This is a genomic window from Candidatus Poribacteria bacterium (assembly GCA_021295715.1).
Classification (GTDB): Bacteria; Poribacteria; WGA-4E; order WGA-4E; family WGA-3G; genus WGA-3G.
In genome coordinates, this window is record JAGWBV010000006.1 from 1 (window position 1) to 57,671 (window position 57,671).

Consider the following 57,671-nt stretch of genomic DNA (forward strand, 5'->3'; position numbering starts at 1 on the left):
AGAGAATGCTTGAAAAACTTTCTTTAGACGTTCAAAACTGGTTCGTAGCAACTTGGGTTAATATATTATACATCAAGACTGCCAAAAATGACAAGTTTAAGTGAACAGTCAATTAGGGTCATTTATGGTAGATTTTACAATTACTGAGTCTCTCTAAAGAGGCGAGATTATATGAAGTTTAAATAAATATTTCGGTAATTCCACAATTATATCCGGTGCGGTTCAGAAACCGCACCTACCGAGGCTGGGAAATTAAATATTACCGAATTAAATTCTTAATTTTCATGAAACCTCGCCAGCGGGGATGGAGTCTTTCGCTTCTATTGAGATGTCCACTTATTGGGTTTCCTAAGGTCGGTAGAAACCAAAACGGAATAGCCCTAAAATCGTATCAATTAGACATGTAGACATGCAGAATTTCAATAAATGTGGTATAATAGAAACAAGTTTAAGATAAACACAGGGAAGGGTTTCTTAATTTTGACACTATGGACTATCTATGTAGATGCCTATCAATTCTACTTCTCCTTTGCCTGAGTGCTGGTGTGCATGCCGAAACCGAAGAACTACGGGTGGAGGCATCCCGCACCTACCAGAGCATCGAAATCGACGGAGAACTTTCAGAGTCTGATTGGCAGAAAGCAACGCCTATCCGTCAATTTACGCAATTTGAACCCGATGCAGGCGAACCGCTGACCGAATCCACAGAGGTTCGGATTCTTTACGATGACAGACACATCTATTTCGGTTTTGTCTGCAGTGAACCCGAACGCTCTAAGATTATTGCCAATAAGATGCGCCGTGATGCGATGATGTGGGACCAAGACAACGTCTTTGTGCTGTTGGATACTTATAACGACCGGCGGAGTGGTTTCTTCTTCCGTGTCAATCCGTTGGGTGCGCGGGAAGATGTCGCGCTCATGGACAGTGGCGACAGTCGAAATGAGAATTGGAATGCAGTCTGGGACGCTCGCGCAAAAATTAACGGCGATAATTGGACGACAGAAATCGCGATTCCATTCAGTCAACTCCGGTTTAAAAAGGAAGATATACTGACATGGGGTCTGAACCTCGGACGCACCGTCCGAAAAAATCAGGAAGAAGGCACCTGGTCCCCCGTGCCAGCAGCGTATACGTTCCTGGCACGCTATCGGACGACGGACTTAGGGACGCTCACGGGTTTATCTGGGATCTCACAACGCCGAAATATTGAGTTTCTGCCGTATCTTTTGCCTGGCGTTGCCCGGACAGAGGAAGAAGGGACAGTTGGCGTGCTCGATTTAGGGGCGGACATGAAGGTGAGCGTTACTTCAAATCTAACCGCCGATTTAACCGTCAACACAGATTTCGCACAGGTCGAGGCGGATCAGGAACAAGCGAATTTGACCCGGTTCAGCCTCTTTTTCCCAGAGAAACGTCAATTCTTTTTGGAAGGCGCGGGATTATTCGACTTTGGTATCCCACGGACGAGTTTCAATGCGCCGCCGCCGCTCTTACTTTTTTATAGCCGTCGCATCGGTATTGAAGAAGGACACGCTGTCCCGATTATGGCGGGCGGAAAGATTACCGGTAAAGTGGGCGGCTTCGGTGTAGGACTGTTGAATGTTCTCACGGATAAACATGCAGCGGAGGCTACGGAACATTTGGACGCGGTCGATGTTGATAGGACGAACTATTCAGTTTTGCGTATCAAGCGCGATCTATTCACTGGGTCGAGTCTCGGTGTGATTGGAATTAATAAGCAAGGTCTCGATGCACACAACAGCGCGACTGGCGTTGATTTTATCTATCGTCCCACGGGCGAGATGAATTTCCGAGGTCTCTGGGCACGCACGTTTGAATCGCGCGAACTCAGCAGGCAAGCTCCATCGGGAAACAGTGCTTTACCAAGCGAAAATCCAAACGCGTTTTACCTCGGCGGCAATTGGCAGAGCGAAGTCGCACGAATAAACGCTTCTTATACGGACATCGGTGAGGATTTCAACCCGGAAGTCGGCTATGTGTATCGCACAGGCAGCCGATGGTTTCGGGGCGAAATGCGAACCACGCCTTATCTCCACTGGAACGGGTTTCGTCGGTTGTGGGCTGGACCGGAGATTGACATCATCCTGAATTCAGACAATGAACTGGAAACACGAACTTTTATCTGGAGCACGTGGCTTGAATTGGAAACGAACGGTTGGGGTGGTCTCCGAGTTTACCGAAATTTCGAGAACCTCGTCGAGGATTTTGAGATTCGAGAAGGAATTATCATTCCGAGAGGCAAATACAGTTACAATAACTACAGCCTCATGCTCAATGCTGAAGGCAAAGTCTTTAACGGACGTTTTGGGTTCAATGTTGGAGATTTCTATAACGGCACCCGACGCGGATTTGACCTCCGTCTCGATCTTCGGTTCGGTGGACGCTTCAGTTTGGAACCGAGATACGAGTTTAATCGCGTCACACTGCCACAACAGGGCGCGCCTGACCAAACAACATCTTTTGATACAAACGTCTTTGGTGGACGTGTTGTCTATTCGTTTTCCACTGATCTCTTTACCAAGATTTTCGTACAATGGAACAGTGATCGGAATCTGGTTACCACGAATTTCTTAGTCAATTACATCTACAGCCCTGGTAGTGATTTCTATTTTGTTTTCAATCAGACGTATGGGACAGACAGTATAACATCGGGATTGCTGGATACCACCTTGGTTGGCAAGGTAACCTATTGGTGGAATCCATAATGGCAGTCAGCAGTCAGCTATCAGCAGTCAGAAAGCTACAAGATTCGCAGCACTCGGCTACAGGAAGGTCGGAAGTATAGAAAAATGGAAGGGTGTCAAACCACAAAACCGCCTCAACGAACCGCAAGGAAAGTTTAAAAAATGAAGATTGTTGATGTGAAAACGTATCTCGTTGATGTGCCGCCACCGCATTGGGGTGGAAGGCGTTGGATTTTCGTCAAACTGATAACCGATGACGGTATCGAAGGTGTAGGCGAATGTACCTATCATACGCAATTGAACCATGTCGTCATCGAACTCATCAAAGACTGGGGAGAACGTTACCTAATTGGTGTAGACCCATTTCGGATTGAAAGGATCTGGTCTACCCTTTATGAGGGACCATGCGTGCGGCATTCAGGTCCGCTGACGAGTCCTGCGATGAGTGCGATTGAGATGGCGTGCTGGGACATCGTTGGAAAAGCACTGAACCAACCGATTTACAATCTGTTGGGCGGTATGTTCCACGAGAAACTGCGCGCCTATTCATATTTGCTTCCATGGCGGCAGGGCGATTCTCCAGAAAAGACCGGGGAACTCGCGCTCTCTTACGTCGAAAAAGGATTTACCGCAGTCAAGTTCGATCCAGTCAATCCGAGCACTGCAGATAGATTGGAAACGCTCGACTACGCAGAAAGCGTCATCCGAGGAATTCGCGATGCTGTAGGCGATAGGTGCGATATTCTGATTGGCACGCATGGACAGTTCAACACAAACAGTGCAATCCGTTTCGCGAAACGCGTCGAGCCTTACGACCCGCTCTGGTTCGAGGAACCGCTACCGCCTGAAAATGTCAAGGAAATGGCACGCGTTGCACAATCAACGAGCATTCCGATTGCCACCGGAGAACGACTGTTGACGAAATACGAGTTCGTAGATCTACTGGAACAACAGGCGGCATCTATTCTGCAGATGGATTTGACAATCACAGGCGGCATCCTCGAAGCGAAGAAAATCGCGTCTATGGGCGAGGCGCATTATGCCCAGATCGCACCGCATCTGTATGGCGGTCCGATTGGGGGTGCTGCGAATATCCAGTTGGATGTCTGTAGCCCGAATTTCCTGATTCAGGAAGGTATCCATACATGGGACGGCTTCCATACTGATATCCTCAAGGAGCCGATACAGTGGGAAGATGGATACATTATTCCGTCAACAAAACCGGGACTCGGTGTTGAATTGAACGATACGGTTTTGGAGAAGCATTCTGTTGCTGTTTAAAGCGTAGTGTTCTGTCCACTTTGAATTTTAGGGTTTGAAAGTAATACCTAATACCATTTCTGATTGATGATTCCTCTTAAAAGAGTTATGCCCGGCGTCCCTTCCCAGTAACGGGTGGGAACCCTGGTTAGGAAACCGTGAAGAAACACCCTATCAAAAACCCTACCGGATCCGGGTAGACGGTGAGGCTAATGCGATATAAACTTTTAGAGATGGTATAAGAAGTCGAATTATCTGAAGTATATCTGTCAAAATAGGTTAAAAGGATCAAGTAGAGTGGATCGAGGTATTTGTGATGTACTTAGTTTGTTATTCATGTAAACACGGTTATCGCGTGCATCAAGATAGTATTGACTTTGTTGAGAAAAAAACCTGCTCAAATGGACATGTTCACGACATACAATGCCGGTGTGGCCGAAAGATATATGTCGTCCAACGCGTTGATTCAAGTCGTTGGAAATCTATTGATCGCAAAGTTCTTTGGAAATATCCGGACGAACGGACGCCGGGGAAGTAAGTACGGGGGAACAAAGACGGAATGGAAACTGCAGAAACACCCACGGGGACGCTTGACCCGATCCCCAGTTTAGTTAAAGAAACACTCGAAAAATTAGACATTCGCCCTGAACAGATCCGATTCGCTGTGCAAAGTGATATAAGTTCAGCCGGTAGCTACGGCGAAGAATGGTTTGCGCTAACGGACGCTGCGATCTTCACCGTAACAGGTGAGGGTGAGGTGCTTCACTATATCCCTTATAAGAGTGTGCTTGGCATTCGTGCCGAGATCGTCGTGGATGCGGGGATCTTGGTTCTGGAAACACAAGAAGGCACAGTTGATCTCATTCGGTACTCCAATGGTTACGCGGCAAAGTTCGGATTTGTCGCTCGATTCATCGGTGACGAAATTGAGTACCGAGATGGCAAACGGGATGAAGCACCGATTTGGGACTACAAACCGGAGGAACAATTCTGTCAATCTTGTGGTTTACCGTTGCCAGATGAGTTTTCGCCTTGCCCGGCATGCACGAAAAAACACAAGGTGATGTTGCGGATTCTGTCCTACATACGTCCGTATCGTGGTCGGGCAATCCTTTTCATGCTCTTCGTGATTGCCGGCACACTTATCTCCTTAGCACCGCCGTATTTCTCTCGCATCCTGATTGACGATATCCTGATGCCGAGTGAGGTCGATACCGCTGCTGCGGAAGCCTCAAGAACATGGTTAGGCTCTCTTTTCCGCAACTTTGAGTCGGCGGCATTCGCCTTGTCGATTGCTGTAGGCACGCTATTAGCGATACAAATCATCCGTGAAATTTTCACAATTTTTCGGCTACGTTTGGGGGCTTGGTTGACGTTCCGCGTCGCGGCGAATATCCGAGCGCACGTCTATCAGCACTTGCACAACCTGTCTATCCGATTCTTCGATAAACGGAAAACAGGAACGGTTATTTCGCACATCACAGAGGATAGTGAACGGCTTCAAGACTTCATGTTAGAGGGACTCTCGTTTCTCGCAGTAGAACTGTTGCTCTTCTTCGGGATCGGAGGGATGCTGTTCTGGATGAACTGGAAACTGGCGTGCTTCATCTTAATCCCGATCCCCATAATTGTCTTTGGGGCGGGTTGGTTCTGGAAGAAAGTGCGAAGTCTTTGGCACCGCGCGTGGCGCCGTCGCTCAAAATTGTTCGATGTCGTCAACGATTCGGTATCCGGCATTCGGGTCGTCCGTGCGTTCGGACAACAACGGAATGAAGTCAACAGGTTCGACGATGCGAACGTAGATGCCCGAGACTACGAAACCCACGCTGAGCTAATTTGGGCAACCTATTATCCACCGCTGATGTTCGCTGTCCAGTTAGGTTCCCTCATCGTTTGGTATGTCGGTGGTCTCAACATTATCGGTGGGACAATGACGTTCGGTACCCTGATGGCTTTCCACGCCTATTTGATGATGTTCTACGAACCGTTGCGCTATATCAGCCCGCTGATTAACTGGGCTTCCCGCTCAATGACGGCGGCGGAACGGCTTTTTGAAGTCATCGACTCACAACCGGAACAGTTAGACGATGGCAACCTCAAATCACTGCCGAAGATTACCGGAGAAGTCAAATTCCACAACATGACGTTCGGTTACGATTCACATAAACCGGTGCTTCGGGACATCAATCTCCACGTGAAACCGGGCGAAATGATCGGACTCGTTGGGCATTCGGGTGCGGGGAAATCGACGCTCATCAATTTGATTTGTCGGTTCTATACGCCGGACTCTGGACGTTTAGAGGTCGATGGTGAGGACATCAAGGAGATTGACCTGAAGGATCTGCGCCGACAGATTGGGGTCGTGTTACAAGAGCCGTATCTGTTCAGTGGAACTATCGCCGAGAACATCGCCTACGCCCATCCCGATGCGACTATGGAGGATATTATCACAGCGGCGAAAGCGGCAAACGCTCATGAATTCATCGTCAAGTTCCCGGACGGCTACGATACGGAAGTCGGCGAACGCGGCGGACGGCTGTCTGGCGGCGAACGACAGCGTATCTCCATCGCCCGGGCAATCTTGCACAACCCACGGATTCTGATTCTTGATGAAGCCACCTCATCCGTGGATGTGGAAACTGAGAAGAAAATCCAACAAGCGATCGACAGGCTCGTGCAGAACCGGACGACGTTTGCGATTGCCCACCGACTTTCTACGCTCCGAAATGCCGATCGGCTTTTCGTGATTGAAAAGGGCAAAGGCGTTGAGTGCGGTTCTCACGAGGAACTCATGGAACAAAAGGGTATCTACTACAAACTCGTAGAAACCCAACGCGAAGCCGCTAATGTTCGCGCAGCAGCACAAGCAGTGGAGAGGTAAACATGTCAAACGAAAATACAGAGCGGAATCGCGAGCACAGCTCGCTCCTACTTGCTGCGGCACCGACAGCGAAGCCAGAACCACCCGAATCAGATGACTTCACGCCGCGCTACTTGGATGCCTCTGAACTGACGTTCACGCGTTCTGAGGTGGGAACGGTGCGGCTTGAAATTCGGGATGAAGCCTGCTATCTGCGCGTAGTGGTGAGACGACTGATGCCCCTCAGCAATCCGGATAGTTATATCTCGCTTGCTGCGGATGAGGACACCGAAATTGGGATCCTCGTGAACCCATCGGAACTCACGGCGGAAAGCCTCAAAATCCTGCAGGAAGAGTTGGATAAACGATATTTCACGCCAACAATCCAGAAGGTGTATCGGGTGAAAGAGCAATTCGGTATCCATGAATGGGAGGTTGAAACGGAGCGGGGTCGTGTAACCTTCGCGGTGCGTGGGTTGAATCAGAACATCAAACAGGTGCCGCCTGCGCGACTTTTCGTGACAGATGTCCGAGGCAATCGATACGATATTCCGGATTACCGAACACTGGATGCAGAGAGTTACCAGCAGATTCAGAGACACCTATAAGCAAAATGTTGGGTTTCACTCGAAGTACCGACAATATAGGAGCATGAACGAAACACCAGTTTCTCTTGAGTTACCAGCGTTTTAGTCCTCCCCGTTCAACCCAACCTATGGCGAAGTTCTCATTTTAATGAACCGCAAGGTAAACCAAAAAATGAAACAGAGACGTTTGCATGCAGTTATTGCTTCAATTGGGTTGCATCTACTCTTTGCCATAATTGCGGCGTTGCTGTTTTCAGGACAACCGGAACTGAACAAAGATACCTTTGAGGCAACAATCGTTACGCTGAATCCTGCAAGGACAGACGTAGAAATCCGACCGACCCGACGTGCCGTCTCGAACACACCACTTTTAAGAGAAACATCCACGGTTCACACACCGACACAAACGTCTCAGATAAACCAACTTCCGAGAAACGAAACGGAGGTTGTGCGCCAAGTACCACCGTTGGACATCGAAACGGATATGCTGAATCCGGTGGAACTTTCGGTAGCACCCACACTGCCGAATAGGCGTCAGCCGTCAGCCGTCAGCCGTCAGTTAAGAGGAGATTTGGTTAAATCAGAGTCCTCTTTAACTGATAACCGACAGCTGAAAACTGATAACTATTCAACAAGGAGCAGAGGAACAAACGCGTCGAAAACCGGACTCTCAGAATTTTTGGATGGCTCCTTACCGACGAGTGGTTTGGGAGACGGGTTTGATACGGCGTTTCGGAACCTTGTGAAAATACCGAAGGAGAAATTGGGGGGTGTCCTTGAAGGCACAGGAAGCGAGATTCGCGGGCATATTCGCTTAATCCGACTCAAACATTCGCTCTCGGATTGGTGGCAGGATCCGACGGCTATTCCTGCGCTCATCAAATGGTTGGAGGAACAGACCCCGATTCGGGCGGATATGGATTTCGCTGGCGGCGCGCTACGGATCACCGATCCCCAGATTATGGATGCCCCGCTCATCATCATGACAGGACACGATAAAGACATCACTGTCGGGCGGGGGCTTGCGAAAGATGGTCCATTGCAGACAGGTTTCACACCAGAAGAACGCGCAGCACTTCGGAAATATATCGTTGAAAAGGGCGGAATGCTGTTTTTCGATGACTGCGGTTTCCATGGACTTTTCGCACACATTGTCGCCGACGAACTCAAACAAATTTTCCCAGAGTATCCGCTTGAAATTCTTCCGCACGAGCATGAGGTGTATAGCATCTATTACACTTTGCCGAAACCACCGATAGGCGGCGATGTGTTCTGGGGCAACGAAAACAACGCACAACCCACGCAGTTCCGTTTTCAGAAAGGGATTACTATCGATGATCGGTTGGCAGTGGTCTACAATCGCAAGGATTACCTGTGTGCGATGGAAACCGCAGAGATCGAGAGTCGCACGATGTTACGACTCCGACGCTCGACAGATGTCTATCGGTTTATGTCGAATCTGCTGATTTATGCACTGAAATATGGTGGGAATACGGATAGGACAGGATATAAGGATTTTTAATTTTAACTTGCGGAGGAAGAATGGGCATTCATATTTTGGAGCCACTTTCTCAAATCTACCTGCGCCGGTGTTGCAGGCTACTGCTTGAGTTCTAACGAACATTTTTTACCGATAATCGATAACCATCTGCCGATTAGAAACTACTGGCTATTGCTTCTGCAAGGTTTTTTGGGAACTCGAAGAGCGAATTCAGGTTCGTCCGAATTAGCATACGTCTGATGCCTCTATTGACGTTAACAAGTGAGGTGCGTCCGCCGCTCTGGCGGATTTGGGTGCTGGTCGTGATCAGGACCCCTAAGCCTGCACTATCCATGGTTTGTACACTAGCCATATTAAAAATCAGCGTTGGTACTCCACCTTGTGCCTCAAGCTGTTGAATATGTTCTTCAAGCATGGTTTTGAGGATCAGCGCATCTTGCCCGACAACTCTTCCCTTAATCTCTAAGACTGTGAAGTTTTTGGTTTGGATGTTAATTTGCATAAGTTTAGTCTGCCATTTCGATACCAAAGTTTAGACGATTTTAGTGCCAAGAAACAGAAAAACACGCATTCTGTCAGAGATTAAATCATAACAGATTTCCGATTTTATTTTAAGTGTCAAGATTTAGGGTCTTAGGGTGATTTAGTTTTCGGTTTCAAATTCATGGAGTTTGCAGACTATCTCGAAGATATTCTTGGAAAGCCGGTGGATGTGCTTACGGTAGGCGGGCTTCAAGGGATTCGGGTTCGACATATTGCCCAATCAATTAGGGAAAGTATTGTCTATGTCCAATAGAACAGATATTGTCTGATCTTACCCCACAAATTGCAGAAATCTTAGGCAGTGACTCCACCCCAAATGAAGAAAATTTGAGTTAAATAATACCAATTCTGATTGATGATTCCTCTTAAAAGGTCCTACTGTTTTGGGTTATGCCCGGTGCGGTTAGAAACCGCACCTACCGGGGTCTGGATGAACGTCGTGGTTAATGCGATATAAACTTATAGAAATGGTATAAGTTTTCTAACCCCATGCGTCATGTAAGAACCGAAGCCAGTTGCCGTGCATGATGGCGGCGATGTCATCAGCACTGTAGCCGCGAGCCTCCAACAAGCCTGTTAAGTTTTGCAAGTCAGCGATAGTATCCAAATCGCTGGGAGATTGTTCACGACCATAGCCACCATCTAAATCCGTGCCGATAGCAGCATGACCGCTGTTGCCTGCTAACTGACAGATATAATCAATATGGTCAACGACGGTGCTCAAGGTCACCTTGTCGTGCGGAGTTTCACCAGTAACCCAGCCTGGGTGAAGCATCCATGCATCAAAAGCGGCACCGATGACCCCACCGCGCTCAAAAATCGCACGTAATTGTTCATCGCTGAACTGACGCTGATGCGGAACCAATGCGCGGCAGTTATTATGACTGGCAAGGACTAATCCGTTGTAGTGTTCCAACGCCTGCCAGAACGACTGATCGGAGCAGTGGGTGAGGTCGAGGATAACACCTAAACGTTCCATTTCAGCCAACAAAGGCGGACCGAGTTCAGTCAATCCGATCTCTGTGCCCGTTCCACCGGCGTAGCGTCCAGGACCGTAGTGCGTCAGTCCGATCAGACGCAAACCACCATCAACCCATACCTCTAACTGATCGGGTTGAAGAATCGGGTCTGCCCCCTCCATACTAATCACGAATCCCAAAGGCGGCGTTCCATCAGGGTCGCTTTTATCAGTCGTCTCGTCGTTTTCCCATGCCTGCCAGTCGGCGATATGGCTGTCCAAGTTTTCGTTGTTCGTGATGACACGGACGTGTCCTATTGCTTCTAAAGCGCGATAGTAAGCCAATTGCCCTTGGGCGACACCGCAGGCTTGAACAGGCGAAGCAAAATCGAAATGCGGGGCAGGTCTACCGGTGGAGCGGGCAAACAGGGTAACGAAACTCAGGGCAATGCGTCCGTGCCGCATCTCTGGAAGAGCCACGGTTCCTTGCCCCCTACGAGGCATTCCGGTTTCTTGGGTGCGAATCGTGTAGGCGGAATTCAGCAAGTCTCGGTTGCCTTGTAAAGCATTCATTGACAAATCGAGATGTGCATCAATAATAAGCATTTTTAAATTTTCCTTGCGGTTCGGTCAGGTGAGTTTGATGGATGAGGCACCTCTCCGTAGATCCGCCTGCGTGTTTTTGCTTGGGGTTTTTGCTTGGGCGTTTCTGCGGATTTCTGCGTATTGTTGCAGGCTACACTTTATGATAAATCTCTAATTAAGTTTACATATCTTCTGTAGGAGCAATCTCTGAATCGCGACCCAACCCACTGACAATCGGGAATCGGGGTTCCCTCCTACCGAAAAATCTGCACGTAAGCGTAGCGGAGCACAGTCCAAGGGATCATAGATTAAAACTCTGGATACGCTGCGAAATGTGCTTGAGGTGTCCCGTTTCGGTAATCGCCGTCACAAGCATTGAGTAGCCATCCACTCAGTCGGGCAAGGAGGTCAGGATGATCTGCGGAAATGTCGTTTTCCTCGCGATAGTCGTGGGGGAGATGATACAATTGGAAACTGTCCGTGCTATTGATATACCGTAATTTCCAACCATCTGTCGTTACCAATGCGGGACCGAGTCGAGAGGCATATACAACCCATTCACGGTGTTGTTGAATATCGGGCTGTTCAAGCAAAGTCGGTAAGAACGATACGCCATCTTTGGGTTGGGGCAATTCCATCCCGATGAAGTCGGCGAGGGTTGGCATCAGGTCGTAATTTGTGAGCATGTGGTTGGACACAGGGTCGGGTGCAATCCTTCCGGGCAAACGGACGATATAAGGGATTCGCGTGCCGCCTTCCCAGCTTGAAAATTTCAGACCACCCATCCCGTCGTTACCGTTGAACACATCGCCCCCTGTTTCCGAATAGAACTTCGTTGTAATTTCGTCGAAGGGTTCACCGTCCAAATTCTTCGTCCGACCAGAGGTTCGTCCCTCCTCCTTGGCATACACTTCGTGCCCATTATCGGAGCAGAAGATAATCATCGTGCGGTCGTCAATACCGAGACGTTCAAGCTCGTCCAAGATGATTCCTACGGTTTCATCGAGTTTTAGGATCATGGAAGCGTATTCTTTTTCAAACGTCGTCAATTCGGTAGACTGTTTCACCGCTGGATGGATGTCAGGAATGGCAATCGGTCCATGCGGTAACTGCGAAGGATGATAGAGGAAGAAAGGTTCGTCACGGTGGGTGCGAAGGAACTCAACAATTTTTTCGTTAAAGATGTCTTGAGAATATACGGCTTTCCCCTGTCGATCCGCACGACGCGCAGCACTCTCATCGGATTCCCAGTCCAGATTCACCCCGCAGTTGGCATGCGTATTGCCTCGAATGTTCGTCACCTGTCCATCTTCAAAGAGGAAAGGCGGATAAAAGCCGTGGCAACGCGCATGGTCGTAGTAACCGTAGTGATACTGCCACCCGTGTCGACGGATACGTGCCCCTGTTGTAGCGAAACCCCACTCAAGTTTCCCGATCTGCCCCGTGGCGTAACCGGCTGCCTCAACAATCTGTGCCAAGAAGACATCATCGGGATCCGCTTGGAGTCCAGTTGTATGCACTAACTCTGTCACTTGACCCAGTGTTAGCTCACCAGCACTCAGCCTGTCATACACCCCGCCTTGGGTATAGGTCCATGTCCCGTCGTGGCAATCGTGGAGACCTGTCAGCATACTGGCACGGGAGGGGGCACAAAATGCGCAACCGTAGGCATGGTTGAATCGCATTCCCTCGTTTGCCAAACGGTCGATATTCGGTGTCTCGAAATGCCGCTGTCCATAGCAGCTCAGCATCCCGCGTCCGAGGTCGTCGCCATAGATGAGAATGAGATTCGGGTTATGGGTCATAACTACGATACCAAACGATTTGAAAAGTCAAGTTTGTTCATGCAAAAGTGTTTGGGATTCTGGAGTTTCCACCTGTTCGTAAAACAAATCAGGTAGATTCGCGTGTAAGTCGGCGTGTTCAATAGTTATTGCGACGAGATTTCCGTTAGCATCCAGATCTATGTAGATATTTTCGTTGATTTCTTTTGTTTCAGCAACGGCATGCTCAGAAAACTCAATCAATGCTGTAGCCGTGTCATGAAAATACTTTACCTTCATTGTGAACTACCCCGTTATCGCACAGAGAATATACTAACCCAAGTTACTACTTTTCATTCACATAGCACTCCGCTGGAGTGCACGGACTTGACGACACGATTTTCTATAGACATGCCACCCCTACGGGGTGTGAAGAGATGCCTTTCCTTAAAAAATCTGTGTTTAGACACCCCAAACTTATTAGGTAGCAACTTGGGTTATACTATCCAAACTGAAATGCGCGCTGTCTGTAGAGATGCTCAAACAGGTTCCCTTCATGCGGACTATCCCAAGAGATCTGATTCGTTGGGATCGCACCTAAATTCAGTCGATCAATGAGCGGTGTCGCTATGAGACATCGCGTGAGTGCTGTATCTTCTGTGATCGCTGTGGCAACAAGTGTCGCGCCCATAGCCTCGACCAACTGCGCCGGTGGCACTTCTACAACACTCACAAATGGGAACGGAAATTCTATGTTTGCTAATGGATGCTCTGCGTCCTCACACCAGATAACAGTCGGTCTGAGGAAGGTGCAGCCATCCAATTCGACGACGCGGTCGCCAGTCGTCAACTCCGTCGCACCGGGTTCTTTGAGGTGTTGGTCGATGAGCGATGAGATGCCGTGAGCAGACTTCGGATTCGCCCACGCGGCGATGCCTGCCTCTGGGTGATCCAAGGGTTTCGGTTCGATGCGTGCTAAACGTTCAGCCACTGCTTCGGCAATTTCTCGTCCATGCGCCGTTACCCATACACCAGAGGCGTTAATGCAGGATCTGCCACCGTTTTTAGCGACCGATTCCACGATGAGATCGAGGTAGTGTTCCCAATTGTTCTCTCCGTCTTCATGGATGATAATCTTGCTGCGTCCGGGTCCGTGGATTTCGACACGAGGTGTGTTCACCCACGGTGCGACGGTTGAACCGCCACCGAAAAGCATAGCGCGTCCACATCGGACGAGGATTTCGTTGGCACCGGCGTAATCGGTCGGATAGAAACTGAACGCCTCTGCGGGAGCACCTGCAGCGATAAACGCTTGTGCAATTCGATAGGGAGTCCACGGCTCCTCGCGTCCCGGCTTCAGCACGAGTGGCACTTTCAAAGGAATAGCAGGCACCCACAACGAATGCACACCCGGCGAATTGCTCGGTAACACGGCACCCAACGAATCCGTTTCACAGACGTAACTCAACGTGTGCCCGTTTTGGGTTCCCCATCCATTGTCAAGGACCTCCAAATCAAGCCCACGGGTGAGTCCATCCAAAACGGTATCTATGTTTTCCAAGACTCCTTGAATTTTGAATAGATTTTGTTCGCAGAGTGCTTCAGGCATACCGGTTGTCCCAGAGACCTGCTGGATGTAGTCTATCGGGGATTGAACCGTTCCGTCAAGCGGCAACGTCTCCGTTGCGAAGAGACGCGCTGCCTTCTTGCATATAGAAAGTAATTCGGCGACAGAACGTTGTCCGAGCACCTCTTTCTGGAGCGCGATGTCAACGAGGTCCTTGGCTATCAGCCCACGATTGGCTTGGCTCACCTCGACCAAAGGTTCACCCGTTTTGATATGTGGGACGCGAACGGTGTTCAGACTTCTGTAAGGACGTCCGGCACGCAGAATCGGAATATGCATTTTTTAATTTTACCTTGCGGAGAAACAACGTCCGTTTCAACTTTGACGGTCATTTCTTATATCTGAAGAAATACCCAAGCAATACGCAGAAATACCCTATCAAAAACACCCTGCGCCGTTGTTGCAGGCTGCCGTCATCTAAGTTTTTGTTATGACAGCATACGGCACAGGCGAATAGACACATAGCTTACCCCTACATAAGAGGAGGTACAATGGCACACACCTACTACTTTATGTTGCGGCACAGCGGTGTGTAGTTCTACGCTGTATGTGTAATCTTCGCCACCCACCCCGAGGAGGCATCGCAATAGAGGAAATCATCGCCGTAGATGGACAATCCGTGCGGTTCGGGGTAACCTTCGGGGACCACAATCTTATCAATCGGCGTGCCGTCTTCCAGATCAAGTTTGACGATAGCCCTATCAGAAGTATGGGTTGACCAAAGTCCATCTGCTACGCGAACCATACCGTGTCCACGTCCATAAGGCAAGGGGAGCGTCTTTTGGACAGACCAGTCCGAAATTCTGACTTTATGTGTGACCTGATTCTTGAGGGTTTGGACCCACAGATGCCCTTCATCGTAGTGGTCATATTCGATGCCGTGCGTGCCCCCACCATCGGGTATCGGATAGCGTCCAAGGGTTTCGCCGGTAGCGGGGTCTACTTTGAAGACCTCACCTGTCTCGGCATCTGTATCTCGGACGGGACGCCAGCGTTCCCCAGATCCGTTTGCGGCTAACCAGAGTGCGCCGTCGCCATACGTCATGCCGCTTGTGTTCGAGGATTCACTCGGAATGTCGCGAATGAGTTTCGGCACGGTGTAGTCGACGTCTGCTATGATTTCAACTAAAGAGACTCTATCGGTAATCTGATCAACGATCCATAAACCGTCGTCTGTGACCTGTAAACCGTTGGGCACCGAGTAAGGTGACCGGAAAGCTTTTTCAATTTGCGTTGGCATTTTCAGACTCCTCTTTGGGTTGTGTTAGCATTCCTTGAACTATCGAAAAACGAAATCTATACACATGTCGCCCCTCTGGGGCTTGATTCTATTACTGCCAATGTTTTCTACACACATGCCGTCCCGCTGGGACTCAAGAAGTTTATTCGAGAGCGTTGTATTATAGATAGATTTTGGGTTTAACCCTGCCTACAGCAAATGGGGTGAAAAATCAGATCCAGTTGTCATACGGGTTAATAGCCGCCAAAAAATATTTCCGCTTATCCAAAATTGCTATATCTATCTTTATGCGAATCCTCTCGTTTATTCTAATACAATATGGTTTAGAAAATTTTTATCAGATGTGAACAGGTTAATAGACACCTACAACGACACTTTCTTGGAGTTCCGTGAGCAGACGGAGATTTTCAACGCCATCCCACGGGTATTCCGGGATTGGTTCGGCGCGTTCGGCTTCGTCCCGTTCCAGAAAACGGGGCATGAAAAATTCTTTCGTCAGGGTCGTGAGCATGACGCGTCCGGTTTCGCCGTAATCAACGAGTTCTTCTGGATTCTCTGGATTAACGAGTTCAATAACAGCACGCGGGTGCGGTGGATAATAGATAATAGCATAGTTATCCGTCGGATCGAAGGGTTTACAAGCGGCTAATCCCATCAGGGTGTTGCCGTAGGTCGGGATGAAGTCGATGCCGGGTACGAGTTCCTCGCGTGCGAAGCGATGGAATTGCGCGTCCATCTCGGTGCCGCCACAAAAGATACCTTTGATACCCGCCTTCGGTAAAGAAATTTTCTCACATAACGCCTCTAACAGTTTCGGCGTGGTGAAGAGGCATTGAACGTTTTCATGGGCGCGCAGCACGTTGAGTGCTTGCGAAATAACGTGATTTTTATAAGCGTCCAATTCCTCATTCTTTCCGTAACGGACGAGTTGATTCACCCAACGCGGATCGAGATCTACATGGAAACAGATACCACCACGATGCTGGGCGAGATGCTCAACAGCAAGTCGTAAACGTCTCGGTCCCGTCGGACCTAACATGAGCCAATCGCTACCGGGTGGAAACCCTTCATCGGAAAGCGATTCACTGAATATTTCATAATCAATGTGAAAATCACGAATACTGATTCTCGATTTCGGGACACCTGTCGAACCACCGGTTTCAAAGACGTAAATCGGTTCATTGGCGTAAGCCTTAGGGACCCAGCGTCGGACCGGTCCACCGCGAAGCCATTCGTCCTCGAAATGTCCGAGGCACTTGAGGTCGGCATAGCCTCCAATTTCTTTACGCGGGTCAAAATCGAGGTTCTTTGCGAACTCCAGCCAGAACGGGCATCCGGTTTTTGGACTGAAGTGCCATTTGACGATTTCTCGGACGTGTCCGTCGAGTGCTTTTCGGCTCTCATTAATTTTACGGGAAAGGTTCATTTGTATAAAAAGCCCTTATATTTTTTGTTTTACCATGCTGGCAAGGATGCCGAGGACTTTATCGCATTGTGCGATTTGATAGACTGCCATATCAATGTGGAGTTTTTTTTCTTCTAATTTGAGAAACCGCCAAAGCACACCTGTTGTAGTAGCCCCATAAACGCGTAGGATATCATTCCCTTTTTCGGCATTAAAGCGTTGGGCGGCGACCATCTCTGCTACACACTGTCCAAGCCCGACTTCCAGATTATCATTCTTTGCCTCAACAAAAACGATGACAGGTGCCTTGATCCCAAATTGGACTGGCGAGAGGCTTATCAAAAAATCACAGACCCCGGTCAAACCGCTCTCGTCATCAACGTTGAAATCAATACCGGAAAAGAGACTGATGCGATGCTCCAACTGCTCTCGGAGCTCGACGAGGACATCAGCAACAATCATCTCTGACTTCGCTTTCTCTGTTCCGATAGCAGTGGCTAAAGGTATGTCTCGTGCCAACACTGCGGTGAGTAGTCCACTCGGAGCCATCGGTTCGCTACGCGCAAAAAGATTTGCGGTGTCAACCTCTTCCAAATCAAACGCTTCCCGTACTGTTTGTAGCGTAAAGTTGCTATAAACCATGTGAAATACCTGTAAAAAAACCTATTCTGAAATCGCAATCAGCATATTACGGGTAACGATGTAAAGCACACCGTTTTCAGCCACAGGTGTCGTATAGACAGCACTGCCCATGTTGGTTTCAAATAGTACCTGCTTTGTTTTCCCGGTTTTTAGAATCACAACATCGCCATCTTCATCGCCGAGGTAGATTTTCCCGTCCACAACATAAGGCGATCCCCAAATTGCAGCGAAGGTGTCATGCGTCCAATAAGGGTCTCCTGTGTTCACATCTAAGCAGTAAAGGAATCCACTGAGATCCGAAATGTAGAGGAGCCCGTCAGCAATGGCTACAGTGGACATGGTGCGATTGAACTGTTCATCGCCGAAGTGCCAGATGCCAGCAGTGTCGGTAATATCACCGGTTTGTGAAGCGTCAATACACCAGAGATGTCCCACGCCTTCACCGTGCTCCGGGTCCTGCCCAACAGCGACAAAGACTTTGTCATCATAGACGACAGGCGTTGAGATAATATTGTTGCGGGTGCCGCGTCCACCGAGTTCCCATTCAGAATCTTTTGGATTGCAATCAAACTTCCAAATAATGTCGCCGGTCTCTGGTTCAAAGGCATAAACCCAACCATCGCCGCCGGGGATGATAACCTGCGGGACACCCTTGATAACGCCGTAAGCGGGGTTCGACCACTGCCCGTGTAGTATATTTTCGCCGGGCGAGGCATCTTCCCAGACGAGTTCGCCGGTGTGTTTATTGAGTGCGATGAACGACGGCGCATCAGGTGAAGGGATATGGATATGCCCTTCATCAACGCCGTTGCTCGTTTCCAAGAAAAGGAGATCTCCGACAGCAAGCGGTGAACAGGTAGCGAGGTTATGCGGAAAAACATCCAACTCATCCATCATATCGTAGCTCCAGATGATGTCGGCATCAATCTCGCTGGTTTCCGTTTCTTCAGTAAAGGGACCGTCGTTTTCACCATCAAGGAAGCCTTCAGTGTCAACACAGACGACTTCACACCGGTTGGAAACATAGTAGAGTCGGTCGCCTTCAATAAACGGCGTGGAGCAGATACCCTGTAGGGGCCAGTCGTTAACACGTCCTGAAGTGAGTTTGGTATGGGTGGCTTGCCAGAGAAATTTACCATCGGATTCGTTAAACGCCATGAGATTTCCGCGGTCGCCGGTCAGTTTGGGATTGTAAAGTGCTTTGTTGTTTGTTCCGACAAAGACTTTGCCACCGATAACAAGAGGTCCCGCATAACTTTGGGAACCGAGTTCCGCTGTCCACTTAATACTTTCGCCGGTTTCCAGATCCCAACTTTCGGGAATATTCATTTCATCGGATACCATGTTCCGGCTTAACGTGCCGCCCCACAATGCAATCTCTTTTTCTGCTGAAGTAACCGATACGGTAAAAATGAGTAGCAGTGCAAGATTTGCGATGTAGATAAATTGGGGTTTCAATTGAATGACTCCTTTTGTTTCGTTGCAGTCCATATATTCGCGTGTGGTGTGGATTAAAAGTTTACCACACTTTTAGATTGTCGTAATAGATGTCCGTCGCGGAGTAACCGTAGATACCGGGGCTTCCCTCGCGATTTGGTAGTGGGTCTTCAGCAGTAATTGTCCATTCTTCTGGTTCGGGTTCGCCAGTGCGCCATACCTTTCCCTGAATTACTGCCTTATCCTCCATAATCTCTACCTTCATTTTCATTGTATACCAGACATCTGTCTCCCATGCGAAGTCGATTGTCTTCGCCATGCGTAAATCGGATGCCCATGAACGGATTTGCAAGCGTTGGTGTCTGCCCTGCATATCTAAGGTATAGCGGTTGGCAATCAAGCCCAGGTCCGGCAGCCTGCGTTTATTTCTGGTTCCCATCAGATCCACTTGAATCTGATAATCCTTCATTGTTGAGGGACCGAGATAGACGTTAGAGCGGTTTAAACCGCGTTGGACAGGTGTTTTGACTAAGACCTTATTGCCATCCTTTTCACGCACAAAGAATTTGCCGGTCGCGCCGATCCAGTGTGTGGGTATCTTTTCGAGTTCAATCGTCTCAAAATTCTCTGTCCACGGGAGCGATGGAATCACACGGATGCGAGCCGTCGCTTTCATATCACCGGATTGAGCGGTCACCGTGCCTGCATGCGCTCCGGCACTTTTATCGGGTGTAAATGTGCCATCTTCAAATGTTCCAGTTAAACCGGTGTGTGCCCAGTCTATAGCCCCGATTGCACTCGTCTGTTTTCCATCTGCATCGAAACCGATAACACTCAACGCAACGGGATCGCCTGATGTGAGTGTTTCTGCGGGGGTAAGCAGCAGCGAAACAGCGGGTGCAGGTGACGTCTTCACAGGTTCCGGTGCCATCTCTTTGCTGGCACAACCGGCAGTGAGGATACACACCATCAGGATAACGTAAAGTGGGATAAAATTTTTCATCAATCGTTCCTCCCGATACAGTAGAGGTGTTCCTCAGTCGTGAAATAGATGCGTCCGTCGGCAATAGCGGGTGAACCGAAGATCTCGACGTAGTGTTCATCCGTTGCTCGGCTTATCTCCTGAGCACTTAGCAGTTCACATCCATCCTCACTGGGTTGAAGGATCGCAAATACGCCGTTGACTTCCGCGACGTAGAGCTTACCATCTGCCCAGACAGGGGAACCTTTTCCGACTTTGCCGATGTTGTGTTCCCAGTAGACTTCACCGGTGTCAGCATTCACAGCGTGAATATTCGCGGAGTTATCCACGACATAGAGGTGTCCGGCGTGAATTGTAGGGGACGCGTATCCAACATTAACCCCATCATATCGCCAGACTTCATGGGTCTGTGTAACATCGCCTGTGCCGGTTGCGTCAATACAGACGACCCGTCCCATCGCGGTAGTATCCATATTCTCTTCGCTATGCGTCGCGTAGACTTTCGTGCCTGAAACGATGACGGACGTATTGATACCCCGCTGACTGAGTTTAAATCCCCAGACCATCTCTCCGGTGCTCTGTTTCATAGCGTAGATACCGCCATCAGCATTGCCACCGATGATGAGTTGCTGACCGTTGATATTGGCAACGACGGGTGTGGAGTAAGTCGTGTCTAACGGTCTGCCGCCCGGCGTTGAAACCCAAATCAGTTCGCCAGTGTGTTTGTCGAAAGCAAAATAGCGGTGGCGTGTTGCGGCATGGTCGCCCCATCCTGAATTGAGATAACTAATCACGACGCGGTCGCCTGCGAGAATCGGGGTGTGAACGCGTCCTCCATAACCGGATATCCGTCCATACTCTTCTGTGAGCGAACGCGACCAGAGGATATTTCCATCTTTGTCGAAACAGAAGAAGAGTCCTTGGACCCCGTGTGCATAGATATTCCCGGTTTCTGGGTCACCAGCGAGACTCGTCCATCCGACCCGGTTGAAAGAGATGGTCGTATGAAAGACGTTGAATTGATAATTCCAGATGAGTTCGCCGGTTTCAGCATCGAAGCAGGCGATACGTTCCTGTTCGGTGATGTCTTTACCGACACGCCCGATGACGTAGACTCTGTCATTGAGAATGATCGGTGTAGAACGCCCTATGAATTCTGCCTTCCAGAGCAGGTTCTCACCTTCAGTTGACCAAGATGAGATGAGTCCGGTTTCGGCAGAAGTGCCGTCCTGATTTGGTCCTCGCCATGTTGGCCAATCGCCAGCGATGGCGTGCATAGGAAGCGCAACCAAGGCAAAGCAAATAAGTAGTTGACAAAGACTTGATTTCCAATGGTGCAAACTTCTGTTCCTCCCGTGTATTTTACGTGTGTCTGTAACCTTATTAAGACGCTGAAAAATGTCTGAATGTTTAACTTGGTGTGTCAGTTAGAACACCTCATCGTACTGCGCTTATAAATTTGACAGCGCACCAGACGGTTTTGTTCTGCATATCTTCCGATATATCATTATACTACATTTGGTGTTTTTGAGGAAAGATTTAAATTGAGGAGGGTTGTCAGCCAAATAGCCATCAGAAGACATCTCTGAAGGCAGATAGACTCAGGGTTTTGTAGGTAGGTCCAAAGGTCTAAAGGAAAGGATGCCCGGTGTGGTAGAGGGTGTCTGGATAGAGCCGTTTTCCAAGCCCACCAAATTTCTTGGGAACTCTGTGTTCATTTTTTCGGCAATACTGCCGCAATCTTGGCTTCAATATGTCGGGCAATGTCCCGGGCGAATTGCAGTTGATATTCCGAGTCTCCCCTTGTCATGACGTGAACCCCAACATTACTCTTGACGAAATAGATGTCAGTCATACCCTTTTCCCACTGTCTCTTGGGGATGAGGTGCCATGTGGCATCGCCAATGACATCCGTGGGATTCAGTTCGGATTGATAGTTCGCCGGGGCGGCAACGGTGTGTTCCCGAGGGTTCGCTCTCGCTTTTTTGGCAGTGTACGAAGTGTCAAATAGATAATATCGAACAACCAAGTGACCATCACTCCATTGCTGATCACACCCCACGAGAATAGATGATTCCTTTGGGAATCCCCCGAGGCGGTCACTTTCCGTTAGCCGCATCATAGGAAGATCCTCCTGTACAAGGACAATGGGATCGAGTCTCATCACGCGATTGACATTAAAGAGAACCCCACATCCAAGTGTTGTCGTCACGAGCAGAAGAAAACTGATGATATTTAGCGAAGCATTGTCTCTTGAGAGAATCCGTATTTTCATTTTTCTCCAATACTGACTCAATCTTTCGGGAAATGGATCTGGTCATGACGTGAGGGAAACTTAGACATGACAACTCAATACTATAGGTGTGAGGCACTGTCATTTAACCAAGGATGTGTCCCATAGCAGAATTGCTGCCTCCACACTGTCCCCGACGACCCTTCCCACACTACTCCCGACAATCCTCTTGCCGTCGGGTGAAAAATCTACACTCGCAATACTCCCCTTATGCCCTCTGAGGATTTTCAAGAGGTTGCCCGTCTCGACATCCCATAACCAAACCGAACCGTCCACATTCCCACTGGCGAGCGTTTTACCGTCGGGCGAAAAACTCACACTCGTAACATAAATCTTATGCCCTTTGAGGGTTTTTAAAAGATTCCCCGTCTCGACATTCCATAAACGAACTGTATCGTCGAAACTTCCACTAACGACTCTCTTGCGATCAGGGGAAAAACTCACACTCGCAATCCTGCCTTTATGCCCCTTGAGAGTTTTCAACAGGCTGCCCGTCTCGACATCCCATAAACGAACCGTCTTGCCCCAACCCCCGCTAACGATTTTTTTGCCGTCTGGAGAGAAACTCACACTCGCAACCGCATACGTATGCCCGGTAAGCATTTTCAAAAGATTCCCAGTGTCGGCATCCCATAAACGGACCGACTTGCCCGTATCTCTACCCCCGCTAACGATTTTCTTGCCATCTGGAGAGAAATTTACACTCTCAATCGTATACGTTCTCTTGAACGTTTTCACAGGATCGACCGTCTTGACCTCCCATAAACGAACCGCCTTGTCCCTATCTTTACCTCCACTGATGACCGTTCTGCCGTCTTTGCGCAATACTGCCTCAATTTGGGCTTCAATCTTTCGGGCAGCGTCCCGAGCAAACTGCAGTCGATCCGACGGGTGCCCGTTTGTCCTGATCCTAACGAGGAGATTGGATTTCACGAAATAGATGTCAGTAGGCCCCTTTTCCCACTCCTTCCAACCCGTGTGGATGCGGCGCCATGTCCCAGTTCCAATGACATCCTCAGGATTCAGCTCGGGGTGAAAGTTCGGCATGGCAGCAAAGGTCCATATCCACTCGACCTCCGCCGCTTTTTTCGCAGTGGACGAGGAATTAAATAACCAATATTGAACATTCAGTTGATATCCACGCTGCTCGAACCCTACGATAAGATGGAATTCCTTAGGCTCACTGATCCCGTAAGGATCGCGGATGCGCTCACTCTTTCTTAGTCCCATCCTGTGGAGATCCTCCTGTGCGAGGAGAACGGGATCGAGTCCGATGACGCGATTGACGAAAACCCTACACCCGATTGTTGTTATAAGCAGAAGAAAACCTATGAAGCCTACTGGTGCATTCCTGATTGAGAAAATCTGTGCTTTCATTTTTCCTCCAATACCGCCGCAATTTGGGCTTCAATCCTTCGGGCAACGTCTCGGGCGGCCTGCAGCTGATTTGACGAGCGGACTCCCATCATGATGTGAACTTGGACATTATTTTTCACGAAATAGATGTATGTGACTATGGAATGTAGTACTTCATCGAGTTTGAATTTTAGGGAGGGTAGGTTCGTAGTCGTACGATTTATTACAATTCGGAAACCGGGAATGAATGGTTTCCTTACTACGAACTGGGTTTACATTTAATCGGTATCTTTCTTAACGCGGACTAATGGAATTTGATGCGGAGAGGCGTCTTCATAATGTTCGGTTGACTTCTCATCGAAATGGTACAATCCCAACGTGTCGTTATCTGGAGTAAATGCCTTCGGAGGGGTGGCATACCTGCCTTGCCCATAACGAACAATAGAACTAATCCGCAACTCGTCAATATACATCCCAGAGGCAGGAACTGCTTTCAGTCCACTCCCCTTTAGAACGGGAATACCTCCGACAAGGAGAGGTTCGCTCGCAGATGCCAGATGACTCCCTGGTGCCAGCCCAGAAATCGAACCGCCACACCCGACAGTAGAACCGCCGTCAATTATTGCCATGTAATAGACCCACCGCCCGGTAGGTAACGTTCCTCATATCTTTCCGGATCCGCCCTCGACTCCCTTTGTCATGATGGCGGGACTGGCTTCGTATCCATCACCGACAATGGCACAGGTAAAGCGGCCTGTTTGACCTACCATGGAGAAGGCAGCATGGGATCCAGCCGCCAGCGATATGACCTCCTGAACGCTCGGAGGTTTGTCTATGTATACCCACGCTTCAATCGTTAGGGGACCTGGATACTCAGGAAACCACGGTGACTCGGTCTGGACGAGTGGTAGTTTGGGATCCAGTTCAAGCCAACCACCGCCAGCAGGGGAGGGTTCGTCGGGCGCGGCAAAAAGTGTCACGGGCATCATCAAGATAATACTTATAAGTGCTAAAAGTGTCTCTCTAATAGATTTCATGAGATGTCTCCTTTAAAACTCATTCCTACAGTTCATTAAGTGGCAAACGGAGGACACCGCTGTGCCGCGTGCCGATGTAGAGTATGCCACGCCCCACAGCGAGGGCAGTTGCCTCATCAGGAACCTCGGGTAAAATCTGAATCCATGTATCCGTCTTAGGATTTATCCGATATATGCCTTGATTGCACACACCGTAAATCCTATTACCGTCTACTGCTATCCGAGAGATAGGAATTCGGTTTCCCTCGGTATCCGTCAGAGCGTTCCAATTGATGCCATCGTGCGAATTCATAACGCCTTGATCCGTTAGGACATAGACGGTTGTCCGAGCAAAGACCATATCTTTGAAATACGCAAAGGTAAAGGGTAAGTTCGCAGTAATTTCTTTCCAATCGCCACCACTGTTAAGAGACTGAAATAGGGAACCATCCCGTTTACCGGCATAGACCATATTGTGCGAAGCCGCGAGTGTGAGACCTTTAGACGTATCAGTACCGTCAGCGCGTTCGGTGGAATCTACAAGACCTGTATTGAACCACCGCTTTTCGCTTCGGTGCCATCTGAAGAGTTTCTGTCGGTACTCCATGAAGACAGTGTTACCAGCGATTGTAAACCCACCATTCGTGAGTCGCTCTTCAACAATACGTGGCATATCTGCTTTTCGCTGACGACTCAATTCACTCACATTGCGAGGCGCGTTTTTAAATCTGTTCAGCCATTCAACTTCCAGTGTGTTCTCGGTAAAAACTGGCATCCGTCGGACAGGTTTTAGAACATCTCCATCAGATGAAAGATGAAAAACCTCAACCTTATCGGTTGTACTGTTGCTTACATAGAGTGAACCCTTGGTTTTTGCGATTTTCGCATGACTCAGTAAATCTGGAGCCGTCTGCTTTTTTTGAAGCATCCCTTTTTTCTTAATATCGTCACCGACATCTACTCGAATGGATGTCCAAGATTCTCCGAGATCCGTTGATTTGACGACCCCTTCAGGCGTGAGTGCATAGAGAACATTCTCAAGCATGAGTAACTTCTGAACATGAGAGTTTATCATTCCGGCAGAAAACGGGTGCCACGAGACCCCGGCATCCGTTGACCGTGCTATCCCAGAAATGTCGGACGTGTAAAAATTATTTTCGTCCAAAGCGACAACAGGGAAAATACTCTGACTCAACACATTTTTGCCAGCTTTTACATGCGTCCATGTGTCTCCACTATCATTTGAACGCAGTAGCACACCAGTCCCCATCACTGTAAGTGTTTCGCCAATTGCAACCAACTGGATACCACTGAACATCTGGAGCCGAAAATCGTCATCAGTTGGTGGTAACGCCATCCATAATCTGCCGTCTGTTCCTTTTCCTTCTATCGGTGAAAGGTCGTCCCAAGTATCACCGAAGTCGACTGAACGAAAAATTCTCGGTGGAAACTTTAATATCTCAACCGAGTGATCAAGTTTATGGGATTCCTCAAATGAGTTGGCAGACCGTGTACAATCGGACCCTGCTATAACATAGAGTCTATTTTCAATGGCTACTAACGAATTAATAAATTGGGGACCGTAGACGGGTAACCTTTCCCAAACTCCTGTAGTAATGCGATAAAGCCCTCGGTTTGTTCCCACAAACACAGCGTTATCAAGTGTGACAGCGTCCGAAATTGATATGTCTGGCGAGCCGTTCCTCTTTGTAATATGGGCGTGCAGTTCCTGTATCATCGGTATCCAACGCTTACCGGCATCATCAGATCGAAAGATATGTTTTTCAAAAACGAGGTAAAAGGTTTCATTGGTGATGAGTAATTCAAAAGCGCGTCCCTTTGGTCGAGTGCCAACAGAATTCCATGTTTTACCTTCATCGGTTGAGGTTAAGAGTTCATCAGGCGTCAAAATATAGAGGGTGTCATCCCATTCTGCCATCGGCATCTGAAACTGACGCGTTGGACTGCTTTCACAGATAAGGGTCCAAGCGTTTGCGTTCTCTGTTAGTTGATAAATCCCTCTCGATGCAACAGCGTAAATTTTTCGCTTGGATGTGGTAAATAGACCTGCCCTTCCACCTGAAGTGCCTTCCGGTCCGTTCGTTAGGACCCACCGCGATTTTATTACGGGTGTTTCTTTCTGTTTAGACCGATCCGCAGCGATTTTCCGTGCATCTTCTCTTGGACCAATGTTCCCTTTATTTTTACTCAGCGTATCGGTATTTCCAAATTGATTTCTTACACCGAGTTTTTGCTTTGAAGCCCGGACAAGAGATGTATCAACAAGCTCAACAGTCATTTCTGACCTTGCATCGAAACTGTAAGGCTGCTGGAATCGGGCTAAGTCCTGCGTGCCACTTCCCATCAGCAATATCACGAAAATGGTAGTAGAGGTCGCTAATGCCCACGGCAGCCACGGCTTACTCCCCGTTGGGGCTGCAGGTTTGATGTGCGCAATTTCTCGTAGAACATTTTCGACCAACGATGCAAACAACTGGAAACCGCCTAAAACTTCACGAACCATGTGCTCCTGCTCTTTCAATCGCTTTCGAGCGCGATGGAGCCGACTTTTGACTGTATTCGGTGATACCCCCAAAAACTTGCTAATGTCTTCGCAGGTCATGTCCCCGAGATAATGGAGCGTTACAACCGTGCGTTCACTCTCCGGCAACTTTTGGAGGAGACGTTTGACGACCTCACGGTGTCGCTCACTCACGACTTCTTCTTGTTGTTCAGCGTGATATTGCGCATACGCCAACTCCTCTAATTCATCTGGAGGCATTGCATCCAAAGACTCCATCGAAATCCGTTTCTTCTTCAACCAAGCGATACATCGGCGAGTGGCAATTACATACAGCCATCCGGCAAACCGATTTGGATTTTTCAGTGTTTGGAGTTTCTTGTAGACGTTAAGGAATATATCTTGCGTGATTTCTTCAGCGATATGGAAGTCGCCAATCTTTCGCCATACAAGCGCGTGGAGCGGCTTTTGGTATTTGCGCACAAGTGTGCTGAAAGCACGCTGGTCGCCCGCCAAGGTCCGTTGAATTAATTCAGTATCGCTGTTTTTCATGCGTCACCTCCAAAAACATGTTGTCTCTCATAATATTAAGAGATGTGCTGCGGAGAGAAAGGTTGCATAAAATACAAGATTTGGGAAAATTCTATATTAAAATGGGAAAATTTGAAAGGGGATGTATTAATAGTAGCAAAGCCTTTCAGGTTTCAATTTTGGGTTGCCGATGTTTGGGAAAACGTCGCGATCAGAGGTCGCTCCTACAGTTTGCAATATGAGGAAATTGAAAACTACAGGCTAAATCTCAATGCGTACAAATGCAAGGAACGCACCAGAGAGAAAAACAACGAAAAATAGCGTTAGCAACAACAAATCTACTGCTGCAGCATTGAAATCACGGCTAAGACTGAGCGTATCTTCAAACGTCGGAATTGATTCTGGGCTGATGGGCTTTTTCGACATACCCTCATACGTCCCAATGATATGGAGACTATCAGGATCTGCTCTATCCATATCCGAGACAAATCCTCGGTATTCACGGGCGTAACGCTGCACGTTCTCCACAAATTGTTGGTGCCGTTCAAACCCAGTTCCAGCAAAAACCTCAAGAAGATGCTGGACAAGTACGACCGGTGAGATGCGGGTGACAGAACGCGCCAGTTGAATTTGGACATGCTGTTGCGTTAAGTATTCTTGGCTCAAACGTTCCCGCTCCGTTACGTCTGTGATGACGTATTCACCCGCTAACTCCATTTTTTTCGCTGGATCCTCACGCGTGCCTTCCAAACGAGCGTCGTATTCACCTCTAAGTTCGTTTACAAGTTGTCTGGCGCGTTGGTCGAATTGATCATAAGTCATGGGTGTTGAAAATCCACTTGCAATGGAGGCAAGCGTGCTCGGCATAAAAACCACGAAGGTGACCCACGTTAACAGAAGTATCACAAGACTCGCTGCACTGTGCCGCACACGTGACGACACCAACAAACCTAACGCAAGAAACAGACACAGGTACAGAATCGCAATAAAAAAAATAATACCTAAACGGTTCCGCACCTCAACGCCAAGTTGCACATCGTTGGATGTGGAAATTACCAATAGATTCATTAACACCGCGAGCGTAAACGGGACACTAATACTTACCAGTGCACCTAAAAATTTACCAATCAATACGGTATGTCGCGGGACCGAGTTCGCCAATGTCAAACGTAGTGTACCACGTTCGCGTTCGCCAGAAATCGAATCAAAGGTGAATAGGATCGCGATGAGACTCAAGACGTACCCGATCGCAAACTCCCAATCTATTTTGATAGTGTCCGGACGAATATTTTTTGAACTGAGAGACGCAGGCATATAATCTAACTGCCAGAAGCCTGCTAAGCCATCGGTTGCCCAAGCGTAAAATCCGCCGTGGACATGATCTGACAAAAACGCCTCACCTCCATCTGCACAGAAATGGAGAGATGACGGCTTTTTGTAAAGATAGCCGGGCCCTTCTTGCGCAATGTGATACAGATTCGTTCGAGATCTTAAGCGATTCAGGGATCCTGTGACGGCATCGTGATATTTTTGCATCCGCACCGGGTGTTCCTTGATATGCACAACAGCATTGGTCAGCATTAAGCCGAGAAACAATACTGTTGCCAGCGCAAACCGGAGGCTATTCAGATTGTCGTAAATTTCTCGTTTCGCAATATGCCACATTTTATTACTTGTCAGTTATCAGTACGGTGGCTGCGCCATCTTTCGGCTTTCAGTTAAGGGTTTGTGGCATTCAATACACTTACGACTGCCATAGGGATTAACTAAAAACTGAAGACCGAAAGCAAATGCAGTGAGAGTACTGACAACTCTCCTACACTTCACTTTTGATAAAAATAAGAAATATTATTACGAACAGAATTATATTAAGCATGACCAGTATACAAACATCCGGCAACGCCCGTTTAGCGTTTGTGGTAACGTCAACCCTTTGAAAAGAAAACTGCGGCAAATGCTCCCAATCTACCGCGCCCTTATCAGCAGAAAACCATTGCTGCGCCCCGAAAGCGTTCTTATCGTAGTAATAATCAATCAAGGTCCGTCGGTGCCTTCGCGCCGCTTGAAAAAAATCTCTGAGTCCGCGCAAGTCTGTCCCTGCCCACGCTTGCGTTGCAGCGTTGTACATCCCGACTGGTGAGCCTCTCAAAAGGATGCGATCAACAATCGCTGGTTGAACGAAGATAGTTTCGAGTGTCTGTTTTCGGACAAGCCACGCGCGTTCTGCGGTGTTGATGATCTGCGGTCCGAGGAAGCGATAATAATCCTGCGCGTGTGGTATCTGAGGTTTGGATGCTTCATGCAGTTTCTCAATGTTTGAAACAACGTGGTAGTCATACCTAAGTATTGAGGAATCTCTATGAAAATATTCGTAGTGGTAACCTGATCCCCATATCTGGTTGAAATTCGGATCTTCTCCTACCATACCAAAGTGTGGATCTTCTCCTGGAAAGGCATCATTCGCAAGGAAGTGCTTTCGCTCTCTGTCGAATTCCTCCCACATCTGTTTAATTTCCTCGTAAGCGGATACCATACGTGTTTGAGAAGTCTGAGGAGGGTCAATCGTGGCAAGAACCGCGTTTGGATACACCAACACCCAAAACCCCCAGATAAACATAGCAAGCATCAGCGCGGTACCGGTACTATGGGTTACTGCTGAAATTAGCATACCGATGAAGTAGAATACCGACAGATAAACAATTGAACTCAAGATAATCCCACCGATACGGAGGAAATCACCAATACTCAGAGAAATGGCAGTGGATGTTGTCAGTAAAATCACCGCGAGGAGCAGACTCATCAGTAACGGAACAAGCAAGCAGAGTATCGCACTGATGTATTTCGCAAGCAGGATTTGACCGCGACTCACCGGATGCGTTACGACTAAACGTAATGTGCCGCGCTCGCGTTCCCCCGCAATCGCATCGTAGGCGAAAATAAGTGCTATTAGACTCAGAACGACCTCAAAAATAAAAACAATATCAATCGAAGAGAAGAGGTTGAGAAGTGGGTTCGTCATTTTATACGTTCCAGCATCCCACAACGTCGGCACAAAACCGTGAGATATCCAAATTTCGTTTCCCAACCGTTTATCCAACCCGACATTGAAAATACTCAACGGATTTGGTGGGCGGGCAACGTTCAATCTTCCGCCCGAATAGGTTTTTATTTCCCGCGATCGCTGATGCTCTGTTTGGAGAGTGGTGTTGTAAGCTGCTAACCGTCGCTCATAATCCTTGATAAGCACGAAGGTATTGGCAACGACGAGCAACAACATAATGAGGACGGCTACGGCAAAGCGGAACGTCATCAGGTTGTCGAGGAGTTCTCTGCGGATGAGCGTTGTTAACATGAAGACTTCCTTCTATTAGGTCAAAACTTACGAAGTGGAATTTCAGATGTCCACATACTTTCAGATTTTACTATAATCCCCCGAATTATTGTTATCCTAACGTGAGTTCCATATTTGTAGCGTAAACTGTTAGTTTGCGCTTTATAGGACACAATCTAACAGATTATGCTACAAATACCAGCCGACTCTAAAAAATACAAGCGATACGTTTCGGACAACTTCATTTATGGAACTCACATTATGCTACTTCTGTCCAAGAACCTTCAAAAACTCTGGATCATCCTTTACATCCGAAAATTCGGGGGTCTCAAGGAAAGACGGGTAGTAACTATCCTGATAATTATAACCCCTAACCACATAAGCGTCCTGAGCGATCTTCAAATGGTGTAAAGTTTTCTCGCGATCCTTCTCAGAAGCCCAGATGCTCACAGCAAACTGGAAGTGGCTATATTCGGTGTAATTTCCCAAATCAATGGCGAGTTGTAGCAAACGTTTCCCCTCAGTATATCTCTTCGACCATACCAGACAACAACCAACGTTGTGAGCAACACAATAACACTCGTAAAGATTTACAGGAAAACCTGCCTCCAGTTTTTTCAACTCTCCTTCAATAAATGTATTCGTTTCGGTATAGACTTGATCGAAACAATCCCAATCTTCCTTTTTGCTATACAACAGCAGTCGAATTTCTCTCACAGCCAACCAGAATTTAAAATAAGACCTCCAACCGGGTTTACCATAGGCACGTTCTAGCTTTTCTATTTCAAGAAGTGCTGCGTCTAATCGGTCGTTTCTTTGTAATATCGCTGCTCCTTTTTGGAGAAAATCACAACGACTGTACTGACTCACTTCAGGAATTTCTAAGCGTTCAGATGTCTCATTATAAAGTTGAATCCAGTCATTAATACGACCTTCCGCTTTCCAAGATCCAGCAGTATTCTGATTGGCAATAATCCGCAACACATATTTTTCCGACTGCTTGCATGCCCAATGGTAAAGCCGCGTCTGTTCCTCAATAACTTCTCGATCTCTCCGCAGGAAAGCGAGGGTATTGACTAACCCTTGATGCGACCAATAACGCTCCGTATCATCCAGAGCGTCATTCATATACTTACGGAGTAAAGGTATCCGTTTTTCCATGCCGAGACTGCCCATATAGGGGTATATCTCATCAACAGCAAGATGCACCAACTCGGGTGTGATTTCCGCTTTAAGTGCATCTTCAATCTCGTTGTTGACTTCCGTAAGCATAACTTCCGCTGATGAAGGGTTAGATCTCATATGTTCTCTATATGCATGGAACTTACCACGAATATCTTCCAATTTAGCAGACATAATAAAATTTCCTTTGGAACCCTTCCAAATCTCGCGAATGGTAGATTTCTCCTTCTTCAACCTATTGCGGGCGCGGTGGAGCCGACTCTTGACTGTGTTCGGGGATACCCCCAAAAACTTGCTAATATCTTCGCAGGTCATGTTACTGAGATAGTGAAGCGTTACGACGGTGCGTTCACTCTCCGGCAACTTTTGAAGGAGATGTTTGACGACCTCGCGGTACTGTTCATTCGCGAATTCATCTTGTTGTTCCGCGCGGTATTGCGCATAAGCAAGTTCTTCTAATTCCTCTGGTGACATCGCATCTAACGATTTCATCGTCATCCGCTTCTTTTCAAACCAAGCGAAACACTGACGCGCGGCAATCACATAAAGCCATCTCACAAACGTACTTGGGTTTTTTAGCGTTTGGAGTCTTTCGTAAACTCTGAGGAATATATCTTGCGTAATCTCTTCAGCAATGTGGAAATCACCGACTTTCCGGCGCACGAAAGCGTGGACCGGTTTTTGGTATTTCCGCACGAGCGCACTGAAAGCAGATTCGTCACCCGCCAAGGTCCTTTCAATCAATTGCACATCGTCATTTTTCATACGCCACCCCCAAAAACATATTATCTTCCAAAATGTTAAGATAGGAATCGACAGCAGAAAGGTTGCATAAAATGCAAGATTTAGGAAAAAATTCAACAATTCAAATTGGGAAAATTGAAAAGAAGTTGGGATCACCACTTACCTTTATGGAAAACATCGCGAGCATAGGGCAGGCAATTGAGGAATACCCAACCAAAAACCCTAAGCAAACACTCGCTTCTATAAGAAGATGATGCCTATTTCTCGGATTTTATAGTAAAGCCCACAATTAAGTGTGCACTTGAGACTCAGTGCTGTTACAAACCGCACCTACCGAGGGGAGGAAAGTGTCCATTTATTTTATTGATGAAAATTCGCGAGATTCGGCATCGTCACCGGGATACAGTAATAGTTTTCCATGCGACTGCTGTGCGTCCTGCCATGTCAACCGTTGCGGCTCGGAGCCGGTAATCCCCAAGGCGATTAAGAGCAAAACGAATCTCCACCTCGGCTACCGATTCCGTTTGATCGATGCGAATTTCGGAGTGTTCTCTGTTCAGAAAGCGGTAATCTTCCTCCGCTGGACCGAACAATTCCCAGAGCACTACCTCGTTATTGTAGAGACCGTTTTCGTCTGCACCCCGTGTGTAGTAAACGGAGGCGGATCCTTTGGTTACGGTAGCACAGGCGCGGACTTCGGGTGCGGCGTTGGTTTGCGGCATAGACACATCAACGGTTAAGTGTGGCGGATTCCCTGTTGGACGGGTTGGTATCCTCGCGCCTTCGTGCAGAGACACCTCACCACCTTCATGGACTTCAACCTGACCGTCCTCCCGAATACGGACGACTTCTCGATAGTCGGATAATTTGAGTCCTTCCAAATCCCAGATAAGGTCAAAGGCAACACCGAATCGAATGGCTCTTTCAATCTCGGTAAAGAAGTTGCGCATCACGGTTCGGTATTTGATATTTTCTCTATTGCGCCTCTCCAAATTGAGTTCCCCCACTCCCCAAAGATTGCCCCTACCCATCTCAACATGTCCGAGATTGTAACCGGGCGGTAGGAGGATAACCGTTTCTGCTGCTTTGCGTAACGCATCAAGATTTCTATGCGGATGGCTCTCGACGTGGGCACTTAAATTTCGTGAGAGTGCGAGGACTTCACTGTAAGGCACACAGGCGAGTTGGTGGTTGTCCCAGTAGTGGAAATGCCGCGCCCCTAAGTCGTAAGCGTGTGTCTGGAGCCAAAAGGCATCGGCACGGTGGACCTGTCCATAGATACTCATGCCCCACCCCTTATCGGCCTGTCTGGCGGCACCTCGCAGAAATCCGTAGAGGATACTTGCCAGATTTTTCGGGCTGTCAATCGGGATCTGGCAACCGTACGTCATATTCATTTCAGGGAGCGTTCGCATCGTCCCAACTCTACCCGGTGGCTCAAAGACGATCGCAGCAGGAGATTCCGTGTTTCCCTCTGAGAGTTGATACCCTGCCGAACTGATAATGGTGTCCCACGTATATAGATTTTCCTGAAGAAATTGCATATCACCCAAATCTACGTCCGGGTGTGCTTCTAAGCCTTTGCATAACCGTGTAGGTGCACCATCGTACTTGGCGGTGTGGAAGTAGTCTTTGAAAGCCTCAAAAGCGAGTTGCGGTGTCACTGCTTTCCGAAAGTCAGCGTCTGCTTCCAACTTAGGGCGAAGCACATGGTCCCGTGTGCAAACAGCGGGTTCGTCCATAAAAAGAGCAGGACCGAGGTAATTGCTTCGGTATAAACACTCAGGATAGCCGAGCGTCGCCGCGTCGATTCCCCAATAAAAAATGTTGCGATTTTTGACCCATTCAACCTGTTCGGTATCAACGCGCACACAGTTGATACCCGCCGCAATCATCTCGTCGTAATCGGCTTCGGTCAGCAGTTTAAGCTCGTAATCAGACATGTCGTAGCGGCGCGTTTCGTCCACTTGTCTCGTGTTGCTGGGTGGTCCGATGAGGGCATCGGGACGGAGCGAAAGGAGTTCTGTATCGGGAGGTGCATCAGGCTCGACTGAATTAGATATATGCCTAAGTCGATAGATGTGTCCGAGGTATTTTACTGTTTGTGGGAAAAGAGTATTTTGCTTCGTTTTGTCCGCAGGTTTCGGGAAAAGATATTGCCATGCACCGAGACTGGGCAGGACAGGTTTTCCAGTGAACCTATCTTGGAATTCCAAGGGAGTATCGTCCCCGATCTGCAAGATGTAGCGAGATGTAGTCGTGCGGGCTACTTTTAGCTCCCCAGACGGAACGCTTTCGCTGAGCAACCAGACAGCGAATTTTTCACCGGACACCTTCGTTGCCCGAAGACAGATCCACTGGGACGGCATCCCCGCTTTTTCCTCAATGGAACTGATCGCTACAGTCAACGTCTTCACAACGGTGTTCGACAGCGGGTTTTCGCTTTCATATTGGTATGTCGCTATCTGTCCGGGTTCACCGAGTGGATACGACTTCTGTTCAGCAGTTTGATGTTTTTGCATTGTAGCACCTCAACCTGTTTCTAATTCACTTATGATACGTTCTACCACCCGTTTTCGTTGTCCCTGAATTGCGGGCTGTTCCAATTCATAGACTTCATCCGGAATCAGGTGTTTATGGCTCTCAATCGGAAGGGAATTGTGTGATGCCTTATCAATATAGCGGTTAAAAATAGTGTATCGGGGATAGGATTCTGTCCAGCGTCTTCCGCCGTGATAGAGTGCTTCTGTAAAAACGACACAATCGCCAGCGTTGACAGAGACGTTGATAACCGTAGGGGGTCCATCGTAGATTGAGAGATCATCGGGTGGATCAAAGTTGCGTTTATGGCTGCCGGGCAGACAGACGAAGCCTGTTCCGGGTGGCACATCCACCAAAGAAACAGCAGTGTTGAGGAAACCCGCACGGGGTCCTGAGGTGTCAACACTATAATCTTGACCGGCGGCATGGAAATGGATGTCATCGGAGGTTTTGTAATTCTTTGTCAATGCACAATCAACGAGACACGGAGCACCTCGCGTGAGGGCAATAACCACTCGCAGAATCTCTCGATTCAGCACAAGCCGTTGGAAGACGGGATCGCCGTATTGGATGTGATTAATCCAATGCGCAATCGTCGGGGAATGATCACCTGTTCGGGAGGTAGAGGTAAGCGGTGGTGGTAGTTCATCTAAAGACGTGTCGTGCCACTGATTGCCGAGGTCAATCATTCGCTCAACATCTTCAAGCGGCACGACTTTTGGGAGGATAACGAATCCGTGGTGATCAAAGAACCATTTTTCGCGAGGCGTGAGCATATTAATTATACCTTGTAGATTTTTAATTTTACCTTGCGGAGAAACAACGGACGTTTGGACTTTTAGGTGCGTTGCTTATATCTGAAGAAACACCCAAGCAATACGCAGAAATGCCCAAGCAAAAACACCCCTCCACTACGTTATGGGCTACGGGTTTTCAATTTACCTTGTGGAGAGACAAGGTGCGTCTGAACTATAACAGATTTCGGCATTCTACAGACGTTTTGTCCATCATTTTAAGATTGTCTTGAGAGCCGCCCAGACGATGGGTAGCTTCTCAGCGACTTGAACGGATAACCCGATTTTCGATTCAAAATTTCGGGTTACTTCGGCTGCTGTGAGGGGTCGATCGTAAATGCGGACTTCATCAATGATACCGGGAAAAAATCGTTCAACCTTGCCGCGATTGTTCGCTGCACCGATATAGACCGGCTCCACAAACGGAATAAAGGTGTCAAGTTTCTTTACATCACCTTCAATAACTTCCTGTGGTTCACCGTCCATATAAATGGCTACCTCGGACTTACCCGCGTCCACAATTGCGAAGACGATGTGGTGCCATTTACCATCCGACAGTGCGAATTCAATCTCAACAGCGATGGCGTTGCACCCCGCTGCCGACTTCTGACGGACATAGTAGTGGACGATGTCCTCAGCAAGCGGGAATCCTGCTTTTGCACTCCGGTTGACATCGATTGCCCACGCCATATTGCATCCCTGATCGAGCACCTTGAAAAGCGTTGTCCAATCCTTTTTGAAATCGGTTTTAACCCACGCCTCAAAGGTAGATGTGGCGACCTGTTCCCCAAAATTGCCGAGGTTCGTCAGGTTGACATAATCGTCGCTCCCGTCGAATTCAAGTGCTTCTCCGACGTGTCCACCGACGATCTTTGGCGCACCGACGATCGTGCCGTCATTCTCACCCCAGACATCCTTGACTGTGCCACCAGTAATGTCCTGCCGATCAAATGTCCAATAACTCACGAGTCCATCTGTCACTACCGGCTCTGTGTATCCGTTGGCAGAAAATATAACGATAAGTAACGTGGATATGAGGAAATAGGTTAGCCCTTTCATAGTGCTTTCTCCCTTGCGGAAGCGAGTGTATTTCCGCAACTATGGAAAATTCCTGGTGTGGTTTCGAGACTTCCAAAACATGCTTTCAAAATCGGTGCAGCAATTATAGCACCTCTGGCGATTTCCTACCAAATTTATTCTGATTTTAATTCCACGCTTGCAAGTTATGCCGAAAACTGATAGAATGAATCTCATATCGTGTTGCAAACCACGTTGACTTTTAATAGCAAGTTACGTGAAAGGGAAAGGAAAGAACTATGCCGAAAATGACAGGTGCTAAATTTATCGCTGATACCGTCCACGGATATGGGATTACTCACGTTTTTTTTATGCCGTATATCGGACCACGGGCTTTAATGGAGATGGAAAGTCTTGGAATCAAACGGGTTCAGACGCACGGTGAGAAAGCAGCGGCGTATATGGCTGACGCTTACGCCCGTGTGAATCGTGCTCCGAGCCTCTGTATGGCACAATCGGTCGGTGCCGTGAACCTTGCCGCGGGGCTACAAGATGCCTATCTCGCTTGCTCACCGGTGGTTGCGATTACCGGCAAAGAAAACCAAATCAATCAACAACGGCACGCCTATCAAGAGGTAGACCACGTCAACCCGTTTTCTGCTGTTACGAAATATAGCGCGTACGTCGCGACACCGGAGCAACTGCCTTTCTATCTACGTCAAGCCTTCCGTGCGGCGACGACAGGAACACCCGGACCTGCACATCTCGATTTTGAAGGCATCGCGGGATCATCGGTTATCGACCGAGACGGCGAATTTGAGGTAATCATTGAAGAATCATTTACCCAATTACCGCCGTTCCGACCGGAAGCAGAAGCAGAAAAGGTAACGGAAGCCCTGAGCCTCCTCTCCGATGCGAAACGTCCGATCATTGTCGCAGGGGGTGGTGTAACGGCTTCAGACGCACGCGCAGAACTTGTCGCATTGGCAGAGAAACTCTCGATTCCGGTCGCGACTTCTCTGAATGCAAAGGCGATGTTCCCGAGCGACCATCCGTTGGCGGTCGGGACTCCCGGTTCATACTCGCGAGCGTGTGCCAATCAAGCGGTATGCGAGGCAGATCTTGTCTTCTTCATTGGAAGCCATACCGGTGGACAGGTAACCAACGGATACAAAATCCCGCCACAAGGCACACCGGTTATACAACTCGATATTAATCCAGATGAACTCGGACGGAACTATCCAATTCAGTTAGGGATGCAAGGAGATGTGCGGAATACACTGCGCCGAATGCTTGACGCGTCAGAAGTTGCTGCGTCTCGGACTGAATGGGTTAGCCGCGTCCAAGAATTAGTGAAAAACTGGAAAGACAGTGTCAGCGATAAAGTGAACTCAGAACGGTTGCCAATGCTACCCGAACGACTTTGCCGTGAACTGACAGACTATCTCCCGTCAGACGCGATCCTTGTATCCGACACAGGGCATTCAGGCATCTGGACGGGCACGATGATCGATTTCAAACATCCCGATCAGAGTTTCATCCGTTGCTCAGGTTCGTTGGGATGGGGACTCCCCGCGGCGATGGGTGCGAAGTGCGCGCAACCTGATAGACCCGTGATCTGTTTCACAGGCGACGGCGGTATCTGGTATCATATCGCGGAACTCGACACGGCGATGAAATCCGGGATTAATGCCGTCATCGTTGTGAACAATAACCACTCACTGAACCAAGAGCAGGGGGGTGTTGAGTCGGTTTACGGTGGACGGACAGCGGGTTCTGATGAACTCTGGCTGTTCCCAGAGGCGGACTTCGCGAAGATGGCAGAATCGATGGGGTGTTTAGGAATTACCGTCAACAAACCGAGTGAACTCGCTGGCGCGTTGGATCAGGCACTCGATTCGGGGAGACCGGCGGTTGTTGATGTGAAAACGCATGTGGAAGGGATTGCACCACGGACGTGGATGCCTTCGTAACAGCAAATTGCGATGGTTGTGTTAGACCGGTGCGGTGTTTTTGATAGGGTGTTTCCCCCAGGAAACCGCACCTACCAATAAGTCGTTTCCATGTGGTCGTGCGAGGAAGATGGTTTCGATCTATTCCCAAATTGAAGCCCCTCGCATAACCCACTTATCTCATAACAGTCCCACAGAAATGTTAGTTAGGAGGTGGATATGTGAATTGCCCCTTCTGCCCACCAAAAGTCAATGACAATGCAATTCTACTTGAGAACGACTTGAGTCTCTTTATCGATCTCAAACAATCAATCCTGCAAGGCTCCGGGATCATCGTGCCAAAAGCGCATCGGCAATCAACGTTTGATCTTACCACAGAAGAAATTACTTCCACATTTTCACTTCTTACGGAGGTTAAAACATTGCTTGACACCGAATACAACCCTCAGGGCTACAATTTGGGTTGGAACTGCGGTGCGGTCGCTGGACAAACAGTATTCCACGCGCATTTGCATGTTATTCCGCGCTACGCGTCCGAACCTTATGTGGGTAAAGGAATTCGCTACTGGCTTAAACAAGAATCCAATCGACATAACAACTAACGAGTCGTCATTGTTGATGGCCAGAATCTCGTTAGGTATTTTAAGGTTAAGGGCAGGTATCTTTAGTGAGCATGCGTCGCGCATGTGCTTTTCGTGTATATACTTTGCCGCCAACTAACTGACGATTCTTAAAGTCAGTAAACAAGTCGCTGTCGCCCTCGCGATAAGATACAAGCACTTTTACTCCTGATACTATAGCCAAGGCAATAATATGCTCGTCGTTTGATGCTATCTCGTTTTTCAGTTCATTGGCTTTTTCTTGCACATCTCGAGGAGACGCTATTTTGAGTTTACCTCTTTGCCTTAGTCGATTTCTCAGATTCTGCATTCCTCCGTTATCCCATTCCTCTTCCAATTTCTCTATATCAGAATAAGCGATTTTGCCATCTCTTTTCTCTAACCAGGTCCACACAGGTTCCATATCTTCATCATCTGGCTTTTTGAATTTATGAAAAGTGTTCGTATCGACGATAATACACATCGCTTAATCCTTAAACCCCAGGAGTCGCTTAGATTCTTTCAAGAAAAATTCGCCGTAATGTGGTGGTACTCCAACCATATTGGCCATCTTATCAAAACTAATATTATGCACCTTGACGATATTTCCCTTTGGTTCAAAGTAGATCAACGACACATCTTCGTGACGGAGGTTGCCTCTTATAATGTCAATACGGGCGCGGTCAATCATATAGTCACTGTGGGTTTCAATAATGAATGACCGGTTATCTTTATTAGCCAATTTCACTAATAAAGAGGAGAGTTCCGCCTGCGCGCGTGGATGCAAGTGGACTTCAGGTTGCTGTAATAAAGAAAAACTCATCTCATGTCTTGAAACATTAGGACTTAAAACCTGAACCAAAATTGGCAAAATTTGACTCACACCGTAACCGACATCGACGACATTAGCATTGGGCCCTCTCACCTTGAATTTCAATTGGAATGGACCTCCCAAGGAACGACCGAAATTCTTTATCTCTATATTCTGAAACAAGCCAGAACTCTTGCCAAACTTGACTAATTGGGTTTTTAATGCCTCCCATTGCTTTTGCTGTGTTGCCTCTATTCGCATCAGCAACATAGGAATATCACTGCCTTCTGGATCGTTAAATTCTCGCGTCGGATCATAAGTTCGTTTAGGACGTGAACGAATGGGAGATGTACTAAATACTGACAAGTCTCGAAAGATATCCCACGGGCTACCTTCAAATTTTTTAATTTTTTCTTTAAAATATTTTTTGAAAATTATTTCACGTTCAGATTCCTCTCTGAAAGGAGGAAAAAAGAAGTAAACGGAATACTCGTTCAATCTATCAGTATCACAAGCTATTATATATCGATTCTGTTCTTCATCAAACGAATCTAAACGCAACTCCCTACCCATTGCTTCCTCAGATCGAACAATAATTTTACCATCAACAAGTTTCATTATTATTGAATTAACAACAGGTTCTATTCCTGCCTTCTTCTCAACAAACTCCACTGTTATTTCAATATCTTTATTATTGTATTTAGAAGTAAACTCAAGCTTAAAGTTTTTTTCTTTTTTCTTACTATTTCTGACAATATCCTTGAAGGTTCCCATGGAATAAGGATATGAATTAAAATCTACACCATCACCTCGTAAATAATTTGCTAAGACATGGAAACACCCCAATGCTGTGGTTTTACCGGTGCTGTTCTCTCCGACTAAAAAAGTAAGGGGCCGAATCTCAAGCGTCTGCCGCTCGGCGAAACAGCGGACCCCTTCCATTGTGAATTGGGTAATGCGCATATTGTCATCTCCGGAATATTATTCTTTAATTTTGAGATATATTGATTTGCGACTGTCTCAATATGTGCTGTCCATTATCGTAACATACCCAATGGTAAATATCAAGAGAAACCACATCATTCCCCAGAGCCATTCAGGTCCAGCAGCGGTGGCAGGGCTTCGCTTCTATTGAAATATAAACTTATTTTCAGGATTCACCATAAATGGTTCTGATATCCTTAGAGGTTCCCGTGGACTCAGGAAAAGAAAAAAAGTAAAACAGTGGTTCCCAAAACCATTAAGTCAAGTATGCCTGCAACCCAAATTTTCTTCCACTCCTGTCTCCCGATTTTTTGCTTTAAAAAGAACAAGCGTCCGATCAACCAGAGGGAATAGAGCTGAAGTGGGACAAAAAATAAGCCGAGTAGCGCAGCATGCAATGCACGATTCGCCGTCGTCTCGCTGATTGATAAAGGTATTTCCACCGGACCTCCTTCAATCTTCGCAGCATCGGGGGACCCGCCTTCTGCGTCAGGCACCGCAACCGCTCGTTCGCGTCCTTTAAGAAGGGGGATGGCGCGTTCAGCATCGGTTTCAGCGACTTGCAATTTAATACCGCCTAACGCGTTGCTCAGGTGCCACGCGACCCCGACGGTAAATTCGTCTGCGAGGAAACTGGACACGTCGTTGGTTTCAAGTAGCCCCTTCGCCAGGTGCGCTTCAAAGGGCATGTCAAAAGTCGCCAATGTGACTAATTTTTCAGCCATCACTCTACCTCCAAGTATATTGCCTAACTGGTAAATTCTAACATAAACAATTCTTGTTCCCAAATATCGCTGTAAAAGAGGTTAGGAAGCGTCTTTGGATTCGCTAAAAACCTCCATGCCAGCGGAACCATCTGCGATCCGTCGAATCTGTTTCTCAAAACCGGGCGGTGAGAGCGTCCATGTGATCCAGAGCGGTTCATCACCCGTGTTGACAAATCGGTGTTCAACATTCGGTGGAAGATAGATGACGGTACCGGGTTTCAAATCGGCGACTTCATCACCGACAAACGCTTTTCCTTGTCCACCATAGACGAAAATAATTTCTTCGGATTCGCTGTGGGAGTGGAGCGGAATTTCACTGTGCGGGTCAATTTCTTCCAATCCCATCGAGAAGTGTTCAGTGCCAACGGTATTCGGCTCAATGAGCGTGTACAATGTGCGCGGAGCCTCGTCTTCAATTCGGACGACTTCGGCATCCTCTTTGTGATAGATATGCTTCATTTTTCTCCTTGTGGTATAGCGCAAACTAACAGTTTACGCTACAAGCCCCTGTTACGTACTACTTTTAATCGAACTCACGTTATTTAGGCAAACCAATAGGAATACAGGCTTGCATTCCTGATTTGAAACTGGAGTCGGACCTCTTTGCCGTTGAGTGCTTCCAGTGAACGGTCAAATTTAACTTCTGTATCCACCTGATCTCCGACAACTCGCTGGGAGGTATAATCCTCCAGAGGTGTCCCTGTATCATCCGTGACCGAGACGATAACATAACCTTGACTCGCATTAACATTGAGGTGTAATTCTCCACCATTGAGCGTTAACGGTTTCGTCAACATGTACCCTTCATTTTCATCTGCATCGAGTGAAACGAACCCATCACGCCTTAACGTTGCCAAGCCGAGCATGGATGTGTGCTTACGTTCGACCTGCTTGAATTTCCTGCCGGTGTGCGGTCCGTTCACGCCCCCGTAATAGAAATAGATTTGATCGTCGCGTGTGATGAAATTCTGGGTGATTCTCACCATTCCGTCTTCCCAACTGCCCGCCTGTCCAAGCGAGAGGAACGTCTGGCGATCCAAGACGCGCTGATAGTTGATTCCATCACGACTCATCGCGAGCGAGGTGTCAATCGTGCCATCCACCCCTTCGCGATAGACCCAAATCATACCGAGATAGATACCTTCATAGATATCAATGGGCATACCGTAAATCTGTGTGCCTTCTTCATCAACCTCGTCACATTCAAACACCCGTTTCGGTTCGCTGAAGTGAATCGCGTTGGGACTCTCAGCGCGAGCAGTCTTCCGTCCACCCGCTCCGAATCGTCCAAAGACAACGTATTTCTGTATTTTTGGGTCCCACACCAGGGACTGGGTGGTATCGCTATCAAGCGGGATAACGGGATTGGTCTCGCAGTTCGTCCAGTGAACGCCGTCCGGCGAAAAAGACATCCACATACCGTCTCCGTCCCCACGACCCCAGATCGTCCTTCCCTCGTGTTGAATGAAAGTATCAATCCCACCGTGTTCCCAATAAAAGCCTTTGTAACGACGGGCGGGATCTGTTTCGTGTTCGTCGTAGATGACAGCCATGCCCTCGCAGTTTGTTCGTCCAACGTCAACCAGATTGTTCTCGGTGCTTCCTTCAAAATCGACTTGGTTTAGGATCGGTTTCTCCCAATGCACACCATCGGTTGAGGTCGCATAGCCGAGGAGCGTTACATTGCCAAGGGCGTTCCGCTGACGGATTTTCACCATTCCATCGACGTAAGGTCCTGTGAGATACCACATCTTGAAGATCGAATTCTCTGGATCGTAGAGGACTGTGCCGTAGAGGGATGCGACGCTCTCCCACGGATGTTCACCACGCAAAATCGGGTTATTGGGATGCCGTTGGGGTTGGTGCATCCGACGGTAAAGTCTTTCGATTCGGGTGACGTGGTGTAGGTCGAGGAACAGATAGCGAGGTTCCATGTGGAGGCTCCTTAGAAATTTCGTATCTTTCGTGGGAATATGTTACCAGAAATGTAAGGGCAGGTCAATTTTTTGTGGGTTTTAGAGGATTTACCCGCTCGATTACAGCATGTGCAACTCTTCAAATAGAGCCAAGTGTTGACGGTAACCCGTCGGGAGCGATCGGATTTCCCGATACCCCTCAAAGAAAATCGTCTGTTCATCCTCGCTAAAATGGCGTGAAATCCTCTGAATATCTGAGAGATAATAACCGAACCCAAACTGGATGACATCAATTGGGCAGGGCTGCCCGTCAGAGACAATGATATTATGGGGTTCCAGATCCGAGTGAATCAACCCAAAAACATCCCGACCTTCCCCCTGTTCTGCGACAAACCGTGAGAAGCGCGAAGAAAGCGAGGAAAGTTTTGTGCGCTCCTCTGGCGAAGCGTCTATGTAATCATTTCTAAGAGCCTTTTCAATTTTCGAGGTAACCCAATCCATGTCGTATCGGGGACGGATAAACCAGTGTGGTAACTCCAATGTCTGGGACACAGAGTGCATGCGACCCACCACGGTCCCAAGACTCCGAATGAGTTCTGGCGTTTTTTCTGCGGTAGAGAGAGCGTGAAGTGTTTCACCGGGAATCCAATCGTATAGCGTCGTATAGCGTATAGGTAAGTCGTTTGGAGAGATACCTTGAATCATTTCCCCGTCTCGTCCAGACACAGGGAAAAGCGTCTTGATGTGCCCCTTGTTCCACAAAGCCTTTAACCAATAGATTTTAGATCGAATTCTATGGATAGAGGTCCCGGCTCGATGGATTCTCAATGTGAAACGAACGTCCTCCGTATCTACGAAAAATAACATATTCGCAGTATCAAATCCGATACCACTAATTCGGAATGAAACGTTGTCCAAATCATATAACATAACAGCGGCTTTTGCATAACGCCAATCGGTGGTAAGATATTGTAAAATCTTATCGTTATAAACTATCAAAATGCCATTGTCACACGCATGTCGTGTCGATTCGGATATAAAGGTGCGTTGTTCATCATCAAGTGAATCTAAGAAACCGAGGATACTGGGATCAATATGTGGGTGCGGGTCAGAAATTGCTTCAAGCCAGTATTGTCTACATTTATCATGACAATCGATTCGGTGGACGGGTAGGGAGGGATCTCGGTACCACTCAGGAGAATTTTCGATAGCGTATTCAACTTGTGTCTGACAAAATGGGCACGACATTTTCTCCGCCATGGTGGTATACCTCCTGTGCTAATTTTAGAGCGAAGAGTCGGGAATCGGGGTGTTTTTGCTTGGGTGTTTCCCCCTCCTACAGAAGAAGTATAGAATACCGATTTTCAGGACTTCTGATCAAATCGGGGTTCAGCCAATTGGAAGGTTAGCAAAAACCCTAATAACACGAGGACACCACACCCGATAAATACGGGTTCAAAAGCGAATCGCTCGATTAACGTTCCGACCAAAGGAGAAACGAACAACGGAATTGCTTGGAAAAGACTCATCACACCGAGATACTGCGGATGCTTTTCCTGTGGTGCAATCTCAAGGGTGTAGTTTGTGACGATGCGAGCGGATACCGGTGTAAACCCGATAAGGGCAAAGATAATCCAGTAAAACTGTACCCCGGAAGGCATTCGACTGATGACGACTGCCAGTAATGGTGTAAACGCGCTGATTAATATCAGCAACCGCAACACAAATCGGTTACCTGATCTGTCCGCGATGTTGCCCATGATACCGGCACCGACAGCATTAGAGGCATTTTGTGCCACTATCAATGTAACGAAGCCAGAAGATGCGAGTCCTAATGTCCGCTTACCGAAAACTGCGTAGTGTGGAAAAAGGGGCCAGATGGAGTAAAACAACAGGATAACGATTGCAAATCGCCGAAAATTTCTGTCATACCGCAACGATAGGAGCGCATCGCCAAGAAATCTGAAAAAAGGAGCTGTGCCTTCTGGTTGTGAAGGAAGTTCCTTAAACCCAAAACTGATAAAAGCGGCAATAGCGAAGGCGACACCCGTTGCCCCAAAGATCACTGCATAGTGTGAGGGACTCCCCGAAAGCCAACGCGGCATAAGGTAAACGGCAAGTCCGATCGAAAGTGAACAACCAATGACGTTGGAATAGGCGAGGAGTCTGCCGCGTTTTTCGGGGCTGATGAGTTTCCCTTGCAACGTTCCGTTAGCCAGATGATTGCAACCGACCATGAGCCAGTGCACGGTACATAGCAGAAGAAAAACAGCAATTATGACGTTTGCGGACCAACTTGTTAAACCTAATATCAGGGACAACACACACCAGGGAACAGTAAAACCGAATCCTGTGAGAATAAAGAATCCTTGTTTTTTGGGCATCCGCGCGACGCGTTGTGCGACGAGAAACTGGGGTAGGCTCTGCCCGATGCGTAGAATGAGCGGTAGCAATCCTCGGATAGTTCCGGATGAGGTATAGATATCAATAAACGCGGGGATGACCACAGACTCGGCTTTGAACATCCAACCGAGACGCATCAAAATCTGGTTCAGAGCGAATACAATTAAATTGCGTTTTTCGGACGGATAGGATTCTTCCAAACGGACGTTCGTCTGCTCTGATGTGCTTTTATCCATTGAAAGTCCTATCCGTTGTTACCAAGTTCACTCGTTTCCTCATTTCAGTATTGGCGTTAAGTCAGTGCGCCTTCTTCGAACCGCTGCGCTCCGTATTTTTCCATATCTATTCGCGCCTCTGATGCTAAGGTTTCTTGCTCGGAGAGTGCTTCTGCGATCCGCTGGAATCGATCAACATCTCTCAATCCCATAATCGTTAGGTTTACGCTCTTGTGGCTAAGCACGTAGCGATAGAATTGTTCTGGAGATGGCGCGTCTGAGTCTCCAAAAAGCCTGTCATTCCGCGAGGCATTCATGATAACAACACCCGTATTGTGTTTGTCGGCAGCGCGGAAAACGGTATCTTCTGGCGTTTTCATCGCACAATTGTACCAACAGAGGACGGTATCGAAAAATCCTGTGTCAACGGCATGTTGTATTTGGACCCAATCGTGTCCAGTAACGCCGATGAAGCGGATGAGTCCTTCATCTCGTGCCTTTTGCGCCATCTCCAATGCGCCTCCGGGTGCCAAGGCTTGGTCGCGTTCTGCTTTCGTGTTCAGGTGATGCAGTTGGTAGATGTCGATGTAATCAACACCAAGCTGCCGTAACGACGTTTCGAGTTCTGCCCGTGCCCCTTTTGCATCGCGCTGAGCGGTTTTCGTCGCAATAATCAACCGATCGCGTTGCCCTTTTATGGCGGCTCCGACAACTTTTTCGTCCTCACCATCTCTGTATGCACGCGCCGTATCCATATAATTGACACCGGCATCAATTGCCTTGCGGTAACCGTCAGCGGATTCGCAATACGCGCCACCGATACCGAGTCGGGTAACCGTCAATCCCGTGCGACCTAAGACTGTTTTCGGAATCTCATAAGCCATGATGTTCACCTCTATGGCTATCAGCAGTCAGGGGTTTTTGCTTGGGTGTTTCCCCAGATTTTTTCAAAAATCCTTTCAGCAGTCAGTAGAAGAGATTATTGCTTAAGAACACCTCTTTGCTGATTGCTGATTGCTGATTGCTAATTCACCCTCGAATGTTAGCAAGAGTATATGCTATTTCGATGTAAAAGTCAACCTTTTCTCAAAAGGGTGTGTAAATATTTCGTTGAAGTTTAATACAAATGTCACCCCTACGGGGTTTAGCTTTGGTAAGGAACGATATTTCTACAGAGATGTCACCCCTACGGGGTTGAAGAAATAACTAAAACTTTATACACCCTCTCAAAATGCGGGTGCCATTTCCCATGCCTGAACGGATCGGAACCGTGCCTGTCCACCTCGACTCATCAATCTCACACCGGTGCTATCCGCTCGTGTCGGATAAACCCGCTGTGTAATGCACTGCCTACCGTTGGCGAACACCTCAACTACGGACTTATCGACATAGATGCGGAGCTGAAGTGTTTCGCTACCCTTCAACGCGAACGGTGCGCGCTGGGCATCAACAAACCGTTCCGACTCCGGCAATCTCGCAGTGCCACCGGCATCTCTGTAATGTGGATACCGGATGGCTTCGTTCAAGGTGGAACGACTTACCTCGATTTTCAATGTTCTCTCCGCCGGAACATAAAGAATCCCTGTTTGTTCGGCTTGATCGGGTGAGCAGAGCACTTGAACGCCGACCTCAGTCGCATCGTTGGGATCAATTTCGACATCCAACTCAAGACAATTCCCTTGGACATCTTCTAAGTCTAACGCATCAGCAGTCAGCGTGATATTTTCACGTACTTTCGGGTTCATCCGCAGGCATTCCAGTTCGGGTACTGGTTCAATTCGCAAACTACCGTCGGTTGCGAGGGAAAGGATACGCGGTAGGGTCATCACCCCTGACCAACCGGAGGCACGTTCCTGCTCAACCCCGCGGATCTCGCGAATCCAATCGAAAAAGATACGGCGACCTTGCGCGTCTAATAGCGAGCGCGCTCCACCAAGCAATCCACCCTCCCAACTCATCCGTCCGTAGCTTTCAGCATAATACCGTTCGTTTTCAAACCTACCGAGATAATACTGTGTGCCTTGCCAGTGGCTACAAAACAGTAACATGTGCTTATCGCCCAACGGATAAAAATCGGGGACAGCGCAATCCTCTTCGGCGTCTGTCCACTCGCGCCGAGATTGATAAAAGGAGCGTACAAATTCCCACTCCGCGAGGTCAGACGACTTAAACAGCGCAGTCCCGTCCCCAGTTTGTCCGGGTATCCTGTTCCCGATGAGTGCGTAATAGGTGTCGCCTTCCAACCACGCACACGGGTCAAACACAATATACTCACCGTGTCCTTTCTCACCGGGTGCGGGGACGGGAATTACTGGGTTGGCTGGATGCTTGTCCCACGTGATGAGCAGATCGTCATCGCTCGTTGCGATACATGTTCCGTCTGGAACCCCATGGTAAATGAATGTCGGAATACCTTCTCGACTCACGAGCGCACCACCGCTAAAGCAGCCGTTCCTGTCAGGTCCGTCGAGATCGGGCGTTAAAGCGATTGGGTGATGCACCCAATGCACGAGATCCACACTCGATGCGTGTCCCCATTGCATCCATTTCCAATAACCGCCTTCGGGATTGTGTTGATAGAAGATATGGTACCGTCCCTTCCAAAAGATCGAACCATTGACATCGTTCATCCAACCGAATGGTGGGGTGAAGTGGTAACGTGGACGGTAAGAGTCGTCTGTATACACGGCATCAAGCACGCGTGTAGAATGGATGAGTGCTTCTGTTTTTTGGATGGTTGTGTTCATGGTTTTGTTGTTCCTTATGTAGTAGGACAAACTGTATGAAGACTTAGTCAGGTAGGTGCGGTTTCCGAACCGCACCATAGGTGTCAATTTAGTAGGAATAAGTATGTTTTTGGTGTAAAACAGAAATACCTCTTGTATAATGTAGACAGGGAAAAGCGGAGACGCACGGTGCTGCCGCGAAGTTCAGCGAGGTCAGTTTTCTCCTTCCAGCGCACCGGTTCGTCAATACTGTCGACCATCGCGGGGATACTTTCGTCGAAGGTGTACCCTGGGAGAGGGCGTCCGTCATCAGCATTGAGAACTTCTACCTTAACCCTGCCACGCCATGAATCCACATTCACACGCAGTTCGCTATCTTCTACCACGAGAGGCTTGGTCAATACCGAACCCCATTCAATACCCCCTTTGAGCGACACAAACCCATCGACGCGAAGCTTTGCGAGCGACATAGCAAGATTATCAAGGAATTTTCTGTTCATTACGTCCACGAGCGACTGACTGCGATGCCGAGCACCGAGATAGTAGAACCATAGTTCATTGTTGCGTCTGATCGGACCGTTGACGACTGAGATCTGACCCGTATCGTAGGTACTGCTATCCCCTACAGGAGATAATTCGATAAATGGTGTACGATTCCCGACCCGCTCCCAGTGTCGTAGATCCCGACTCGAAGCGAGTTCCACCGACTTGCGACTGTCCACGTTTTCATAGAGCGGTGGATGCTTGCCCGTCCAGTGGTGCATCACAGGGAGTCCGAGATACAATCCTTCGTAGCGGAATACAGGAAAATTATAAACATCGGTGCGCCATTCTTCAGGGCGGTTATAAATCGGGGTGAGATAATCGGGGTCCTCAATGAATTTTCGTATCCGTTCTTCCCCGTTCTCCTGATCGATCTGGTCGGCGTGGAAAATGAGTTCCAATCCGCTCCAGTTCTCAAAGTCCTCGCTGGTACTCAAACAGAAACTACGTCCGTAAGGCGACCTACCATCAGGTCCAGCATGCTTAACGGTCGCGATAAACAACCCATTCGCCTCGTCATAACCGAAGTGCGCCTCGTCTGAACTTGGAACAAGTGGCACATCGAGATATGTCCAATGGAGGCAGTCTGGAGAGATTGCGGGTGTCAGTCCGCCGCCTTTTCCCCATCCCATCCCTTTGTAGCGACGTTGTTCGTCAGGGTCGTGGGGGTCGTAGATCGGTCCGAGTGGTACGCCTGTAGGTAAGATGTTGTTCTCTGTGCCAATTGCGGTTCCGCGCCATGTGCGGGCATCGTAATCGTGAAGTCCTAAAGACGGTTTCTCCCAGTTCACACCGTCTTCCGAGGTGGCATAGCAGATAAAACTTTTCCCGCCAATCGGGGCACCGGTCACGTCGAGCTTGACCTCTGGACTGTCTGCCTCTGAACTGGCGTAATAGAGCGTTTTGTAAATTGCTTCATCCGGGACCCACGCCGGGGTTGTCCACATCATAATACCGCAGTTCTCCCAGCGATGTTCAGCCCGAAGCACGACGTTCTTTTCAAATTTTTGTAGTGGGTGTAGTTTCCGGGCGAGGTTGTCGATTTCCTCAATGATATGGTCATCAATGAATAGGGATTTCATTTTGGCACCTCGTGTCAGATGGCATCAGTTGAACAATCCACATGCTACGGTTATAGTAAAGTTTAGAATTAATTAGACATTCCAAAGAGGCGAGGTTTCAAACCTCGCCAGCGAAGGAGAGGTGTTTTTGGTTTTCCAAAGTGCTCTTTTATTTTTCGGTTTTACTATAAAAGGCGGAAGGAAATATGGTGCAAGTCAAAATATAGTCCTATGAGGACGGTATGCTTATTTTTCGTCTGAATCGCGGATGACGCGGATGACACGGATTCCGCGGATTGCGCTGTTGTTTGTCTTCCAAAGTCTCTAACTTGACATGGGCATGTGCAAGGGTCGCGAGCAAAGCTCGCTCCTACAGGGGGAGAAATGAATACCGCTGGCTATATCCAGCCGTCCTCAATCATCAAGGTCAACGGTGATTCCATCTCTTCAAGGGGTAGCTGAATCCGTCGGCGTTTCCGAGACGATTCATAAATCGCCATGAGGAGTTCGTGCGTGGCGTATCCCTGATGACCGCTGGATCGGTGTTCCCGGTTCTCTTCAATGGCAACAATCATGTCCTGCACGGGGTTACTCTCTGGCGGAAGGTCGGGTGACACCCAAATACCACCCGATTCTGCGTTCCGAAAACGGAGCGGTAGTCCACCGGGGGCAGCGAGTTCGATCTCGCCTTCCGTTCCGTAGCAGTGGATATGGTGGTAACCGGGGGCAGTGTCGCTGCCCGATTCAATGATGCCACGAACGTTGTCCTCGAATTTGAAGTAACCGATCGCGAAATCCTCGGAATGCAGATCGTATTTGGTCGGGGTGTCAATACGTTCAATCTGACCGATCACCCAAGCGACGGGACGATCACCGTAGATAAATCGCATGAGATCAACAGTGTGCGTGGCATTGTCCTTCAGGTCACCACCGCCACAAACGGCGTGAATGCGAAAGAGATCTCCGATCGTGCCGTCTGCAATCAGCTGCTTTGCACAGACATACGGCGCATTAAACCGTAACTGGTGGTCAATCGCCAATTTCACGCCGTGCTGTGAACAGGTCTCAAGCATCTCCTGCGCCTGTCCGAGATTCTCTGCCATCGGTTTTTCCGAAAGAATCCCTTTCACACCGCGTTTTGCGGTTTCGATTGCGACCGGGGCATGCAGTATTGGACGGGTACATACGGAAACCAGATCAATATCTTCGGTTTCGAGCATCTCAATGTAATCGGTATACTGCTTTTCGACACCGTATTGTTCGCCGTAAGCTTTCAGTCCCTCTGGGTTAATATCCGCAATCGCGGTCAGAGAAGCCCTCGGTTCGTTCACATACCATCCGGCGTGCATGTGAGAAATTCCACCGCATCCAATTATTGCGACGTTGTAGCTGCTATCCATTGTGGTACCCCTTGTTCCTTTTTTGTTTCCGAATTATTGGTAAATCCTTAGGCACTATCCATCAAGGTATCCGATGACCGCCTCCAACATAGAGCAACTGTCCCGTGAGCCAACGTGCTTGCTCAGAGCAGAGGAAAACTGTGACATCAGCGACATCTTCAGGTCTGCCAACCCTACCTAACGGTGTAGATTTTGCGAGTGCTTCCTCATCATCAGGTAGAATGTAGCCCGTCTGAATCGGTCCAGGTGCGATGACGTTCACCGTAATGCCGTATCTTCCCATTTCACATGCGGCAGAATGACTATAGGATTCAATTGCGTACTTACTTGCGGCATAACTGACATTCAGCGGGTGGCAGCGCGCCGCATCCGTACTGGTATTCACAATGCGTCCGCAGTTGAGTCCATTTCTAAGATATTGTTTCAGATACGCTTGCATCATTAACGCATACGCTCGGGAATTAACAACAAAGTGGGCATCAATGTTTGCAGCGGTTGAGAGGAAAATGCCGCTTCCGTCTGTTGAAGTTTGCTCAGGATCAAATGTCTCCAAGATACAATGCGTGTGATTGTTAATCAATATGTCAACGGGACCGAGTTCTTTCTCGCATACATCAAAAAGTTTTGAGATGTTTGTTTCATCAGCAAGGTCTGCCTCTAAGACGGATATGGTCATACCAGCTTCTTCAAATCGGTTGACCAGATGCGCAATAGGCTTTTGCTGCATGGCTCGGTAGAGGATATCACCACCGACCCCGGTCTCTTCGGCGCGCTTTAATTCTGCTTCGCTGTATTGACATGGAGGACGAAAAAATGATGCAAAAACTTTCACGCCTTGGTTGCCTAACGCTAAAGCGGTTGCAGCACCGATGCCGTGATTGGCACCTGTAATAAGCGCGACTTTTCCCGTTAAGTTCGGATCAATCATCATCTGCCTCTACATCAAAAAAATAGAATTAACGTGAGTTTGATAATAAAACTGCCCTATAGATATAGGTGTTTGCTTGGGTATTTCCCAGGTTGAGCGGTAAATGATCAAAAGATCTTTTTTTCTCCAGAGATTTCCGCTTTTCAATCCCCTATTCCTACAGTTAATATAATGAAACCCAACAAACCAAACATTGCTGGTGTAATAACACGTTGGGTTTCACTCGTGTTTTGGTGGTATTAGATTTTTCAATGAACTTGAAAGTCATTGGCTTTGTCCGATTGCTCAGTAACTTACCGTTCAACCCAACCTACAAGAATCCATTTCTTCTATCGGGCTCACGTTATCTATAAGACACAAACTAAAAGTTTGTGCTACAATTCGGCTTTCTCGTTAAAATCCTATTGAAAAACCTTCAACCAGAAGTGGTATAATCGTGTTTATGTTTCAAAGAAGATAAAACATCATGTAAGTTTGAGATTAAGTAGTCTGGTTGTTCGTCTGCTGTCTTTGGTGTTAACACATCTGATTTTCGGTCAATGAAGACACTGGTCATGCCAGCGCGGTTGGCACCAACGATGTCGTTTTCAACGGTATCACCGACAAACAGAGCCTCTTTCGGAGAAACACCAACACGCTCACAAGCGACTTGAAAAATTTCAACTCTCGGTTTTCTGACACCGATTTCACCGGAAATTGTAAGCGACTGGATCCGTTCACTGAGTCCAAGGTGTCGGACTTTAGAAAGTTGGCTGTCGGTGTGTTCATCGTGTGCACCGTTTGTAATGATGCCGATATGGTATGCACTTAATTCTTCAAGAACGGTGACATCGTCGTAAAGACGTAAACTTGTGAGGTAGCGTGAACAGAAAAAGCCGCTTAATCCTTCCATAACCTTATCTATGGGCAAACCTAACTCTTGAAATAAACACTGGAAGCGTGCGTCTCTCACATCTGCCATAGCGCATTTCCCAGCGTCAAGCTGCTTAAAGAGTTCCCGATGGACAGTTCTCCATGCCTCCGTAAAAGCTTCCTCCGAAACATCTGGATACTGCTCGCGTAAAAGTTGAAACGTTTCTCTTTGTGCAATGCTCCATGCCGCGTCGGAGTCGCAGAGTGTGCCATCCAAATCAAAGAAGACTGCCTTAATCATTTCCGCTGTCACCTCCCAGAAATTCGAGCAAAATTTCCTCGCTGATTGCCCACGCTGCGCCGTGTCCTTCGTTGATAACCTTATAGTGAATCACATCGCCGTTGAGATAACTGAAGATTTCCAAGTTGCCATCAATCCTGCTGGGTCTGGACAACTTCTCTCCGTCGTACCTCATCTGCCTCGCCCAGAGAAAAATGGATTCCTCAGCGTCAACAAAGCCCAACTTCCCGTCCTTGGCAGGAATGTATTTTGAAGTACCACCGTGATAAGGGACCAGATCATCGGTAGTACCTGAAATATTCATCAGACGCTTGCCGGTCATCGGTATGGCAATAGCCTGATAATTGTTATCAGCACCTTTGGCTTTGAAATTCTTCCCGTCGTGTTGATAGACATTCAAGGGGCTGACTGCGCTCACATAATTCCGTAGGTTCGGTAGCTTACTTTCAATCGCCAACTGGTTCACCAAAGCGGCACCATTTGAATTCCCCATGACGCTGAAATTGTCCTTTTGAATGTTGTCATAAGTGGATAGTTTCTTAACGATCGCTTCGATGAATCCGAGATCGTCTGCTTTGGAATGCTCCGACATGATGTTCCAACCCGTCTTGTATCCGTTGGCAAACACCATGACGTATCTGCTTGCCATCGTCGTGTGCCGTCTCATGAATTCATCCATTGCTTTCTTCGCATTGCCACTATGCCCATGTAAAAAAATGAAAACAGGAAACTTTTGCTGATTCGGACGTTCAGGAACACTGACATAATAGAGTCGCTTGAACGCTGTCTCCTGTGACCACGACTGCGTGATATAATATGCTCCAGACTTTAATTGTTTTGCTGCCTCCACGAAAGAAGCGTCACCCACTGTCAAGACAGTGCTTAATATCAACATGAGGCTTTTCACTATATCTTCTCCAAGATCCCGAAAAATTGTAAAAAAGGGTTCACTAAGCGATGCGATCTCTACGCCATCCAAAAGATGTACACAAACCTAAGGAGCACCCACGTCCATGCAACAGCGCAACTACCTAAATATCCAGAATATGTAAACCAATCCAAGTACTGCCCAAATGCCTGCGGCTATTTTCATCACACGGCTTGTCCATCCTGCTTTTGTGAAGTGAAAAGCAATATGATTGAACAGTAACATCAATGCAACCACCAGATTGACGTTGAGGTAGTCGTTAGAACCAAAATTTCTCCACTTAAGCAATTGAAACACGTTGAAGGCAAGCAGGCAGAGAATAATCCCGAGCATGCCATATTTCCAGAAATAGTTTAGCCTAAACCTCCGGACAAGCCCCGTTTTTTCGGATACCTTTTCAAAAGACTCCGGTAGGTCAGGGTTCGTTTCGCGAAGTGTCTGCTGGCGTTCTCGCAGCCTTTCAATTTTTCCCTCAAGTTGCTGCTTCTCAGCATCAGTTAACCGTCTCATAAAAGTTACCACTCTTTCGAGGATTTAAGAGGCATGACAAATGCTAAACATTTTTCATCACGTTCCATCGGCTCGACAGCAAATCCCATAGCGAGTTTGAGATGGTGGTTTTCGGGATGATTTTCACCGCTGACGGATCGCACTTGGTAACAGTCAAATAACTTCGCTTGCTGGATGGTATATTCTTGAAGTGCGGTGCCGATACCGTGTCGACGGTATCCGTCTTTCACGCCAAACGCGAGGATCTTCGCCTCTTTTAGTGTTTTACCGTTTATCTGGATAGGTGGATGGTCGCGGTCGTGGGGACCGATGTCCCACACCACAAACATGAGAAATCCGACGATGGTCTCATCCTGCTTTGCTGCCAGAAAATAGCGTGAAAACTGCTCAAAATACGGGTTAAATGCCCAGCCGTCTTGGTTTAAGTCCTTGACAAGCGTGACAAATTCCTGCCAATCCGAGTGATCGGCTGTGAGTTCTTCGATGGAAAAGTGTCGTTGCCTGTTCATCCACTCGCCCGTTTTCAAACCGGTTCTGTTCAATCTAACGCCAAGGTCATCAGTTTTAAGACATTATCGGATTTTCCGCCTTTTTTAACGATCCGGTGTCCCTTCCCAGTAACGGGTGGGAGCCCTGGTTGGAAAACCGCACCTACCGGACCCTCTTACTGTTCAATCAAACGCAGTTTTTAGGGGACAACCACAAGGGATGTCTCTACTGTGAAACCTTTATTGCTCCCCAAGTGAGTGCCAATTTCTGGGTCGGATCGACAGCAAGTCCTTCCGCTTCGAGATTGTTTTCAATCTCTTCTTGACTGAGACCGCGGTTGTAAAGGCGCAGTTCGTCAAGAATGCCGTGGTAGGGAAGTCCGTCCGATTTTCTGGCACCCATCCAGAAGTTTTCTCCGTTATGTTTGAGGACTCCCTCGAATTTTTTCTCATTATCTACTTCACCATTGACATAAATAATGGCTACAGAACCATCGTAAACACCAGCGACATGATGCCATTTACCCACATCGGGCTGACCTACGCTGTGAAAGGGCCATGTTTCTAAGGCACCGTTCCAGAGATTAAAATCAACCCGAGTTTGGTCTGACCACGCAATTACATAAGAATTATTTCCTGATCTCGATATACCCGCGAAAATCGCCCAACCGGGTTTCTCAGGCTTTATCCACACCTCCAATGTAATCTGATCGCCAATGTCGGTTAAACTCTTATCTGCTCCACAATCTACATGCCCGCCACTAAACTTGAGTGCCTCACCCACTTTACCGTCAACGATCTCGACATTCCCATCCATAGTTCCATCGTTTGCACCGACAATGTCTTTAACCGTTTTCCCTGCG

47 protein-coding genes (1 of these 47 running past the window's edge) are annotated in these 57,671 nt (G+C 48.0%); 8 read left to right on the plus strand and 39 right to left on the minus strand.

Going from position 1 to position 57,671, the window contains the following annotated elements; all coding sequences use genetic code 11:
- Positions 1-488: 488 nt before the first annotated feature.
- The 5 genes from J4G07_03110 (at position 489) to J4G07_03130 (ending at position 8,937) form a co-directional block, all read left to right on the plus strand.
- Positions 489-2,729 carry a carbohydrate binding family 9 domain-containing protein gene (locus tag J4G07_03110; protein MCE2412971.1) on the plus strand — a complete coding sequence of 747 codons (2,241 nt, stop codon included), beginning with the start codon at positions 489-491 and terminating at the stop codon, positions 2,727-2,729.
- Positions 2,730-2,870: 141 nt separating this feature from the next.
- Positions 2,871-3,989: a mandelate racemase/muconate lactonizing enzyme family protein gene (locus tag J4G07_03115; GenBank protein MCE2412972.1), complete on the plus strand. Its 1,119-nt coding sequence runs from the start codon at positions 2,871-2,873 to the stop codon at positions 3,987-3,989.
- Positions 3,990-5,085: 1,096 nt separating this feature from the next.
- Complete coding sequence (locus tag J4G07_03120; GenBank protein MCE2412973.1) at positions 5,086-6,849, plus strand: ABC transporter ATP-binding protein; 1,764 nt, start codon at positions 5,086-5,088, stop codon at positions 6,847-6,849.
- Positions 6,850-6,851: 2 nt separating this feature from the next.
- Positions 6,852-7,436: a DUF1854 domain-containing protein gene (locus tag J4G07_03125; protein MCE2412974.1), complete on the plus strand. Its 585-nt coding sequence runs from the start codon at positions 6,852-6,854 to the stop codon at positions 7,434-7,436.
- Between the two features lie 151 nt (positions 7,437-7,587).
- A complete protein-coding gene (locus J4G07_03130; GenBank protein ID MCE2412975.1) occupies positions 7,588-8,937 on the plus strand; it encodes a DUF4159 domain-containing protein in 1,350 nt (449 codons plus the stop codon).
- A 133-nt stretch (positions 8,938-9,070) separates the two neighbouring features.
- Here J4G07_03130 and J4G07_03135 read toward each other — a convergent pair whose 3' ends face one another.
- The 19 genes from J4G07_03135 to J4G07_03225 form a co-directional block, all read right to left on the minus strand.
- Positions 9,071-9,418, minus strand: coding sequence for an STAS domain-containing protein (locus tag J4G07_03135; protein ID MCE2412976.1), 348 nt, complete (start codon positions 9,416-9,418; stop codon positions 9,071-9,073).
- Positions 9,419-9,940: 522 nt separating this feature from the next.
- On the minus strand, positions 9,941-11,023 hold the full coding sequence (locus J4G07_03140) for a membrane dipeptidase (protein ID MCE2412977.1): 1,083 nt from the start codon (positions 11,021-11,023) through the stop codon (positions 9,941-9,943).
- Positions 11,024-11,310: 287 nt separating this feature from the next.
- Complete coding sequence (locus tag J4G07_03145; GenBank protein MCE2412978.1) at positions 11,311-12,807, minus strand: sulfatase-like hydrolase/transferase; 1,497 nt, start codon at positions 12,805-12,807, stop codon at positions 11,311-11,313.
- 27 nt (positions 12,808-12,834) lie between these two features.
- Positions 12,835-13,065: a DUF2283 domain-containing protein gene (locus J4G07_03150; protein ID MCE2412979.1), complete on the minus strand. Its 231-nt coding sequence runs from the start codon at positions 13,063-13,065 to the stop codon at positions 12,835-12,837.
- Positions 13,066-13,267: 202 nt separating this feature from the next.
- Positions 13,268-14,671, minus strand: coding sequence for an aldehyde dehydrogenase family protein (locus J4G07_03155; protein MCE2412980.1), 1,404 nt, complete (start codon positions 14,669-14,671; stop codon positions 13,268-13,270).
- A gap of 259 nt (positions 14,672-14,930) precedes the next feature.
- Positions 14,931-15,632, minus strand: a complete 702-nt coding sequence (locus tag J4G07_03160) for a hypothetical protein (GenBank protein ID MCE2412981.1) — start codon at positions 15,630-15,632, stop codon at positions 14,931-14,933.
- A 352-nt stretch (positions 15,633-15,984) separates the two neighbouring features.
- Positions 15,985-17,058, minus strand: coding sequence for a hypothetical protein (locus J4G07_03165; GenBank protein ID MCE2412982.1), 1,074 nt, complete (start codon positions 17,056-17,058; stop codon positions 15,985-15,987).
- A gap of 15 nt (positions 17,059-17,073) precedes the next feature.
- Positions 17,074-17,679, minus strand: coding sequence for a hypothetical protein (locus tag J4G07_03170; protein MCE2412983.1), 606 nt, complete (start codon positions 17,677-17,679; stop codon positions 17,074-17,076).
- Between the two features lie 21 nt (positions 17,680-17,700).
- Complete coding sequence (locus J4G07_03175; protein ID MCE2412984.1) at positions 17,701-19,170, minus strand: PQQ-binding-like beta-propeller repeat protein; 1,470 nt, start codon at positions 19,168-19,170, stop codon at positions 17,701-17,703.
- 28 nt (positions 19,171-19,198) lie between these two features.
- The gene (locus J4G07_03180; protein ID MCE2412985.1) at positions 19,199-20,119 is read right to left on the minus strand and encodes a hypothetical protein; all 921 of its coding nucleotides are present in this window, start codon (positions 20,117-20,119) and stop codon (positions 19,199-19,201) included.
- Entirely contained in the window at positions 20,119-21,438 is a 1,320-nt protein-coding gene (locus J4G07_03185) for a PQQ-like beta-propeller repeat protein (protein MCE2412986.1), read from the minus strand. The genes J4G07_03180 and J4G07_03185 overlap by 1 nt, the downstream gene beginning before the upstream one ends.
- Positions 21,439-21,812: 374 nt before the next feature.
- A complete protein-coding gene (locus J4G07_03190) occupies positions 21,813-22,373 on the minus strand; it encodes a hypothetical protein (GenBank protein ID MCE2412987.1) in 561 nt (186 codons plus the stop codon).
- A gap of 99 nt (positions 22,374-22,472) precedes the next feature.
- A complete protein-coding gene (locus tag J4G07_03195; protein MCE2412988.1) occupies positions 22,473-23,768 on the minus strand; it encodes a WD40 repeat domain-containing protein in 1,296 nt (431 codons plus the stop codon).
- Positions 23,769-24,025: 257 nt separating this feature from the next.
- On the minus strand, positions 24,026-24,376 hold the full coding sequence (locus J4G07_03200; GenBank protein MCE2412989.1) for a hypothetical protein: 351 nt from the start codon (positions 24,374-24,376) through the stop codon (positions 24,026-24,028).
- A gap of 33 nt (positions 24,377-24,409) precedes the next feature.
- Positions 24,410-24,784 carry a hypothetical protein gene (locus J4G07_03205; GenBank protein ID MCE2412990.1) on the minus strand — a complete coding sequence of 125 codons (375 nt, stop codon included), beginning with the start codon at positions 24,782-24,784 and terminating at the stop codon, positions 24,410-24,412.
- 25 nt (positions 24,785-24,809) lie between these two features.
- Positions 24,810-27,836 (minus strand): sigma-70 family RNA polymerase sigma factor, encoded by a 3,027-nt coding sequence (locus J4G07_03210; GenBank protein MCE2412991.1) that lies wholly within the window; start codon positions 27,834-27,836, stop codon positions 24,810-24,812.
- A gap of 240 nt (positions 27,837-28,076) precedes the next feature.
- Positions 28,077-29,480: an ABC transporter permease subunit gene (locus J4G07_03215; GenBank protein MCE2412992.1), complete on the minus strand. Its 1,404-nt coding sequence runs from the start codon at positions 29,478-29,480 to the stop codon at positions 28,077-28,079.
- A gap of 151 nt (positions 29,481-29,631) precedes the next feature.
- Complete coding sequence (locus J4G07_03220; GenBank protein ID MCE2412993.1) at positions 29,632-31,167, minus strand: ABC transporter permease subunit; 1,536 nt, start codon at positions 31,165-31,167, stop codon at positions 29,632-29,634.
- A 243-nt stretch (positions 31,168-31,410) separates the two neighbouring features.
- Positions 31,411-33,093 carry an RNA polymerase sigma factor gene (locus tag J4G07_03225; GenBank protein MCE2412994.1) on the minus strand — a complete coding sequence of 561 codons (1,683 nt, stop codon included), beginning with the start codon at positions 33,091-33,093 and terminating at the stop codon, positions 31,411-31,413.
- Positions 33,094-33,164: 71 nt separating this feature from the next.
- Between J4G07_03225 and J4G07_03230 the strand changes: the two genes are divergently transcribed.
- Positions 33,165-33,326: a hypothetical protein gene (locus J4G07_03230; protein MCE2412995.1), complete on the plus strand. Its 162-nt coding sequence runs from the start codon at positions 33,165-33,167 to the stop codon at positions 33,324-33,326.
- 138 nt (positions 33,327-33,464) lie between these two features.
- Here J4G07_03230 and J4G07_03235 read toward each other — a convergent pair whose 3' ends face one another.
- The 3 genes from J4G07_03235 to J4G07_03245 all read right to left on the minus strand — a co-directional run bounded on the left by J4G07_03235 (position 33,465) and on the right by J4G07_03245 (position 37,466).
- A complete protein-coding gene (locus J4G07_03235) occupies positions 33,465-35,594 on the minus strand; it encodes a hypothetical protein (GenBank protein MCE2412996.1) in 2,130 nt (709 codons plus the stop codon).
- A gap of 9 nt (positions 35,595-35,603) precedes the next feature.
- Positions 35,604-36,389 (minus strand): phytanoyl-CoA dioxygenase family protein, encoded by a 786-nt coding sequence (locus tag J4G07_03240; GenBank protein MCE2412997.1) that lies wholly within the window; start codon positions 36,387-36,389, stop codon positions 35,604-35,606.
- 231 nt (positions 36,390-36,620) lie between these two features.
- The gene (locus J4G07_03245; GenBank protein ID MCE2412998.1) at positions 36,621-37,466 is read right to left on the minus strand and encodes a LamG domain-containing protein; all 846 of its coding nucleotides are present in this window, start codon (positions 37,464-37,466) and stop codon (positions 36,621-36,623) included.
- A 257-nt stretch (positions 37,467-37,723) separates the two neighbouring features.
- Here J4G07_03245 and J4G07_03250 point away from each other — a divergent pair, with 257 nt between their 5' ends.
- Positions 37,724-39,397 (plus strand): thiamine pyrophosphate-binding protein, encoded by a 1,674-nt coding sequence (locus tag J4G07_03250; GenBank protein ID MCE2412999.1) that lies wholly within the window; start codon positions 37,724-37,726, stop codon positions 39,395-39,397.
- 200 nt (positions 39,398-39,597) lie between these two features.
- A complete protein-coding gene (locus J4G07_03255; GenBank protein MCE2413000.1) occupies positions 39,598-39,978 on the plus strand; it encodes an HIT domain-containing protein in 381 nt (126 codons plus the stop codon).
- A gap of 46 nt (positions 39,979-40,024) precedes the next feature.
- On the opposite strand, the gene J4G07_03260 is transcribed toward J4G07_03255, so the two are convergent.
- From J4G07_03260 to J4G07_03340, 17 genes are all read right to left on the minus strand, one after another.
- On the minus strand, positions 40,025-40,459 hold the full coding sequence (locus J4G07_03260; protein ID MCE2413001.1) for a hypothetical protein: 435 nt from the start codon (positions 40,457-40,459) through the stop codon (positions 40,025-40,027).
- Between the two features lie 3 nt (positions 40,460-40,462).
- Positions 40,463-41,749, minus strand: a complete 1,287-nt coding sequence (locus J4G07_03265; GenBank protein ID MCE2413002.1) for an AAA family ATPase — start codon at positions 41,747-41,749, stop codon at positions 40,463-40,465.
- Positions 41,750-41,985: 236 nt separating this feature from the next.
- Complete coding sequence (locus tag J4G07_03270; GenBank protein ID MCE2413003.1) at positions 41,986-42,495, minus strand: DUF2007 domain-containing protein; 510 nt, start codon at positions 42,493-42,495, stop codon at positions 41,986-41,988.
- An 81-nt stretch (positions 42,496-42,576) separates the two neighbouring features.
- On the minus strand, positions 42,577-42,996 hold the full coding sequence (locus J4G07_03275) for a cupin domain-containing protein (protein MCE2413004.1): 420 nt from the start codon (positions 42,994-42,996) through the stop codon (positions 42,577-42,579).
- Positions 42,997-43,079: 83 nt separating this feature from the next.
- Positions 43,080-44,471, minus strand: a complete 1,392-nt coding sequence (locus J4G07_03280) for a hypothetical protein (protein MCE2413005.1) — start codon at positions 44,469-44,471, stop codon at positions 43,080-43,082.
- Between the two features lie 102 nt (positions 44,472-44,573).
- Entirely contained in the window at positions 44,574-45,713 is a 1,140-nt protein-coding gene (locus J4G07_03285) for a phosphotransferase (protein ID MCE2413006.1), read from the minus strand.
- Between the two features lie 104 nt (positions 45,714-45,817).
- The gene (locus J4G07_03290; protein MCE2413007.1) at positions 45,818-47,092 is read right to left on the minus strand and encodes an MFS transporter; all 1,275 of its coding nucleotides are present in this window, start codon (positions 47,090-47,092) and stop codon (positions 45,818-45,820) included.
- A 56-nt stretch (positions 47,093-47,148) separates the two neighbouring features.
- Complete coding sequence (locus tag J4G07_03295) at positions 47,149-47,955, minus strand: aldo/keto reductase (GenBank protein MCE2413008.1); 807 nt, start codon at positions 47,953-47,955, stop codon at positions 47,149-47,151.
- A gap of 342 nt (positions 47,956-48,297) precedes the next feature.
- Positions 48,298-49,818 carry a glycoside hydrolase family 32 protein gene (locus J4G07_03300; GenBank protein MCE2413009.1) on the minus strand — a complete coding sequence of 507 codons (1,521 nt, stop codon included), beginning with the start codon at positions 49,816-49,818 and terminating at the stop codon, positions 48,298-48,300.
- A gap of 83 nt (positions 49,819-49,901) precedes the next feature.
- Positions 49,902-51,422: a hypothetical protein gene (locus tag J4G07_03305; GenBank protein MCE2413010.1), complete on the minus strand. Its 1,521-nt coding sequence runs from the start codon at positions 51,420-51,422 to the stop codon at positions 49,902-49,904.
- A 377-nt stretch (positions 51,423-51,799) separates the two neighbouring features.
- Positions 51,800-52,801 (minus strand): Gfo/Idh/MocA family oxidoreductase, encoded by a 1,002-nt coding sequence (locus J4G07_03310; GenBank protein ID MCE2413011.1) that lies wholly within the window; start codon positions 52,799-52,801, stop codon positions 51,800-51,802.
- A gap of 61 nt (positions 52,802-52,862) precedes the next feature.
- Entirely contained in the window at positions 52,863-53,732 is an 870-nt protein-coding gene (locus J4G07_03315; GenBank protein MCE2413012.1) for an SDR family oxidoreductase, read from the minus strand.
- 412 nt (positions 53,733-54,144) lie between these two features.
- Positions 54,145-54,882, minus strand: a complete 738-nt coding sequence (locus J4G07_03320) for an HAD family hydrolase (protein MCE2413013.1) — start codon at positions 54,880-54,882, stop codon at positions 54,145-54,147.
- On the minus strand, positions 54,875-55,777 hold the full coding sequence (locus J4G07_03325) for a hypothetical protein (protein ID MCE2413014.1): 903 nt from the start codon (positions 55,775-55,777) through the stop codon (positions 54,875-54,877). Before J4G07_03325 ends, J4G07_03320 begins: the two co-directional genes overlap by 8 nt.
- A 132-nt stretch (positions 55,778-55,909) precedes the next feature.
- A complete protein-coding gene (locus J4G07_03330; protein MCE2413015.1) occupies positions 55,910-56,320 on the minus strand; it encodes a hypothetical protein in 411 nt (136 codons plus the stop codon).
- A 5-nt stretch (positions 56,321-56,325) separates the two neighbouring features.
- Positions 56,326-56,829 carry a GNAT family N-acetyltransferase gene (locus J4G07_03335; protein MCE2413016.1) on the minus strand — a complete coding sequence of 168 codons (504 nt, stop codon included), beginning with the start codon at positions 56,827-56,829 and terminating at the stop codon, positions 56,326-56,328.
- A gap of 205 nt (positions 56,830-57,034) precedes the next feature.
- Positions 57,035-57,671, minus strand: the 3' portion of a protein-coding gene (locus tag J4G07_03340) for a LamG domain-containing protein (protein ID MCE2413017.1). 134 nt of this gene lie beyond the right edge of the window; 637 of the gene's 771 nt are visible here — the last part of the coding sequence; the start codon falls outside the window, past its right edge; the stop codon is at positions 57,035-57,037.

Excerpts from the sequence above, each read along its gene's own strand:
- J4G07_03110 (MCE2412971.1), top strand. The coding sequence starts at position 489 with ATGGACTATCTATGTAGATGCCTATCAATTCTACTTCTCCTTTGCCTG.
- J4G07_03115 (MCE2412972.1), top strand. The coding sequence starts at position 2,871 with ATGAAGATTGTTGATGTGAAAACGTATCTCGTTGATGTGCCGCCACCG.
- J4G07_03120 (MCE2412973.1), top strand. The coding sequence starts at position 5,086 with ATGCTCTTCGTGATTGCCGGCACACTTATCTCCTTAGCACCGCCGTAT.
- J4G07_03125 (MCE2412974.1), top strand. The coding sequence starts at position 6,852 with ATGTCAAACGAAAATACAGAGCGGAATCGCGAGCACAGCTCGCTCCTA.
- J4G07_03130 (MCE2412975.1), top strand. The coding sequence starts at position 7,588 with ATGAAACAGAGACGTTTGCATGCAGTTATTGCTTCAATTGGGTTGCAT.
- J4G07_03135 (MCE2412976.1), bottom strand. The coding sequence starts at position 9,418 with ATGCAAATTAACATCCAAACCAAAAACTTCACAGTCTTAGAGATTAAG.
- J4G07_03140 (MCE2412977.1), bottom strand. The coding sequence starts at position 11,023 with ATGCTTATTATTGATGCACATCTCGATTTGTCAATGAATGCTTTACAA.
- J4G07_03145 (MCE2412978.1), bottom strand. The coding sequence starts at position 12,807 with ATGACCCATAACCCGAATCTCATTCTCATCTATGGCGACGACCTCGGA.
- J4G07_03150 (MCE2412979.1), bottom strand. The coding sequence starts at position 13,065 with ATGAAGGTAAAGTATTTTCATGACACGGCTACAGCATTGATTGAGTTT.
- J4G07_03155 (MCE2412980.1), bottom strand. The coding sequence starts at position 14,671 with ATGCATATTCCGATTCTGCGTGCCGGACGTCCTTACAGAAGTCTGAAC.
- J4G07_03160 (MCE2412981.1), bottom strand. The coding sequence starts at position 15,632 with ATGCCAACGCAAATTGAAAAAGCTTTCCGGTCACCTTACTCGGTGCCC.
- J4G07_03165 (MCE2412982.1), bottom strand. The coding sequence starts at position 17,058 with ATGAACCTTTCCCGTAAAATTAATGAGAGCCGAAAAGCACTCGACGGA.
- J4G07_03170 (MCE2412983.1), bottom strand. The coding sequence starts at position 17,679 with ATGGTTTATAGCAACTTTACGCTACAAACAGTACGGGAAGCGTTTGAT.
- J4G07_03175 (MCE2412984.1), bottom strand. The coding sequence starts at position 19,170 with ATGGACTGCAACGAAACAAAAGGAGTCATTCAATTGAAACCCCAATTT.
- J4G07_03180 (MCE2412985.1), bottom strand. The coding sequence starts at position 20,119 with ATGAAAAATTTTATCCCACTTTACGTTATCCTGATGGTGTGTATCCTC.
- J4G07_03190 (MCE2412987.1), bottom strand. The coding sequence starts at position 22,373 with ATGAAAATACGGATTCTCTCAAGAGACAATGCTTCGCTAAATATCATC.
- J4G07_03195 (MCE2412988.1), bottom strand. The coding sequence starts at position 23,768 with ATGAAAGCACAGATTTTCTCAATCAGGAATGCACCAGTAGGCTTCATA.
- J4G07_03200 (MCE2412989.1), bottom strand. The coding sequence starts at position 24,376 with ATGGCAATAATTGACGGCGGTTCTACTGTCGGGTGTGGCGGTTCGATT.
- J4G07_03205 (MCE2412990.1), bottom strand. The coding sequence starts at position 24,784 with ATGAAATCTATTAGAGAGACACTTTTAGCACTTATAAGTATTATCTTG.
- J4G07_03210 (MCE2412991.1), bottom strand. The coding sequence starts at position 27,836 with ATGAAAAACAGCGATACTGAATTAATTCAACGGACCTTGGCGGGCGAC.
- J4G07_03215 (MCE2412992.1), bottom strand. The coding sequence starts at position 29,480 with ATGTGGCATATTGCGAAACGAGAAATTTACGACAATCTGAATAGCCTC.
- J4G07_03220 (MCE2412993.1), bottom strand. The coding sequence starts at position 31,167 with ATGTTAACAACGCTCATCCGCAGAGAACTCCTCGACAACCTGATGACG.
- J4G07_03225 (MCE2412994.1), bottom strand. The coding sequence starts at position 33,093 with ATGAAAAATGACGATGTGCAATTGATTGAAAGGACCTTGGCGGGTGAC.
- J4G07_03230 (MCE2412995.1), top strand. The coding sequence starts at position 33,165 with ATGCAAGATTTAGGAAAAAATTCAACAATTCAAATTGGGAAAATTGAA.
- J4G07_03235 (MCE2412996.1), bottom strand. The coding sequence starts at position 35,594 with ATGCAAAAACATCAAACTGCTGAACAGAAGTCGTATCCACTCGGTGAA.
- J4G07_03240 (MCE2412997.1), bottom strand. The coding sequence starts at position 36,389 with ATGCTCACGCCTCGCGAAAAATGGTTCTTTGATCACCACGGATTCGTT.
- J4G07_03245 (MCE2412998.1), bottom strand. The coding sequence starts at position 37,466 with ATGAAAGGGCTAACCTATTTCCTCATATCCACGTTACTTATCGTTATA.
- J4G07_03250 (MCE2412999.1), top strand. The coding sequence starts at position 37,724 with ATGCCGAAAATGACAGGTGCTAAATTTATCGCTGATACCGTCCACGGA.
- J4G07_03260 (MCE2413001.1), bottom strand. The coding sequence starts at position 40,459 with ATGTGTATTATCGTCGATACGAACACTTTTCATAAATTCAAAAAGCCA.
- J4G07_03265 (MCE2413002.1), bottom strand. The coding sequence starts at position 41,749 with ATGCGCATTACCCAATTCACAATGGAAGGGGTCCGCTGTTTCGCCGAG.
- J4G07_03270 (MCE2413003.1), bottom strand. The coding sequence starts at position 42,495 with ATGGCTGAAAAATTAGTCACATTGGCGACTTTTGACATGCCCTTTGAA.
- J4G07_03275 (MCE2413004.1), bottom strand. The coding sequence starts at position 42,996 with ATGAAGCATATCTATCACAAAGAGGATGCCGAAGTCGTCCGAATTGAA.
- J4G07_03280 (MCE2413005.1), bottom strand. The coding sequence starts at position 44,471 with ATGGAACCTCGCTATCTGTTCCTCGACCTACACCACGTCACCCGAATC.
- J4G07_03285 (MCE2413006.1), bottom strand. The coding sequence starts at position 45,713 with ATGGCGGAGAAAATGTCGTGCCCATTTTGTCAGACACAAGTTGAATAC.
- J4G07_03290 (MCE2413007.1), bottom strand. The coding sequence starts at position 47,092 with ATGGATAAAAGCACATCAGAGCAGACGAACGTCCGTTTGGAAGAATCC.
- J4G07_03295 (MCE2413008.1), bottom strand. The coding sequence starts at position 47,955 with ATGGCTTATGAGATTCCGAAAACAGTCTTAGGTCGCACGGGATTGACG.
- J4G07_03300 (MCE2413009.1), bottom strand. The coding sequence starts at position 49,818 with ATGAACACAACCATCCAAAAAACAGAAGCACTCATCCATTCTACACGC.
- J4G07_03305 (MCE2413010.1), bottom strand. The coding sequence starts at position 51,422 with ATGAAATCCCTATTCATTGATGACCATATCATTGAGGAAATCGACAAC.
- J4G07_03310 (MCE2413011.1), bottom strand. The coding sequence starts at position 52,801 with ATGGATAGCAGCTACAACGTCGCAATAATTGGATGCGGTGGAATTTCT.
- J4G07_03315 (MCE2413012.1), bottom strand. The coding sequence starts at position 53,732 with ATGATGATTGATCCGAACTTAACGGGAAAAGTCGCGCTTATTACAGGT.
- J4G07_03320 (MCE2413013.1), bottom strand. The coding sequence starts at position 54,882 with ATGATTAAGGCAGTCTTCTTTGATTTGGATGGCACACTCTGCGACTCC.
- J4G07_03325 (MCE2413014.1), bottom strand. The coding sequence starts at position 55,777 with ATGTTGATATTAAGCACTGTCTTGACAGTGGGTGACGCTTCTTTCGTG.
- J4G07_03330 (MCE2413015.1), bottom strand. The coding sequence starts at position 56,320 with ATGAGACGGTTAACTGATGCTGAGAAGCAGCAACTTGAGGGAAAAATT.
- J4G07_03335 (MCE2413016.1), bottom strand. The coding sequence starts at position 56,829 with ATGAACAGGCAACGACACTTTTCCATCGAAGAACTCACAGCCGATCAC.